Annotated in this window: 52 protein-coding genes, 1 tRNA gene and 1 riboswitch (1 of these 54 running past the window's edge); of the genes, 25 read left to right on the top strand and 28 right to left on the bottom strand. The window is 72.7% G+C overall.

What is annotated here, in order from left to right:
• From AC07A4_RS25450 to AC07A4_RS25395, 12 genes are all read right to left on the bottom strand, one after another.
• On the bottom strand, positions 1–293 hold the 5' end (the start) of the coding sequence (locus AC07A4_RS25450) for an exonuclease domain-containing protein (protein WP_478602561.1). Its footprint begins 436 nt before the window's first position; only the first 293 of its 729 coding nucleotides appear in the window; the start codon lies at positions 291–293; the stop codon falls past the left edge of the window.
• Positions 290–1,156, bottom strand: a complete 867-nt coding sequence (locus tag AC07A4_RS25445; RefSeq protein ID WP_478602560.1) for a hypothetical protein — start codon at positions 1,154–1,156, stop codon at positions 290–292. The genes AC07A4_RS25450 and AC07A4_RS25445 overlap by 4 nt, the downstream gene beginning before the upstream one ends.
• Complete coding sequence (locus tag AC07A4_RS25440; protein ID WP_478602558.1) at positions 1,153–2,043, bottom strand: PD-(D/E)XK nuclease-like domain-containing protein; 891 nt, start codon at positions 2,041–2,043, stop codon at positions 1,153–1,155. The genes AC07A4_RS25445 and AC07A4_RS25440 overlap by 4 nt, the downstream gene beginning before the upstream one ends.
• Positions 2,040–2,276 (bottom strand): hypothetical protein, encoded by a 237-nt coding sequence (locus AC07A4_RS25435; RefSeq protein ID WP_478602556.1) that lies wholly within the window; start codon positions 2,274–2,276, stop codon positions 2,040–2,042. The genes AC07A4_RS25440 and AC07A4_RS25435 overlap by 4 nt, the downstream gene beginning before the upstream one ends.
• Positions 2,273–2,542, bottom strand: coding sequence for a hypothetical protein (locus AC07A4_RS25430; RefSeq protein WP_478602554.1), 270 nt, complete (start codon positions 2,540–2,542; stop codon positions 2,273–2,275). Before AC07A4_RS25430 ends, AC07A4_RS25435 begins: the two co-directional genes overlap by 4 nt.
• Positions 2,542–3,168: a hypothetical protein gene (locus AC07A4_RS25425; RefSeq protein WP_478602552.1), complete on the bottom strand. Its 627-nt coding sequence runs from the start codon at positions 3,166–3,168 to the stop codon at positions 2,542–2,544. Before AC07A4_RS25425 ends, AC07A4_RS25430 begins: the two co-directional genes overlap by 1 nt.
• Complete coding sequence (locus tag AC07A4_RS25420) at positions 3,165–3,533, bottom strand: hypothetical protein (protein WP_478602550.1); 369 nt, start codon at positions 3,531–3,533, stop codon at positions 3,165–3,167. Before AC07A4_RS25420 ends, AC07A4_RS25425 begins: the two co-directional genes overlap by 4 nt.
• On the bottom strand, positions 3,530–3,787 hold the full coding sequence (locus AC07A4_RS25415; protein ID WP_478602548.1) for a hypothetical protein: 258 nt from the start codon (positions 3,785–3,787) through the stop codon (positions 3,530–3,532). Before AC07A4_RS25415 ends, AC07A4_RS25420 begins: the two co-directional genes overlap by 4 nt.
• A complete protein-coding gene (locus AC07A4_RS25410; protein ID WP_478602547.1) occupies positions 3,784–4,563 on the bottom strand; it encodes a hypothetical protein in 780 nt (259 codons plus the stop codon). The genes AC07A4_RS25415 and AC07A4_RS25410 overlap by 4 nt, the downstream gene beginning before the upstream one ends.
• Positions 4,560–4,934, bottom strand: coding sequence for a hypothetical protein (locus AC07A4_RS25405; RefSeq protein ID WP_478602545.1), 375 nt, complete (start codon positions 4,932–4,934; stop codon positions 4,560–4,562). The genes AC07A4_RS25410 and AC07A4_RS25405 overlap by 4 nt, the downstream gene beginning before the upstream one ends.
• A gap of 84 nt (positions 4,935–5,018) precedes the next feature.
• Complete coding sequence (locus AC07A4_RS25400) at positions 5,019–5,249, bottom strand: integrase (RefSeq protein WP_478602543.1); 231 nt, start codon at positions 5,247–5,249, stop codon at positions 5,019–5,021.
• Entirely contained in the window at positions 5,246–5,536 is a 291-nt protein-coding gene (locus tag AC07A4_RS25395; protein WP_478602541.1) for a helix-turn-helix domain-containing protein, read from the bottom strand. Before AC07A4_RS25395 ends, AC07A4_RS25400 begins: the two co-directional genes overlap by 4 nt.
• A gap of 280 nt (positions 5,537–5,816) precedes the next feature.
• Here AC07A4_RS25395 and AC07A4_RS25390 point away from each other — a divergent pair, with 280 nt between their 5' ends.
• From AC07A4_RS25390 to AC07A4_RS25380, 3 genes are all read left to right on the top strand, one after another.
• Positions 5,817–6,224 (top strand): XRE family transcriptional regulator, encoded by a 408-nt coding sequence (locus AC07A4_RS25390; protein WP_478602539.1) that lies wholly within the window; start codon positions 5,817–5,819, stop codon positions 6,222–6,224.
• Between the two features lie 248 nt (positions 6,225–6,472).
• On the top strand, positions 6,473–6,676 hold the full coding sequence (locus tag AC07A4_RS25385; RefSeq protein ID WP_478602537.1) for a hypothetical protein: 204 nt from the start codon (positions 6,473–6,475) through the stop codon (positions 6,674–6,676).
• Positions 6,677–6,679: 3 nt separating this feature from the next.
• The gene (locus AC07A4_RS25380; RefSeq protein WP_478602535.1) at positions 6,680–8,302 is read left to right on the top strand and encodes a site-specific integrase; all 1,623 of its coding nucleotides are present in this window, start codon (positions 6,680–6,682) and stop codon (positions 8,300–8,302) included.
• A 362-nt stretch (positions 8,303–8,664) separates the two neighbouring features.
• On the opposite strand, the gene AC07A4_RS25375 is transcribed toward AC07A4_RS25380, so the two are convergent.
• Both AC07A4_RS25375 and AC07A4_RS25370 read right to left on the bottom strand, forming a co-directional pair.
• On the bottom strand, positions 8,665–9,846 hold the full coding sequence (locus tag AC07A4_RS25375; RefSeq protein ID WP_478602534.1) for a LeuA family protein: 1,182 nt from the start codon (positions 9,844–9,846) through the stop codon (positions 8,665–8,667).
• A 14-nt stretch (positions 9,847–9,860) separates the two neighbouring features.
• The gene (locus AC07A4_RS25370; RefSeq protein WP_478602533.1) at positions 9,861–11,717 is read right to left on the bottom strand and encodes an FAD/NAD(P)-binding protein; all 1,857 of its coding nucleotides are present in this window, start codon (positions 11,715–11,717) and stop codon (positions 9,861–9,863) included.
• A 392-nt stretch (positions 11,718–12,109) separates the two neighbouring features.
• Between AC07A4_RS25370 and AC07A4_RS25365 the strand changes: the two genes are divergently transcribed.
• From AC07A4_RS25365 to AC07A4_RS25345, 5 genes are all read left to right on the top strand, one after another.
• Positions 12,110–12,667: a cysteine hydrolase family protein gene (locus AC07A4_RS25365; protein ID WP_478602531.1), complete on the top strand. Its 558-nt coding sequence runs from the start codon at positions 12,110–12,112 to the stop codon at positions 12,665–12,667.
• 97 nt (positions 12,668–12,764) lie between these two features.
• Positions 12,765–13,880, top strand: coding sequence for a pyridoxal phosphate-dependent aminotransferase (locus AC07A4_RS25360; RefSeq protein ID WP_478602529.1), 1,116 nt, complete (start codon positions 12,765–12,767; stop codon positions 13,878–13,880).
• Between the two features lie 55 nt (positions 13,881–13,935).
• Positions 13,936–15,336 carry a 3-isopropylmalate dehydratase large subunit gene (gene leuC, locus AC07A4_RS25355; RefSeq protein WP_478602527.1) on the top strand — a complete coding sequence of 467 codons (1,401 nt, stop codon included), beginning with the start codon at positions 13,936–13,938 and terminating at the stop codon, positions 15,334–15,336.
• Between the two features lie 11 nt (positions 15,337–15,347).
• A complete protein-coding gene (leuD, locus tag AC07A4_RS25350) occupies positions 15,348–15,935 on the top strand; it encodes a 3-isopropylmalate dehydratase small subunit (protein ID WP_478602525.1) in 588 nt (195 codons plus the stop codon).
• Between the two features lie 24 nt (positions 15,936–15,959).
• Positions 15,960–16,967 carry a TauD/TfdA family dioxygenase gene (locus tag AC07A4_RS25345; protein WP_478602524.1) on the top strand — a complete coding sequence of 336 codons (1,008 nt, stop codon included), beginning with the start codon at positions 15,960–15,962 and terminating at the stop codon, positions 16,965–16,967.
• A gap of 61 nt (positions 16,968–17,028) precedes the next feature.
• Here the strand turns inward: AC07A4_RS25345 and AC07A4_RS25340 are convergent, their stop codons facing one another.
• The 3 genes from AC07A4_RS25340 to AC07A4_RS25330 all read right to left on the bottom strand — a co-directional run bounded on the left by AC07A4_RS25340 (position 17,029) and on the right by AC07A4_RS25330 (position 20,613).
• Positions 17,029–17,928 carry a LysR family transcriptional regulator gene (locus AC07A4_RS25340; protein ID WP_478602522.1) on the bottom strand — a complete coding sequence of 300 codons (900 nt, stop codon included), beginning with the start codon at positions 17,926–17,928 and terminating at the stop codon, positions 17,029–17,031.
• A 106-nt stretch (positions 17,929–18,034) separates the two neighbouring features.
• Positions 18,035–19,711 carry an FAD-binding oxidoreductase gene (locus AC07A4_RS25335; RefSeq protein ID WP_478602520.1) on the bottom strand — a complete coding sequence of 559 codons (1,677 nt, stop codon included), beginning with the start codon at positions 19,709–19,711 and terminating at the stop codon, positions 18,035–18,037.
• A 305-nt stretch (positions 19,712–20,016) separates the two neighbouring features.
• Positions 20,017–20,613: a TetR/AcrR family transcriptional regulator gene (locus AC07A4_RS25330; protein ID WP_478602519.1), complete on the bottom strand. Its 597-nt coding sequence runs from the start codon at positions 20,611–20,613 to the stop codon at positions 20,017–20,019.
• A gap of 83 nt (positions 20,614–20,696) precedes the next feature.
• On the opposite strand from AC07A4_RS25330, the gene AC07A4_RS25325 reads away from it, so the two are divergent.
• The 4 genes from AC07A4_RS25325 to AC07A4_RS25310 all read left to right on the top strand — a co-directional run bounded on the left by AC07A4_RS25325 (position 20,697) and on the right by AC07A4_RS25310 (position 23,671).
• The gene (locus AC07A4_RS25325) at positions 20,697–21,464 is read left to right on the top strand and encodes an SDR family oxidoreductase (protein WP_478602517.1); all 768 of its coding nucleotides are present in this window, start codon (positions 20,697–20,699) and stop codon (positions 21,462–21,464) included.
• A 161-nt stretch (positions 21,465–21,625) separates the two neighbouring features.
• Positions 21,626–22,051 carry a hypothetical protein gene (locus tag AC07A4_RS25320; protein ID WP_478602515.1) on the top strand — a complete coding sequence of 142 codons (426 nt, stop codon included), beginning with the start codon at positions 21,626–21,628 and terminating at the stop codon, positions 22,049–22,051.
• Between the two features lie 3 nt (positions 22,052–22,054).
• Positions 22,055–22,381, top strand: a complete 327-nt coding sequence (locus AC07A4_RS25315) for a transcriptional regulator (RefSeq protein WP_478602514.1) — start codon at positions 22,055–22,057, stop codon at positions 22,379–22,381.
• A 183-nt stretch (positions 22,382–22,564) separates the two neighbouring features.
• Positions 22,565–23,671: a serine hydrolase domain-containing protein gene (locus tag AC07A4_RS25310; RefSeq protein ID WP_478603149.1), complete on the top strand. Its 1,107-nt coding sequence runs from the start codon at positions 22,565–22,567 to the stop codon at positions 23,669–23,671.
• Here AC07A4_RS25310 and AC07A4_RS25305 read toward each other — a convergent pair.
• The 4 genes from AC07A4_RS25305 to AC07A4_RS25290 all read right to left on the bottom strand — a co-directional run bounded on the left by AC07A4_RS25305 (position 23,668) and on the right by AC07A4_RS25290 (position 26,506).
• On the bottom strand, positions 23,668–24,891 hold the full coding sequence (locus AC07A4_RS25305; protein ID WP_478602512.1) for a mannosyltransferase family protein: 1,224 nt from the start codon (positions 24,889–24,891) through the stop codon (positions 23,668–23,670). The genes AC07A4_RS25310 and AC07A4_RS25305 overlap by 4 nt on opposite strands.
• Positions 24,892–25,048: 157 nt before the next feature.
• Positions 25,049–25,474, bottom strand: coding sequence for a hypothetical protein (locus AC07A4_RS25300; RefSeq protein ID WP_478602510.1), 426 nt, complete (start codon positions 25,472–25,474; stop codon positions 25,049–25,051).
• Between the two features lie 242 nt (positions 25,475–25,716).
• Positions 25,717–26,016 carry a hypothetical protein gene (locus tag AC07A4_RS25295; protein ID WP_478602508.1) on the bottom strand — a complete coding sequence of 100 codons (300 nt, stop codon included), beginning with the start codon at positions 26,014–26,016 and terminating at the stop codon, positions 25,717–25,719.
• Entirely contained in the window at positions 26,009–26,506 is a 498-nt protein-coding gene (locus AC07A4_RS25290) for a SigE family RNA polymerase sigma factor (RefSeq protein ID WP_478602506.1), read from the bottom strand. Before AC07A4_RS25290 ends, AC07A4_RS25295 begins: the two co-directional genes overlap by 8 nt.
• 206 nt (positions 26,507–26,712) lie before the next feature.
• Between AC07A4_RS25290 and AC07A4_RS25285 the strand changes: the two genes are divergently transcribed.
• The 8 genes from AC07A4_RS25285 to AC07A4_RS25250 all read left to right on the top strand — a co-directional run bounded on the left by AC07A4_RS25285 (position 26,713) and on the right by AC07A4_RS25250 (position 35,099).
• Positions 26,713–27,990 (top strand): alginate lyase family protein, encoded by a 1,278-nt coding sequence (locus AC07A4_RS25285; RefSeq protein WP_478602504.1) that lies wholly within the window; start codon positions 26,713–26,715, stop codon positions 27,988–27,990.
• A 71-nt stretch (positions 27,991–28,061) separates the two neighbouring features.
• Positions 28,062–28,135: transfer RNA gene (locus AC07A4_RS25280), tRNA-Met, on the top strand.
• Between the two features lie 172 nt (positions 28,136–28,307).
• A complete protein-coding gene (locus AC07A4_RS25275; RefSeq protein ID WP_478602503.1) occupies positions 28,308–28,670 on the top strand; it encodes a hypothetical protein in 363 nt (120 codons plus the stop codon).
• 73 nt (positions 28,671–28,743) lie between these two features.
• The gene (locus tag AC07A4_RS25270) at positions 28,744–29,904 is read left to right on the top strand and encodes a PLP-dependent cysteine synthase family protein (RefSeq protein ID WP_478602501.1); all 1,161 of its coding nucleotides are present in this window, start codon (positions 28,744–28,746) and stop codon (positions 29,902–29,904) included.
• Entirely contained in the window at positions 29,901–31,157 is a 1,257-nt protein-coding gene (locus AC07A4_RS25265; protein WP_478602499.1) for an MFS transporter, read from the top strand. The genes AC07A4_RS25270 and AC07A4_RS25265 overlap by 4 nt, the downstream gene beginning before the upstream one ends.
• 190 nt (positions 31,158–31,347) lie before the next feature.
• Positions 31,348–32,487, top strand: coding sequence for a PP2C family protein-serine/threonine phosphatase (locus AC07A4_RS25260; protein ID WP_478602497.1), 1,140 nt, complete (start codon positions 31,348–31,350; stop codon positions 32,485–32,487).
• Positions 32,488–32,718: 231 nt separating this feature from the next.
• Positions 32,719–32,880, top strand: a riboswitch (cyclic di-AMP (ydaO/yuaA leader).
• An 11-nt stretch (positions 32,881–32,891) separates the two neighbouring features.
• A complete protein-coding gene (locus AC07A4_RS25255; RefSeq protein ID WP_478602495.1) occupies positions 32,892–34,013 on the top strand; it encodes a M23 family metallopeptidase in 1,122 nt (373 codons plus the stop codon).
• A 141-nt stretch (positions 34,014–34,154) separates the two neighbouring features.
• On the top strand, positions 34,155–35,099 hold the full coding sequence (locus AC07A4_RS25250; RefSeq protein WP_478602493.1) for an aldo/keto reductase: 945 nt from the start codon (positions 34,155–34,157) through the stop codon (positions 35,097–35,099).
• Between the two features lie 2 nt (positions 35,100–35,101).
• Here AC07A4_RS25250 and AC07A4_RS25245 read toward each other — a convergent pair whose 3' ends face one another.
• From AC07A4_RS25245 to AC07A4_RS25230, 4 genes are all read right to left on the bottom strand, one after another.
• A complete protein-coding gene (locus tag AC07A4_RS25245) occupies positions 35,102–36,433 on the bottom strand; it encodes a PrsW family intramembrane metalloprotease (RefSeq protein WP_478602491.1) in 1,332 nt (443 codons plus the stop codon).
• Positions 36,434–36,475: 42 nt separating this feature from the next.
• Positions 36,476–37,243, bottom strand: a complete 768-nt coding sequence (gene trmB, locus AC07A4_RS25240; protein ID WP_478602489.1) for a tRNA (guanosine(46)-N7)-methyltransferase TrmB — start codon at positions 37,241–37,243, stop codon at positions 36,476–36,478.
• Between the two features lie 150 nt (positions 37,244–37,393).
• Entirely contained in the window at positions 37,394–38,599 is a 1,206-nt protein-coding gene (gene lhgO, locus AC07A4_RS25235; RefSeq protein ID WP_478602487.1) for an L-2-hydroxyglutarate oxidase, read from the bottom strand.
• An 82-nt stretch (positions 38,600–38,681) separates the two neighbouring features.
• Positions 38,682–40,127 carry an MFS transporter gene (locus AC07A4_RS25230; protein ID WP_478602485.1) on the bottom strand — a complete coding sequence of 482 codons (1,446 nt, stop codon included), beginning with the start codon at positions 40,125–40,127 and terminating at the stop codon, positions 38,682–38,684.
• Positions 40,128–40,853: 726 nt separating this feature from the next.
• Here AC07A4_RS25230 and AC07A4_RS25225 point away from each other — a divergent pair.
• Both AC07A4_RS25225 and AC07A4_RS25220 read left to right on the top strand, forming a co-directional pair.
• Positions 40,854–42,959 (top strand): asparagine synthase-related protein, encoded by a 2,106-nt coding sequence (locus AC07A4_RS25225; RefSeq protein ID WP_478602483.1) that lies wholly within the window; start codon positions 40,854–40,856, stop codon positions 42,957–42,959.
• A 393-nt stretch (positions 42,960–43,352) separates the two neighbouring features.
• Positions 43,353–46,631, top strand: coding sequence for an ATP-binding protein (locus AC07A4_RS25220; RefSeq protein WP_478602481.1), 3,279 nt, complete (start codon positions 43,353–43,355; stop codon positions 46,629–46,631).
• Between the two features lie 47 nt (positions 46,632–46,678).
• On the opposite strand, the gene AC07A4_RS25215 is transcribed toward AC07A4_RS25220, so the two are convergent.
• Together AC07A4_RS25215 and AC07A4_RS25210 are read right to left on the bottom strand one after the other, a co-directional pair.
• Positions 46,679–48,673, bottom strand: coding sequence for a sigma-70 family RNA polymerase sigma factor (locus AC07A4_RS25215; RefSeq protein WP_478602479.1), 1,995 nt, complete (start codon positions 48,671–48,673; stop codon positions 46,679–46,681).
• Between the two features lie 270 nt (positions 48,674–48,943).
• Entirely contained in the window at positions 48,944–49,711 is a 768-nt protein-coding gene (locus AC07A4_RS25210; RefSeq protein ID WP_478602477.1) for a TetR/AcrR family transcriptional regulator, read from the bottom strand.
• A gap of 372 nt (positions 49,712–50,083) precedes the next feature.
• On the opposite strand from AC07A4_RS25210, the gene AC07A4_RS25205 reads away from it, so the two are divergent.
• Positions 50,084–51,439 carry an NAD(P)/FAD-dependent oxidoreductase gene (locus AC07A4_RS25205; RefSeq protein WP_478602475.1) on the top strand — a complete coding sequence of 452 codons (1,356 nt, stop codon included), beginning with the start codon at positions 50,084–50,086 and terminating at the stop codon, positions 51,437–51,439.
• 223 nt (positions 51,440–51,662) lie between these two features.
• Complete coding sequence (locus AC07A4_RS25200; protein ID WP_478602473.1) at positions 51,663–53,327, top strand: ATP-binding SpoIIE family protein phosphatase; 1,665 nt, start codon at positions 51,663–51,665, stop codon at positions 53,325–53,327.
• A 5-nt stretch (positions 53,328–53,332) separates the two neighbouring features.
• Here AC07A4_RS25200 and AC07A4_RS25195 read toward each other — a convergent pair whose 3' ends face one another.
• On the bottom strand, positions 53,333–54,601 hold the full coding sequence (locus AC07A4_RS25195; RefSeq protein WP_478603147.1) for an MFS transporter: 1,269 nt from the start codon (positions 54,599–54,601) through the stop codon (positions 53,333–53,335).
• A gap of 115 nt (positions 54,602–54,716) precedes the next feature.
• On the opposite strand from AC07A4_RS25195, the gene AC07A4_RS25190 reads away from it, so the two are divergent.
• Positions 54,717–55,265, top strand: a complete 549-nt coding sequence (locus AC07A4_RS25190) for a MarR family winged helix-turn-helix transcriptional regulator (RefSeq protein ID WP_478602471.1) — start codon at positions 54,717–54,719, stop codon at positions 55,263–55,265.
• Positions 55,266–55,715: the final 450 nt, after the last annotated feature.

The raw sequence follows: 55,715 nt of genomic DNA, 5'->3' as shown, positions 1-55,715 counted from the left end.
GCCACGATTGGGACGCCCGCCTCGGCCGCTTCGACGAGCGCTGCGGTGACTTCGGCCACGACCTCGGCCGCGGGGCGCCCCTCGCGGCGGGCCTTCTCGGTGTTGATCCCGTGAATGGCCGCGGCCTCGGCGGGGATCTCGACGCTGGGGTCGGCCAGCCACGTGGCGGAGTCGGTGTCGGCGGCGCCGCCGCAGGCGACGACGCACGCGGTGACGATGCGGTCGGCCTCGACGTCGACGCCCGTCGATTCAAGATCGAAGCCTGCCAGTCGGCCGGTGAACCAGGGACTCATCCGCGGGCCCCCGCTCCGGGCTGCCTTGCCTCGGGCCAGTCCGCCTTACTGCCGTCTGCCGCCTGCTGCTTGACCTCGTCGACCGTGACCCGCGGCAGCGGGAACTCCTCGTCCGCCGTCACCTCACCCCGGTTGATCGACTGGAACGCGACGAGCAGCTCCGCGACGTCGTGCTCGGTCCACTTCCCAGACAGCCGCCCGAGCTTGGTCTCGATCCGGTCCTGCGTGACCCCGATGCCCTCGAACGCGCGAATGGCGTCCGCGACGCGCTGCGGCAGCGGCTTGCCCCCGCCGTCGGCCAGCGCCTTGGTGCAGACCTGCTTGGCCTCTTCGACGAACCAGGGCGGCAGGATCGCGAAGATCGCCTCACGGACACGGCGGGCGCCGTTGTTGGCGTTGTTCTCGTAGATGTCCCGCATGTCGGTGAGCTGCTTCGGACCGCCCTTCTGGTCGCGCTTGTGCGGCACGATGAACGTCGAGCTGTTCCGGGAGTTCTTCTCCACGTCCCAGGCGAAGGCCTGCATCTCGGACTGCCCGAACTCGTCGTCGCGGCGCATCTCGACGAGGCCGTACTGGATGTTGCCCCAGCAGCGCGCCAGTTCCCGGGCCAGGTGCACGGACGGGCCGGTGATGTTGCCGCCGCCACGGGAGTAGCGGAAGAACGCCCGCTCGGCGAGGAAGAGTTGCTGACAGGACTGGCGCATCTCGGCGATGGCGGCGTTGATGTCGCGCGGGCACTGCTGGGCGACGACGATCGCGGCCTGCACCTCGGCGACCGCGCGGGACTGCTCGACAGCGGTGCCCTGGCCGACCCGGGCCGGGGCCGCGGCCGGGCTCATGCGCTGCTCGGCGGGGTAGTTCACAGGTACTCCTCGGTGTCACGGAAGGCGGCCCACGAGGGCAGGGAGAGGTAGGCGATCTCGTCGCTGTAGCCGGGCCAGCGGCCGGAGGTGGTGCACTCGGCGAAGACTTCGAGGGCGCGCCGGTTGCGGGCCGCGCCGATGCGGCGGGCCTCGGCGTCCATCTCGATGACCGTGACGATGTACGGCGGGGTCTTCTCCTGGCAGACGAAGACGAACGCCGCGGTGTCGTCGGCGAGGTCGAGCGCGCGGGCAGCCGCGCGGTACCAGTCGTCTTGCTGGTGGTAGCCGAGCGTCTCGACCGCCCGTGCGAGCGCGCCTGGTTCGGCGGACCGGCAGGTCTTGTAGTCGGGGATGATGAGGCGGCCGGTGCGGGCGTCGGGGAGCCAGTCGAAGCGGGCTCGCCGCATGACGCCGGTGGGCTGGTCGCGCCAGAACAGGGACTGCTCCGGGCGTCCGCGAGCCGGGTCGAACAGGGCGGCGGCGACGGGGTGGCGGCGCAGTGCGTCGGCCATCGCATGGACTTGTTCGTACTCGGCGGGCTTGAGCGGGATGCCGCCCTCGTCGCGGATCGCGGCGACCTCGGCCTTCACGGCGTTCGTCGTCCACTTCTCGGCGTCGACCCGTACGAGGTCCGGGCCTTCGCCGAGCACGAGCTTGTGCGCGGCCGTGCCGAGCTCGAACGTCTTCTTCGGCTCCTGCGGGGCGTCTTGGGCGTGCCGGAACAGGGCAGGGCAGGACGGAGGGAGCAGTAGGCGGGCGCCGCTGGAGGACAGGGAGCCGCGGTCGGCGTGGTACTCGTCGTTGGTGAGCTGGTAGATGCCGGGCTCGGTGATGGGCCCGGCGGCCGGGGCCGTGGTGGCCCCGGCGCGCACGGTCGTGTTCGTCACGCGGCACCTCGCAGAGGCTGACACGAGCAGCCGGTCGACACCCGCGGGTCGCAGTGCTCCTCGTGCCGCAGCGGCACGGGCGCGGGCGGGCGTAGGGCGGTGGTCGGCCAGACCTCCCGGCCGTACGCGGCCTCGTGGCGGGCGGCGATCGCCCGGGCCCCGGCCGCACCAGCGAGTACCTCGCCCCGCTCGACCTGACCGAGGACACGCTCGGCGTCAGCGTGAGGAGTCATCGCGGGCCACCTCCCACGTACCGCACGAGGACCTCGCACCCGAACTCGGTGAGCCGCGTGTAGGCCCGATAGGCGCCAGGGGGCGCGTAAGGGGAGGGAGACCGGCGGGTCTTGGTGGACATGCCTGTGCGGATCTCGTAGGCCGTGTCCTTGGCCGACATGGTGGATCCGTACTCGCCGACGACGTGCCAGGCATGGGGCTGCTGGCGGGCGCGTGCGGCGGTGGCGGCGTGGTCGACGCGGGGGCGGCGGATACGGCGGCTCATCAGTGGCCGTCCTTCCTGGCGAGGAGGTAGAAGCGCCCGTCCTGCGCGCCGTGTTGGGTGAGGTGGCCGCGCCGGTGCAGCTCGGCGAGGTCGTGGCGGGCGGTGGTGCGGGAGGGTGTGTGGCCGTGGCGGTGGCGGATGTCGACGACGCGTCCGACCGGCCAGCGGCCGCCGTGGGTGCGGATGGTGTCGAGGAGTTCCGCCAGGCGCCGCTCGCGGGACGGGACGGGCTCGGTTTCTGGGGTGAGCCAGTCGGTCACCTTGGCCCGGTCCTCTGCGTCCAGCAGGAGCGCGACGGGGCGGCCGTCCTCGGCGACCGCGCAGATCGTGAGGACCTGCTCTGCCTCCGGCGCGGGCTCGGTGGCGGTGTCGTAGCGGGACACGACCAGCGGCTCGGCGGCCAGCGCGGCGATCTTGTCGTCCTGCTCGGCGACGTGATCGCACGCCTCACGCAGTGCCCCGCGTAGCCGCTCGACCTCGGCGGCCAGCACCCGGCCGATCTCCGCCAGCGTGGCCTCCGCCGACGAGCCGCCGTACGAGGCGGTTGACCACGTCGGCGCGGGACGCTCCTGGTACTGCCGCAGCCGCGCGAGAGCGACCTCCGGCGTCATGACGGGCTCGCTCACGCGGCACCTCGCTGCCCCGGCACCGGCCGCGGCGCCGCAATCTGGGCCAGCGCGTCCCGCATCTGCGTGACCGTCTGCCCGTACAGCGGCACCCTCCCGCCGTCCGCGAACGTCTCGACGAGCTTGTCCATCCGCTCGTCGAACTCGTGCCGTGCGTGGGAGTCGTGGCCCTGGTGCAGCGCCGAGCGCATCAGCTCAGCGACGTCAGCCAGTTCCTCGCCGAAGCCCTCCGGGTCCTCGGCCGCCTGCGTGATCAGCTCGGTGAACACCGCGCGGATCAGGAAGGTGGTGATGTCGAGCTCGGCGCCGTTCTCCGTGGCGCGGATGGTGATCGGGAACGGGCCCGTGATGCGGTAGTACGTCATCGGGTGACTCCCTTGCGGGCGGAGAGGCGGAGCAGGAGGGCAGCGGCCGCGAGCGCGGCGCAGGCCCGGGCGTCAGCGGCGGTCTGCCGCGCGCGGACGATCTCGACGAGGAGCCGGTCACCGGCCGGGGTCTCGATCAGCACACGCCACGACGGCCACACGGGGTCATCGGCGAACACCAGCACCGGCACCGACATCGCGGCGTACACGCTGGTGGCCAGCGAGATGGCGGCGGGGACGTTCTCGGCGATCACTCGCCGGCCCCCTCGTCGTACTCGGAGGCGACCTCCAGCGGCGTCACGACGTAGCCCGTGCACGTCCGGACCGGCACCTCGGCGCCGTCGCAGTACTCGACGTCGGTGAACGACAGCTCCTCGCCCTCGTCGTCGCCGTCCTCGGTGTCCCACGACACGAGCCCGGTCGCCCCCTCACGGCGCGCCAGTGCCTCGCAGTGCTGGCAGGCGGCCGCGCGAGTCGTGTACGTGCCGAGGACGAGTCCGGAGTCCGGGTGCTCGGCCCGGTACACGACCAGCGGCACCTCGGCGGCGGGCTCGTCCTCGCGGAGTGCCAGCATCCGCGCCAGCCGATCCGCCGACTCCTCCACCGACGAGCCCGCCGCGCCACGCCGCTCCGCCGAACGCTGCGCCACGGTCACATCGGCCAACGCGGCGTTCGTCGTCTGCCGCTCAGCCTCCAGCTCAGCGACCCGCACCCGCAGCCGCTCCGCCTCATCCAGCACAGCAGCCAGGACCGGGCTCACGACTGCCGCCGCGTGGTCGTCCATCAGCGCCAGCAGATCCAGCCGACGACCGGCCGCGACCGCGTCCAGCGGCCCCGGCCCCACCGGCACCGGCAGCACGTCCGCCGACCCCGTGATCCCGTGCTCAGCGAGCTCCGGCAGCGTCGCCATCACATACGCGGGGCACTCGCACACGCCGACGGGCGCGTACAAGGCCAGCCCGTCACGCGTCACCGCACGCCGCGTCCAGCACGTGCCGTCCGTCGTGTTCACCACCAACGGGGCGCTCACGCCGACACCTGCTGCACCAACTCGCCGACGAGGTACACGCGCAGGCACACCCCGTCGACCTCGAACTCGAACTCGATGTGCTGGCGCGCGGGCTCGCAGCTCCCCAGCTGCACCTCGGACGGCGCAATGCCCAGGCCAGAACGCCAGGCCTCCAGAGCGTGCCACGACTGCGCCTGTACCTGGACCACCCGCGGCTCGACGTAGCTGAGGTTGATGTAGGCGGCCGGGAGGTCGGGGTGCAGCTCGATGATCCGGTCCAGCGCGGCGAGCGCCTGACGCTGATCGGCCAGGCGCGTCCGCTCCCACCGGGTCGGGACGTAGTCGACGGCGTCGGTGTCCTGTGTGATCTGTTCGGTAGTCTCGATGGTCACGGTGACCTCTGCTTTCTGTGCAGTTGAGGCGCCGAGTCGGGTGGGTCGCCGGGCCTGGCAGTCGGGCGGCCCCTCGGCGCTTCTTCAGTGGGTTTGCGGCGTTCCCTCGGTGAGGCCGAGGAAGGCCAGGAGGTCAGTGCGGCGCACGCGCATGGCGCGTCCGAACCGCAGGACCTCGATTGGGAATTCGTCAGCGGCGATCAGCGCGTAGCCGGTGTCACGGCTGATGTTCATGGCCAGAAAGGCCTCCTGCGCCGTCGGCATCGCAGGCAGCGCCAGCACCTCCTCGGGGCTGAGCGCGGCCGTGGTGCTCATGCGCCCACCGCTTGCGGCTGAGCCGGAACGAAGTGCCGTCCAGCGCGCTCGCAGGGGACCCACAGGACGAGGACGTCGACGCCGATCGCTTCCGCGATCCGCTTGGCCTTCTCCTCGGGGATGAGCTCCTGCTCGCCGGTGCGTAGTGCGCTGACCGTGCCGAGGGAGATGCCAGCAGCAGCGGCCAGTCCGCGGACGGTGATGGCGGCGCCGGTGCCGGTGCGCTCCATGAGGTCGCACAGCAGCTTGCTGCTGTGCAGCCGGTGCATGCGCATGGGTGTGCTCACGTTCACCTCGCTAGATGGTTCATTCAGCGATCTGAATGCGATGAGCATTGCACTGCCTGAACGCGCTGTCCAGATGGTTGAACGGAGTGTTCTGTGAAGGGGTGTCAGCTTCCGGTCAATGCGCCCGCACTCTCTGGCGCACACGGGGTGTGTGCTGAACAATCCGTTCAGTGGACAGAACGGGATGCGCGCCTGAGCGGGAAAGGTTGCCTCTCAGGGCTCTTGACTTACTGAACACACGCCGACCCCCACAGCGCCCAGGAGTGGCAGGATGACCCCCATGGCTGCACAAGAGATCCCCCGAGGTGAGGTCGCCCGGACTCAGTTCCGGGACCTGATTCGCGATCGGCGGGCGACTCTGCGGCTGAGCCTGAAGGACTTCGCGGCGCACGCGGTGGACCCGGTGACCGGGGAGCAGGTCAAGTCTGGGTGGATCCACCGCCTAGAGACGGGGGAGCCCGTAACGCCGCCGCAACTGCCTGAACTGCGCGCGCTGGCGGTGGCTGCCGAGTGTGACCTGGAGGTGCTTCAGGACGCGGCTGGGCAGCAGTTCCATGGTGTGGATCCAGTGAAGTCGACGAGTGGCGAGATGGTCGCCTTCGTGCGGCGAGCGGAGCGTCTGACGCCGGAGCAGCGCCGCCAACTCTCTGCATTTCTAGATGCGTTCATCCCGGGGAAGCAGGGCTAAGAGGGGATCGGGGAGTTGGTCCTGCTCACCCCTAAGAGTCACGTTCTGTAGCCGTTTTGCACTTCCTGTAGTGCGAACCGAGCGGCGGTGCCATCCTGTCGACCTGCCTCGCAACTATTGGGGCGCAGGTGAATGCACGCTTTCGAACGCGTGATCGATAAGGAGGGGGAGAGATGGGACGCTCGCGACCAGCAAGAGCCTGGTGGCAATTCAGCGACGATCTCCCAGATGGAGAGGTCCTCCTGCCCGTGCTGACGGACAAGGGCACCGTCATGGTGGTCCGCCGAGGGGAGATGACCCCCCGGCTCCTGGACGAGCTCAACAGATGCCTGGACCACCTGATCGGTACCGGCATCTGGAGCCCCGGAGAGGATGGAAGCGATGACACCGTGAAACAGGCAAGCGTCGACAAGCGGCTCGTGCGCCCGTCGGGCCGGAGCGAAGAGGAGTAGGCAATGCCGTCCACGCGTCGAGCCGGAGGAGTCGCCAAGCGGTGCGAATGCCGCGGCCCTGACGGCAAGCGGCTGGGGCAGAAGTGCCCCAACCTGCGCAGACGCGGGCACGGCGGCTACGAGCTCCACCAGGAGCTACCCAAGGACACAGAGGGCCGCCGTCGGCGTTTCCGCCGTACCGGATACGCAGGTACCAAAGAGGCTGGAGCCGACCTCTCCCGGCTCCAGGCCATCCTCGACCTGGCAGGCGACGACCCCGAGGACCAGCGCCGCGTCGGCGACCTGCTCGCCGACGTCGACAAGCGGCGCGCGCCGATCCCCAAGCTGGACGAGGTCTCCCGGCGACTCGGGGTCGGCGTGCCGCTCGACGGAAAGATGACCATTGCCCAGTGGCTGGACCGCTGGATGGCGACCAAGAAGACCCGCACGACCACGAACAACGGCTACCGGTCACACATCCGCGTGCACTTGAAGCCGCGCATCGGGCACATCCGCTTGGACCGGCTGGGCGTCGGCCACGTGCAGGAGATGTTCGACGCGATCGCCGACGAGTCTGACGTGATCCGTGCCGAGAACGAGGCACGGCAGGAGCAGGAGGACAGGGCGCGATGGCCCCGCCCCGGCCGGCCGCCGGCCGCCGAGCGGCCGCGCCTGGAGGCCGAGCGAGCGAAGCTCGCCGAGATGCCGCCGTACCGGAAGACGAACGGCCCGGCCACATGGCAGGCGATCCGCCGCACCCTGCGCGCGGCCCTGAACAAGGCCATCGCTACGCAGCTCATCACTTTCAACGCGGCCGCCCATGTCGAGCTCGACCCGGCGGCGCGCCCTAAGGGGCTGCTCTGGACCGACGAGCGGGTCCGACGCTGGCAGGAGACAGGTGAGGTCCCGGGCCCGGTCATGGTGTGGACCCCGGCGCAGCTCGGCACGTTCCTCGACGAGGCAGAGCCACACCGGCTGTACGCGGGATTCCACCTGATCGCTCATCACGGGCTGCGCCGGAGCGAGGGCGTCGGCCAGGAGTGGACGGACGTGCACCTCGTGCAGAAGTACCTGGACGTCCGCAAGGGCATCGTCGTTGACGGCTGGACGCCGATTGAGGGGGACCCGAAGACGGCGGGGTCTTCCGCCCCGGTGAAGATCGATGGCGGGACGGTCGTTGTCCTGCGCGACCATCGGGTGCGCCAGCTCGCTGAGCGCGACGCGTGGAACGCGCGGGCGGCCGAGGAGCGGGCGGCGGGCAAGGACACGCAGGACTGGGTGGACACGGGGAAGGTGCTCACGGCGGAGGACGGCTCGTGGCTCCACCCTGACGTGCTGTCCCGAGAGTTCGAGAAGATCATGACGGTGACAGGGCTGCCGCCGATCAATCTGCGCGATCTCCGGCACGGCGCGGCTGCGCTCGTGAAGGCGGGCGGTGGGGATCTTCACGACGCGAAGGTGAAGCTGCGCCACTCTACGATCACTTTGACCAGCGACACGTACATGGAGTTGTTCGAGGAGTACGAGGACGAGCTGGCGGAGCGGTCGGCGGCGGTCGTGCCGCGGGCGCGCCGGAAGGCGGCGGAGGCCGCCGAGAAGGCGGACGAGGAAGTTGAGGAGGTGGAAGAGGCCGATGGCGAGGGGTAGCCTTGAAGGAGTCGTAGATGGGCCTCGTCACTGCAGGTGGCGGGGCCCTTCTGCTCGGCCAATGCTCGGCCGAACGTGAGCCAACGAGACCCGATAAGGCCGGGCGAGACCTTATGGCGAGGTGGGCGGGCGACCGCCGATCTGGCCCCTGGCCAGCATTACGGCGTACCGTGACCCATGGGCCCGCACGGGACCGGACGAGACCCCTTGAAGTGTCCCCGGACTTTTAATCCATTGGTTGTGGGTTCGAGTCCCACACGGTCTACGGATGCGGGGTGCGGGGAAACTCGTGCTGATCCGCACGGAACGAGGGCCCCGACCGGGACGGTCGGGGCCCTCGTTGTGGGGCGGTCGCCGGGGTGTCAGGCGGCCACCGGGTTGCGGAGCCCGAGCTCGTTGGCCAGGCGTTCCTTCAGGACCTCCAGGTCCTCGCAGTCGCCGCCGGTGCGCTCGGCGATGTGGACGCGGTACAGGTCGGCCAGCTCCTCCTTGGTGACCTCGATGCCGAGCTGATCGAGGAGGTGGCGCAGGACGGCACGGCCGGAGTGGCGGCCGATGAGCAGGGACCGCTCGCGGCCGAAGCGCGCGGGCTCGGCGTATTCGTACGTGGCGGGGTTGCGCAGGATGCCCTGCTGGTGGATGCCCGCCGCGGTGGCGAAGGCGTAGGTGCCGAAGATGGCCTTGTTGCGGGGCTCCTCCATGCCGATGACCTTGCGCAGCGCGGTGTACGCCGCGTACATCGAGGCCAGGTCGATGTCGGTGCGCAGGCCCAGGTGGTCGCCGCGGTAGGCGAGGAGGGCGGCCACTTCCTCCAGGGGCGTGTTGCCCGCGCGCTCGCCGATGCCGCCGAGGGTCGCCTGGACCTCGTCGGCCCCGGCCTGCAGGCCCGCCACGGCGTTGGCCAGGGAGAGCCCGAAGTCCTGGTGGCAGTGGGTCGCGATGCGCACGGGCGCGGGCGCCCAGGTACGGAACGCGGAGATCAGCGCGGCGTACTGGTCCGGGGTGTGGCAGCCGGAGGTGTCGGCGACGACGAAGCACGTGGCTCCGGCGGCGATGGCCTCCTGGGTGATGGCCCGGAGGAGTTCGTGTTCGCCGCGGCTCGCGTCCTCGATGCCGATGGAGACCGATTCCACGCCGAGGGAGCGGGCGTAGGCGACGGTGTCCACGACCTCGGCGACGGCCTCGGCGCGCGAGATGCCGCGCTTGTGGCGCAGGTGCATATCGCTGCCGGTGGCCATGATCTGTACTTGGTGGTTGGCCGTGCCGCCCGCTTCCACCGCGGTCGTCACGTCATCGCGTACCGCACGGCAGAACGTGGTGAAACGGGCCGTCGTCAGGTTGTTGGAGATCAGCTGGGTGGCTCTGAACTCGCTGCGCGAGGAGGCTGGGAAGCCCGCCTCGATGTAGTCGACTCCGAGCGCTTCGATGCGCAGGGCGATGTCGAGCTTCTGCTGCGGCGTCATGGCGTTGCCGGGGGCCTGTTCGCCGTCGCGGAGCGTGGTGTCGAAGACTGAGATCCGGCGGGCTTCAGCGGACTGCTGCATGGATTCCGTACTCCTCAGACCGTGTCCAGCACGGTGCGTGTCAGGGTGTCCATCGGGGAGAGGGCGTGTGCGGCGACGGCGTCGGCGTCCCGGACGAAGTCCGTCCAGAACCCCGGCCGACTGCTGCCCGCCTGCATGAACCAGCGGGTGTGCTCGGTGGGGATGCCCAGGACGTAGAGCCCTTCGTCGGGGGCTCCGGTGCTGGTCAGCGGGTGGAAGGGCGAGCCGGTGACGGCGACGCCGCCCGTGTCGAAGGCGTCCGGTCCCGTGCCGTTGCGGAAGCCGGTCCACAGCCCTCGCTCGATCAGGCGGCGGGTCAGCGGTGCTTGGTCCCGGTGCAGGTCGGGGGAGGGCACGCGGGCGTCGATCACCGTGTCCACGTACACGTGCGAACCGGCCACGTGCGGGGACGAGCAGAGGAAGCGGCCGGTCGTGGGATCGCCCGTGAACCGCGTGTGCGGGCCTACGACGCGCAGTGCCCCGCAGGCGACCAGGGCCGCGACCTGCCGCAGCCGGACGCGTGGCGGTCCCGCCGCGAGGAAGGAGCTCCTCGGGTTGTACCAGCCGATGAAGTCGTCGCGGTGTGAAGCCGGGAGCAGGCCCGCGAAGTCGACGAAGCCGCGGATGAGCGCGCGGGTGTCCCGCAGGACGTCGAGGGCCGCCTTCAACGGCGAGTCGACATTGCCGAGTTCGGCGTGCGCGAGGTCGCTGTCCACGGCGTTCAGGAGGGCCTTGTCGAATTCCTCGGGCGTGGCGTACGTCCGCCCCTCGAAGGGGCGCGCCAGCTGGTCGAGGTTGATCGGCGGCAGGTCGTCGAGGCCGTACCGGTCGGCCGTACCGGCCAGCTTCGGCGGTCCGGCCGCGGCGGCCCTGACGGCATCCGCGATGAAGTCCCGGGCGGCCGACTCGCCCGCGCGGCGGCGCAGTTCCGTGGCGTAGTAGACGAGTTCCACCTCGGCGAGGAGCCAGGGGACGATGTCCGCGCGGAAGTCGTACGGTCCCTCGGGACGCGCCCGGCGCACGCGGTCGGCGGTGAAGAGCACGGGCGTGTAGCGGTGGTCGGCGTGCTTCTGGTTCCGGCCTCGGGCGGGCAGCGGCATCGCGCTGCGGGAACCCGCCACGAGCAGCGGCTCGTTGCCGCTGGGCTCATAGACGAGCCCGCCGATGCCGTCGTCCCGGAACGTACCGCCGCGCCCCAGGGTGAGCGCCGCCATCACGTCGTAGAAGGAAAGGCCGAGGCCGAGAATTCCGACCGCCGAGCCCGCCGGAATGCGGTCCAGCGGCATGTCCGCCGTGGAGTCGCCCCGGATGTACGAGAGCTCCGGGCGGCCGGCGGCGAATTCGGCGAGTTCCCGCTGCGTTCCGGTCAGCCGCGGCTTGGTGTGTCCGGTGGTCAGCACCACGCGGTCGGCGTCGAGCGCCGTGCCGTCCGCGAAGGTCAGCCGGTAGCCGTCGGGGCCGGGTTCCAGGTCGGCCACCGCCGCCTCGGTCCGATGCAGGCGGACGTGCGCGGGCAGCGCCTCCTCGACCGTGCTCAGGACGTACAGCATGTAGCGGCCGTGGACCGCGCGGGGCGCGTAGCCGTGCGGGCCCGGACAGGTGGCGTCGACGGAGCCCCACCAGTCGGCCAGGGAGGGTCCGGCGCCGGGGCGGTGCGGTCCGCCGTCCGGCGGTCCGGAGTACGCGGAGACCTCACCCGCCACGGTGTTCATCAGGAACCACTCGGGCTGGTCCGTCCGCCAGACCCGGCCGCAGCCCACCTGCACGGAGTCGATCAGGTGGATGTCCACGGGGCGCCCGGGGGGCGTCGCGAGCAGCCGGGCGGCGAGGCGCTCGACCACGGAGAGGCCGCGCGGCCCGCTTCCGACCACCGCGACGCGATACGGAGCCGCACCGGCCGATCCGGCGAGATCGGACAGTGAATTGTCATCGGCAACACGGAGTGTCAAGACAGGCCATTCCCTTTCGAGTTCCCACGATGGCGTTTCCGCCGAGGCGTTCTCGCCGCGGTGTTCCAGGTGCGTCAGCGCGGCTTTCCCGCGTCGGCGCCCAGAATTCGATTGCGCCGCGAACCACCGTAGAGGCGCTTGTATTCAAGCTTCAATGACCTCTTGCTCATGCTTCACATGAATTTCCCTCATGCACCGCCGAGTTGGCGATTGGCCGGTTTTCCGGTGGTACTGTGGCGGCGCCTCGATCTCCACGGCAACTCGATCTGTTTCAACAGGAGGAACGCGTGATACGGCGACCGGCACTTCTGGTGATGGACCTCATCAATGAGATCGTCCATCCGGACGGGAAGTACGCGGGCGACGGATATCTGGAGCAGGTGCGGCGTCGCGGCGTGCTCGACCACGCCGCCGATGCCATTTCCCTGGCCCGCGCCCAGGGAATTCCCGTGCTGTACGTCGTGGTGGGGTTCTCGCCCGACTACGCCGAGTGGCCCGAGACGTCGCCGGTCTTCCGCGAGGCGAGGGACGACCAGCGGATCGTGCTGGGCACCTGGGCCACTCAGGTGCACGACCAGCTGAAGCCCGCCGACGGCGAGCCCGTTATCGCCAAGCACCGGCTCAGCCCCTTCCACGGCACCGAACTCGACGGGCTGCTGCGGGCGCGGAACGTCAACACCCTGCTGCTCACCGGGGTGACCACGGACCTGGTCGTGCTGTCCGCCGCGCGTGAGGCACACGACCGCGACTTCACCGTCGAGGTCCTTGAGGACGCCACCGCGACGTCGGACGACGCCCTGCACCAGGCCGCGCTGACCGTCCTCGCCCGCACCGCGACGATCAGCTCCGTCCGCCAGGCCCTGGCTGACTGACCAGGGCGCGCGTCCCGAGGAAGGCAGAACCGTGCAGCACCGCCTGTCGAACCGGATTTCCGGAATCGAGAAGTCGGCCACTTACGCCATATTCGACATGGTGCGTAACCTACGCGCCCAAGGGGCTTCGATCCTCGATCTCGGCGGCGGTGAACCCGATTTCGCCACGCCTCCGCACATCGCCGAAGCGGCCATCACCGCGCTGGCCGACGGATTCACCCACTACACGCCGAGCCGTGGCCTTCCCGAACTCCTGGAAGCCCTCTCGGATAAGCTCGCCAAGGACAATGGCATTCACGCCGAAGCGGCCAGCGACATCATTGTCACGCCCTCGGCCAAACACGCCCTCTACATTTGCTTCCTCAGCGTCCTCGACCCCGGCGACGAGATCCTCGTACCGACGCCGAGCTGGGTCAGTTACGGCGCCATGGCGCAGCTGGCCGGGGCCCGTCCTGTGCCGGTGCCGCTCGCGGCGGGCGAGGGGTTCCGGGTGCGCCGGGAGCTCCTGGAGCGGCAGGTGTCCGGCCGGACCAAGGCGATCGTCGTCAACACGCCGAACAATCCGACGGGGCACGTCCTCGACGCGGACGAGGCCCGCGACATCGCGGAGTTCGCCGCCGCGCACGACCTCTTCGTCATCTCCGACGAGATCTACGAGAAGATCCGCTACGGCGGCGCCCGGCACCTCAGCCTCGCGAGCCTGCCGGACTGCGCGGACCGCACGCTCACCGTCAACGGCTTCTCCAAGGGCTACGCCATGACCGGGTGGCGGCTCGGCTACGTCGCGGGCCCCGCGGGCGTCATCGGGGAAGTCCTCAAGGCGCAGCAGCACACCGTCGGCTGCGCGGGCTCGTTCGTTCAGCGCGGCGCGCTCGCCGCCCTGACCGGGCCGCAGGAGCCCGTGCGGGACATGGCCGACGAGTACGCGGCCCGTAGGTCCCTCGTCGTTGACGGCCTCAACGCGCTGCCGGGTGTCTCCTGTGCCGCGCCGGGAGGCGCCTTCTACGCCTTCGCCGACATCCGCGGCACCGGGTTCGACGACGCCGCCGAGTTCGCCGCCTGGCTGCTGACCGCCGCGGGAGTGGCGGTGACTCCGGGCACCGCGTTCGGGCCGGGCGGCGAGGGGCATGTCCGGCTGTCGTTCGCGACGTCCCGCGACGTCATCGAGCAGGCACTGGAGCGGACCGGCACCGCCCTTGCCGCGCGCTCCTGACCACCGAGAACTTCAGCAGCCACCGAGAGCTGCCAGCCGAGGGACGGAAACTGACATGGGATCGACACTGGCCCAGAAGGTATGGGACGCGCACGTCGTGCGGGACGGTGGTACCGAGGACGACTTGGTCTACGTGGACCTCCAGCTTCTGCACGAGGTCAACACCCCCCAGGCCTTCGACGCCCTGCGCGCCGCCGGGCGCACCGTCCGCCGGCCCGACCTCACCGTCGGAACCGAGGACCACAACACACCGACACTCGCCCTCGACCGGCTCATCACGGACCCACTGGGGCGGCGCCAGGCGGAGCTGATGCGGGAGAACTGCGCGCAGTTCGGCATCCCGCTGCACCGCCTCGGCGACCCGGACCAGGGCATCGTGCACGTCATCGGCCCGGAACTCGGGCTCGTCCGGCCGGGGATGACGATCGTGTGCTGCGACTCGCACACCACGACGCTCGGCGCCTTCGGGGCCCTCGCCTTCGGCATCGGCGCCAGCCAGGTCGAGCACGTACTCGCCACGCAGACCTTGCCCATGCGCCGCATGAAGGACATGGCGGTGGAGGTCACCGGGCGGCTCGCGCCGGGCGTCACCGCCAAGGACCTGGTCCTCGCGCTGATCGCCGAGATCGGCACCGGCGGCGGCCAGGGGCACGTCATCGAGTACCGGGGAGAGGCGATCTCGGCCCTGTCGATGGAGGCCCGGATGACGCTGTGCAACATGTCCGTCGAGGCGGGCTCCCGCGCCGGGATGGTCGCCCCGGACGAGACGACCTTCGCGTATCTGAAGCAGCGCCCCGGCATGCCCGAGGGCGCGGCCTGGGACGAGGAGGTCGCGTACTGGAAGACGCTGCGCACCGACGCGGACGCCGTCTTCGCCCGGCGGGTGCGCCTGGACGCGAGCGCGCTGAGTCCGTATGTGTCCTGGGGCACGAACCCGGCCCAGAGCATCCCGCTGCACGACCGGGTTCCCGCCGCCGATGACTTCGCCGACGCGGACGAGCGTGCCGCGGCCGCGCGCGCCCTGGAGTACATGGACCTCACGCCCGGCACCCCGATGCGGGACGTCCCCATCGACACGGTCTTCCTCGGCTCGTGCACCAACGGCCGGATCGAGGACCTGCGCGCGGCCGCGGCGGTGCTGCGCGGGCGCCGGGTCGCCGACGGGCTGCACATGATGATCGTCCCCGGCTCGGCGCGGGTGCGCCGACAGGCCGTCGAGGAGGGGCTCGACCGGGTCTTCGCCGCGGCGGGCGCCGACTTCCGGGCCGGGGCGGGCTGTTCGATGTGTGCCGCGCTCAACGAGGACCGGCTGCGTCCGGGCCAGCGCGCCGCCTCCACCAACAACCGCAACTTCGAGGGCCGGCAGGGCAAGGGGTCACGCACCCACATCGTCTCGCCGCCGGTCGCCGCCGCCACCGCCGTGGCCGGCCGGCTCGCCGCGCCCGCCGATCTGTGAGGACCCCGCCCATGGAACAGTTCACCGTCCACACCGGAACGGCGCTGCCGCTGCGCCTCAGCGACGTGGACACCGACCAGATCATCCCCGCGCGGTTCTGTGTGCGCTCCACCCGCACCGGGCACGCCGACGCGCTGTTCGCCGACTGGCGGGACGACCCGGACTTCGTCCTCAACAAGGCCGCCTACCGGGGCGCCACCGTGCTGGTCGCGGGCCCCGACTTCGGCACCGGCTCCTCGCGCGAGTACGCGGTGTGGGCGCTGCAGGACTACGGCTTCAGGGCCGTGATCGCGCCCCGCTACGGCGATATCTTCCGCGCCAACTCCCTGCTGAACGGGCTGCTCACGGTGGTGGTCCCCACCGATGTGGCCGAGCGCCTGTGGGCGGCGGTGGAGGCGGACCCGGCCGTCGAGGTCGTGGTGGACCTGGTGGCGCTGGAGGTGCGCTGCGGGGAGCTGACACAGCCGTTCGCACTCGACGAGGAGGTCCGGGCCCGGCTGTTGTCCGGCGAGGACCTGATCGACGCCACGCTGCGGCACGAGGACGCGATCGCCGCCTACGAGCGCGGCCGCCGCGCGGCCCTGCCCACCACCCGATAACCACCTTTCAAGGAAGGCGAACCCATGGAACCCCTTTACGTCCTGACCGACGCCGAGCGCGACGAGCTGACCGCGGTACTGGAAGGCGTCGCCAAGCACCCCTACGAGGACTACCCGGCGTTCTCCCGTGCCGTGGCCGACGTGGTGGACCGCGGTGAGGTCCCCTCGTTCCTGACGGAGGTCTGCGAGCGGATCCGGCGCGACCGCGAGACGGGGGTCGGTGAGGCCCACGTGCTGCGCAACTGCCCGCTGGACTGCGAGATCCCCGTACTCGACCTGGACGACCCGGTCGCGGACAAGCACGCGAAGAAGAAGACCTTCGTCGGCGAGACGTTCCTGGAGCTGTTCGGGCAGCTGGTGGGCACGCCGCTGCTGTCGTACGCGACGCGGTTCAACGGCGACTTCTTCACCGACGTCATCGCCATCAACCGCTACAGCGGCATGCAGACCGGCTTCAGCGACAGCGAGTTGGTCTACCACAACGACCGCACCGCGCACCCGGTCCGTGCCGACTTCATCTCCCTGCTCGGCATGCGCTGCCCGGAGGGCGACTACGTCTACACGGGCTTCGTCGGCGGCCGGAGCCTGCTGGCCCACCTCAGCGCCGAGGAGCAGGAGACGCTGCGGCAGCCGTACTTCTTCACGCCGTACGACGTCCTCTCCCGGGACAACAACGGTGATCTCACGGACTCCGGCACGCACCCGATCCTGGAGAACGAGCACAGCTTCCGCTACCTGGACACCAGCACCACCGTGGTGCCGGGCGCCCCGGAGAAGGCCAAGGACGCGCTGCTCTCGCTGAAGAACGCCCTGGTGAAGGCGGACAAGCAGAGGCACAGGCTGCTGAAGGGCGACCTGTTCACCTTCGCCAACCAGGACGGGCTGCACAGCCGCGACAAGATGGAGATCAACGACCCGGAGCGGGCCCGTCAGCGCTGGCTGCTCAAGACGTACGCGTTCCGCGACCAGGCCGCCGCTGACCGGCACGGCGACCGCTGGATCGACGGCGTCCAGGGCCGCGTCGGGGACTGACGCGGCGGACACCGCCAGGCCCCGGCACCGGTGTGGGTGCCGGGGCCGGGGCGGTTCGGCGTCAGGACATCGACGGCAGCCGGTGGCGGATCGGGCAGGTGCGCGCCAGGGCCTGTGCCGACCGGATGAACTCCATGGTGAGGGAGCGCTCGTCGGGTTCGGCGCTCACCCCGAGGGCGATGTGCCGCCGCACCGCCGGTTCGAAGGGAACGGCGACGAGGTCCTGGGGCGTGGTAGGGATCGCCAGGGAGGGCAGGACGGTGACCCCGAGCCCCTCGGCGACCATCGAAAGGACCACGTGCAGGTCCTGGATGCGATGGGCGACGCGCATGCGGGCGCCCGCCGCCTGGAACAGCAGCCGCAGCGTGGGCTCGACGCCGTCGGCGGGAATGATCAGGTCCTCTTCCGCCAGGCGCCACACCGGAAGCCGGGGCACCGAGGCCAGGTGGTGGTGGCTCGGCACGACGACGCACATCTCGTCCTGCAGCAGCGGGTACGTCGTGAGGTTGTTCTTCGGCAGCGTCACGATGCCCACGTCGATGGTGTGCTCGTACAGCATCTCGGCGATCCTGCGGTCGTTGCCCTCGCGCAGGCCGATCTCCAGATCCCGGTGCCGGGCGCGGAAGTCGGCGATCAGCCGGGGCAGCAGTTGCAGGGAGAAGCTCTGGCTGATGCCGATGAGGAGCCTGCCCTCGGCGCTCGGGTGGGCGGCGCTGGCCTCCAGCTTGATGCGTTCGGTGCCCGCGAGGACGGAGCGGGCGTGCTCCAGGATGCGGCGGCCCGCCTCGGTGAGATCGACGCCGGAGCGGTCCCGTCGCATGACGCCGACCCGCAGCTCCGCCTCCAGGCCCGCGATCGCGTGGCTGACGGCCGACTGGGTCACGCCGAGGGTGTCCGCGGCCTTGGTGAAACTCCCTTGGTCCGCAATCGCTACGAACGCGGCCAGCTGAGAAAACTTCATGTGAGTGATCCGTTCGAGCTGTCGGTGCCCCAGCGGGCGGCCGGACAGAGTCGACTACGCCCCGGGGCGGGGCCCAGCCCGCCCCGGGGCGTACGTCAGGGAGCGACTACGACGTCGGCAGCGCGACGGACTGCGCGTGACGGAAGACGTTCTGCGGGTCGTACTTCGCCTTCACCCGCTGAAGGCGCGGATAGTGATCCTTGTAGTAGAGGGTGTGCCAGGGAACACCGGAGGTGTTCTGCGCGGGATCGGTGATATCGCTGTCCTGGTAGTTCACATAGCAGCCGTCGGTGGCGGCGTTGGGTGCCGGATATCCACCGGTGGATGAATAGACGTCGGTGAAGATTTCCCGGAGCCAGGCCACGTTGTCCGCGTCCGCTGATTTCCCGGTCCACTGGGTGGAGAACAGCGCCTTGAAAACCGAGTCGCGCTGCGCGGTCGCCGTTTCGGAGGGCTTGACCTCGCTCACCTTCCCGCCGTACGGGAAGAGGATGAGATTGGACATCGGGTTCTTGTGGTCGGTGCGGGTCAGATGCTGGTAGAGCGACGCGATCTGCGCGGCCGTGAATCCCCTGCGCTGATACGCCGACTTGTAGGCGCCGCGCAGGGTGGGGTTCGTCAGTGACGGGTAGTGCGTGCCGATGAGCCGCACCGACGTCAGCCATGGAATCCGCTGCGGGGTGAACAGGTCGGGCAGCGGCGGCTGTTCGCCGACGGGCTCGGTCATCGGCTGGGTGTCGATGCCGACCGTCGAGGTGATCGTGGACAGGTACTTCTTGAGCTTCGCCTCGGCGTCCGGCACGGAGGCGTCGATCTGGGTCACCAGACCGACGTTCCCGTTCGCCTTGTGGTTGAGCATCAGCAGGCCGCACAGCGGCGCGTACGGGGAGTCCGGGGCGCTGTTGCGCTCGTGCCAGGTGCCGTAGTTGCGCAGCAGCGTGCCGAACCGCCCCTTGTCCAGCTCGGACCAGGGCAGTGTGACGGCGCTGAGCAGCACGTCCTTCGGCGGCCGCATCAGCTGCCCGGAGGGCTCGCCGCCGGACGCCCCGGGGGTGCGGAACCAGAAGCGGGTGACGATGCCGAAGTTGCCGCCACCGCCGCCGGTGTGCGCCCACCACAGGTCGTGGTGGGGGTCCTTCTCATCGCGCGTCGCCACCACGCTGCGCACGGTTCCGTCGTCGTCCACGACCACCACCTCCACCGCTTCGAGGTGGTCGACGGTCAGGCCGTACTGGCGGGAGAGGAGGCCGAAACCGCCGCCGGGCACATGGCCGCCGACCCCCACGGAGTAGCACATCCCGGCGGGAAGGCCGACGCCCCAGCCCTTGTAGAGGCGCTGGTAGACGTCCATCAGCGTGGCGCCCGCCTCGACCGCGAACGCCTCGCGCTCCTCGTCGTAGGAGACGGCGGACATCATCGTCATGTCGATGACGACCTTGATGTCGCGGTTGAAGACGTGGTCGGCGTAGCAGTGGCCGCCGCCGCGCACGGAGACGCGCTTGCGGTCGCGGACCGCCTCGCGCACGGCCTGCACCACCTCGTCGGTGGAACGGACCAGGCGGACGTAGTCAGGGGTGCCGACCCACCGGGTGTTGTGCCCGACGGTGAGTTCCGGATAGCGCGGATCGTCCGGCAGGACGGTGATCGGCGTGGCCTTGCCGCTGCTGCCCGCGCCGCCGGTCGCGGCGAACGCCCGGGAATCGGGAGTCCCCCATTCCACCGCCGCGGCTCCGGCCAGCGCTCCGGTCATGGTGAGGACGGAGCGTCTGCGCACGTTTCCCATTTTCGGGCCCTCTCATTAATAGCGGAGGGAAACCTGGAAAATGGCAGGGCTAAACCGGTGTCGGCACTCCCCCCGGGTGCGAACACGGCAATTTAATAAATCGGCGAGCCGAGCCAGAAAATGCCGTCAGGAAATTAACGACTACCCGCCCTTGATACGTACAAACCCTCTCGCCCCGCCCAAACTGTACAACGCTCAATATACATTCGTGGCGGTCTGTCAGCAAATAGGGCAGAGGGGGTCTGAGGGGCTATTCCTTGGCATTGGGCCGAGAAATCGATTACGGCCGGCCGCCGCGTTGGGCGCTACGGCCAGGCGCGCATTGCGGCCGTAGCGACCTCCTCCAGTTGGGCGCGGCTCGCGCCGTCGCGCGCCTGCTGGGACATGCCCTGGAAGACCGCGGCGAAATACCGGGCGAGGGGGGCCGGGTCGACGTCGGCGGCGAGTTCCCCGGCGTCGGCCCCGGCCCGGATGCGGTCCTCGAAGGCGGCGATGAAGGCGGCGCGGTAGGTCCGGAGAACCCCCTCCGCCCCGGCGGACGCGGTGGCGTTGTCGTTGGCGGCGAAGACGACGAGGCAGCCGCGCGGCCGGTCGTCGGCCGTGAGCTGCCCGGCGGCCTCGCGCAGCATCCGGGCGATGCCCTGCCGAGCCGTCGGCTCCTCGCCGAGCGCCCGGCCCATGTACGCGCCGTACGTCGTCACGTAGAAGTCCACGACCTCCTTGAACAGCGCCTCCTTGCTGCCGAAGGCGCCGTACAGGCTGCGTGCCCCGATGCCCATGGCCTCGGTGAGCAGGGTGATCGAGGTCGCCTCGTAGCCGTGCTCCCAGAAGGTGCGCATCGCCCGGTCGATCGCCTCGTCCCGGTCGAACAAGCGGGGCCGCCCGCGCTGCTTCGTCGTCATGACGTGATTTTACAGTGCTCGCTGAAAAATCTGTTAGCCTCCCTTTTGCAACGAGCACTGCAAAAAAAGAGGAGGGGCCTGACATGGGCGCGCTCACTGGTAAGACGGCACTGGTCACGGGCGGTAGCCGGGGCATCGGCCGGAGCATCTCGGAGCGCCTGGGGCGCGACGGGGCGCTGGTGGCGGTGCACTACGGCCACAACGAGGCCGCCGCCAAGGAGACCGTCGCGGCGATCGAGGCCGCGGGCGGCAAGGCGTTCGCCCTCCACGCCGAACTGGGTGTCCCCGGTGACGCCGAGGCTCTGTGGGCCGCCTTCGACGCGAAGATCGGCGAGTTCGCCGCGGCCGGCGGCGTCGACATCCTCGTCAACAACGCCGGTACGGCGCTCGCGGCTGGCATCAAGGAGACGGACGAGGCGGGCTTCGACCACGTCTTCGCCGTCAACGCGAAGGCGCCGTTCTTCATCATCAAGCACGGCCTGGACCGGCTGCGTGACGGCGGCCGCATCATCAACACCACGTCCGGCATGACCCGGATCGCGTTCCCGGGCATCGCCGCGACCGCCTCGTCCAAGGGCGCGCTGACCACCCTGACGCGCACCCTGGCCCTGGAGCTCGCGCCGCGCGGCATCACGGTCAACTCGGTCGCCCCGGGCGTCACCGAGACCGAGGTCAACGCCTGGCTCGCGGACCCGCAGGCCCGTGCCTACGGCGAGTCCTTCTCGGCGTTCAAGCGCGTCGGCCAGCCCGAGGACGTCGCCGACGTCGTGGCCTTCCTCGCCTCCAACGACTCCCGTTGGGTCACGGGCCAGGACCTCGACGCCACGGGCGGGTCGCTGCTCGGCCAGTAAGTCTCCCCCCTGGAGAGTGGCGGCCCTTCACTCGGCCCCCTGCCCCGCGGTGCCATCCGCGGGGCAGGGGGCCGAGCCGTGCCCCGGGGCCGCCACCCGGCCATCCGACCGGAAGTCGCACGTTGTTGCGTTTTCCGTAACTGGTTGCGAGTATCGCAAGCATGTCGTCCCGTGAACCCCTGCCCGGCCCCGCCGAGCAGCTGGCCGTGATCAACGCGGCCCCGGATCTCTCCCGTTCGGCTTCCACGCGGGAGCGCGTCGTCGGACTGGGGACCCTCGCTGTCCTGTACGCGGGCCTCGTCGCTGCCATGGAGTGCGATCTGCCCCGTATCGCCGGACTCGGTGTGTTCCTTGCCGCGTTGGTGCTGCTGCTCGTCTGGAACGGCCACCATGACGACGCTGCCCGCAGGCGGCCGCACACGCGCGTGGAGAAGGGCGCCCGGTTCGGTGGCGTGGTGCTGCTGTCCATGCCCGGCATCAAGCTCATTTTCGGTGAGGGCGCGGGCACGTTCACCGCGCATCTCGTCTCGGCCGCGGTTCCCACGGTGTGCCTCGCCGTCTACCTCGTGCTGCGCTGGAAGCGGTGACCGGTGGCTGATGACCTTGCGGCCCGGCAGCCGCGGGACGTGCTGGCCAACCTCATCCACTCCCCGAACCGGCTTGCCATCCTGGCCACCCTCAACCGGGTCCAGCACGTCGCCTTCGCCGATCTGCGCGAGAGCCTGCACCTGACCGCCGCGGAGCTCTCCCGCCAGCTCGCGATCCTGGAGAAGGCGGAGCTGGTGGAGGTGGCCAAACTCCGCGTCAAACGCCTCGCCGTCACCCACGTCCGCCTCTCCGACACCGGACGCGCCCGCTTCGCCTCCTACCTGGCCGACCTGCACGCCATCGTGGACGGGTCAGTGGACGGGGGTTAGCCCCACCCCGCCCCCGGCAGGTAGCGGGATCGTGCCGAATGATCTCTTCCGGACATCCTGGGGACCGGCGCGCGGCGCTGATCCATCCCTTGAGTGCCCAGGAGTTGACTCGTGCGGGAGCAGCAGCAGAAGCGGAAAGAAGTGGGGTTCGGCGGGCGGCGGTGGGGCCGCCGGAGTGCCGTCGTGGCGGCCGTGGCCGTGGCCGCCGGGGGCGTGCTGGCGGCGGGGGTGCTCGCGCCCGCCGCGGTGGGGGCCTCCGGCAGGCCCGACCCCGTCCGGGAGGGGCTGAGCGCGCTGGTGGAGTCCGGCGGAGCGCCGGGCGCGCTCGCGAGTGTGCGGGGGCGTGACGGTCATGGGCGTACGTACACCGCGGGGGTCGGTGACGTGGCCACCGGGGCCAAGGTGCCCCGGGACGGGCGGGTGCGCGTCGGGAGCAACACCAAGGCCTTCACCGCGGTGGTCATGCTGCAGCTGGTCGGCGAGGGGAAGGTCCAGCTGGACGGCTTCGTCGACGACTATCTGCCCGGCCTCGTCCGCGGCGACGGCATCGACGGGCGCCGCATCACCGTACGGCAGCTGCTCCAGCACACCAGCGGGCTGCCCAACTACACGAAGTACCTGAGTGACGAGATCCGGCCTTACACCCCGCGTGAGCTCCTCGACCTCGCGCTCCAGCACCCGGCGGACTCCGACCCCGGCGCGAAGTGGGCGTACAGCAACACGAATTACCTGCTCGCGGGCCTGATCATCGAGAAGGTCAGCCGCCACTCGCTGGCCGGGGAGATCGACCGGCGCGTCATCAAGCGCCTCGGCCTTCGCCACACGTACTTCCCCGCCCCCGGCGACGTGACCGTCCGGGGACCGCACCCGAAGGGCTACTACCAGGAGAAGCCGGGCGCGCCCTGGGTCGACGCCACCGAGTGGGACCCCTCCTGGGCGTGGGCGGCGGGGCAGCTGGTCTCCACCAACTCCGACCTCAACCGGTTCTTCGGGGCGTTGGTTTCCGGAAAGCTGCTGGAGGAGGAGCAGCTCGACGAGATGCGCGCCACCGTCCCCGCCGGTTATCCCTTCCCCGAAGGCGCCGAATACGGCCTCGGGCTCGTGAGCACCCCGCTGTCGTGCGGCGGGGTCTACTGGGGCCACGGGGGCAGCATGACGGGGTACGAGACCCGCGGCGGCGTCACCGAGAACGGCCGCGCCGTCAACATCGCCGTGACCACACAGCCGGGTCAGGCGACGAAGGACCGCATGGACGCCGTCATCGACGCCGTCTTGTGCTCCCGCCGTTAGCCCGCCCAGCGGCCCGTCAGGAACGTGAGGGCGCAGATGACGCCGAGGGGGGCCATCAGGCAGACGTACGCGGTGTGGACGCGCGGGCGGCGCAGGCCGAGGGACGCGAGGGCGATCCACAGCGGCCACCACAGGAGGGTGGCGCGGGGGATCGACATGTACCAGTAGGAGGTGCCGAGGGCGACCAGGGTGAGGACGGTGTACGCCGCCTCCGGCCAGCGGCGGCGGTAGAGGAGGAACGCGGTCAGGAGCAGCCCCAGGACCATCACCAGGAGCTCCGCCTGGAACTCGATCGCGTACCCGGTGGGCGTGGTGTGGCCGAACGCGGCCCGCCAGGTGTTGCGCCACGCTTCCCACGGGGTGTGGAAGTCGCGGTACCAGCCGCGCTCCTCCGCGTGCTTCCAGGCCATCCAGTCGCCGGTGTGGCGCTGGAGGAACCAGCTGTACGCGAACGGGGGCAGCGCGGGCAGCGCGAGCCAGGGCAGCGCGCGGGCGTCGCGGTGGGCGCGGACGGTGGTGAGGAAGTGGACCGCGAGCGCGGCGGCGAGGAACAGGCCGCTCACGCGGACCGTCGTCGCCAGGGCCGCGAGGACCGCGGCGAGCGGCCAGGCGCGGCGCCGCGCGGCCAGCCAGGCGGGCAGGGCCAGGGCGAGGAAGAGGGCTTCCGTGTAGCCCGCGGCCAGGAAGACCGCGCAGGGGGAGAGCAGGAAGTACAGGACGGTCCTGCGGCCCGCGTCCGGGTGGGGCAGGTACGTACGGGCGATGCGCGCGAGGGCCAGGACCGCGACGGCGCCGGAGACGAAGGAGACCAGGAGCCCGGCCGCCGCCCAGTGCGGGACCAGGGCGTGGACGGCGCGCAGGGCGAGCGGGAAGCCGGGGAAGAAGGCCTCCCGGTTGTCCCAGTCGCCCGTCCCGGGGCCCGCGCCGTCGGGGAAGTAGCCGTCCTGGGCTATGCGGAGGTAGTGCCACCAGTCCCACTGCTGCCACGCGGACAGCGGGGAAGCGGCGTGCCGGGTGCGGGACTCGGGCGGGAACAGCCAGGTCGCGCAGTACGCCGTCGCCCACAGGCTGACGCGCGTGAGGACGTACAGGAAGAGGACGTCCGCGTCCTCGCGGCCGAGGCGGGGGAACCCGCGGGCGACGGCGGCCGGTCGTGCGGGGGCGCGGGAGGCGGTCGCCCGGGGCCGTTCCTTGGGGCGGGGCGGGGCGGAAACGGGCATGGCGATGCCTCCGGAGGCGGCTCGGGTGGGCGGGACCGCCTCGCGGCGGGGGTGGCTAGGTCCTTCTGGTGGATCTGCGTGGGTGAAGGAGCGGCGTTCGGTGCGTGCTCTCGGCGTGCCGGGCGTCGCGACGCCACGGAGATCCAGCAGAAGGGCCCTAGGGCTGGTACCCCGGGCCCGTGGTCCGTGGCGGCGGAGTGGACGCCTCCCGCGTGGCCGGGGGGTCCGTGCGCGTGGGGTCCGGGTCGCTCGGCGGATAGCTGGTGCTCGGCGGCGGGGGCGAGCCCTCGGGCCCGGACGGCGAGAGGGTCGGCGAGGGGGACGGGGACGGCGACGGGCTCAGGGGCGGGGACGAGGGCACGGACGCGGGCGACTGCGGCGGGTCCGACCGCTGGGCGAGCGCCACCGCGCCCGCGCCCGCGACGGCAAGCGTCGCGGTGACGGCGACCGCCCCGACGAACGTCCGGTGCGCCCGGCGGCCGCGCCGCTCGATGACGGACACATGCGGCACATCGGCCCGCGCCCGCCCGGCATCGACGGCCTCCTGGAACAGCTCACGCAAGGGGTCATGGGGTTCAGGCACCGGGGGCCTCCTCGGTACGCGGATTCGCCGGGCGGTACGCGGGCGCGGCGCGGCGGAGGGACGGGTGGGCCGTGACGGGGGTGGCGGGGTGAGTGGGGTGAGCAGGGCGGATGGGGTACGCGGGGCGGACGGGGTCAGCGGCGGAGGTGGCGCGGTCGTGTTTCGTGGCGCGAGCGCGCGGGACGGCGCGGTCTGAGAGGTCGGGGCGTTCGGGGGCGAGGGCGCTGCGGGGCGGGGGGAGTTCAGGCACCGGGGGCCTCCTCGGTACGGGCACCCGCCGGGCGGCACGCGGGCGCGGCGCGGCGGAGGGACGGGTGGGCCGTGACGGGGGTGGCGGGGTGCGCGGGATGAGCGGGGCGAGTGGCCGAGGTGGGGCGGTCGTACGTCGTGGCGCGCGTGCGCGGGACGGCGCGGCCGGAGTTGGCGCGGCCGGAGGAATCGGTGCGGTGGGAGGAGTCGGCGCGGTCGGAGGAGTCGGGGTGTTCGGGGCGTTCGGGGCGATCAGGGGCAACGGCGCGGTGCGGCAGGGGGAGTTCAGGCACCGGGGGCCTCCTCGGTACGGGGGTCGGTGAGGCGGTGGGCCAGGGCGGCGCGGCCGCGGGACAGGTGGGTCTTGACGGTGCCCGCGGCGAGGCCGGTCTCCCCGGCGATCTGGTCGACGGAGAGGTCGCACATGTAGTGCAGGGCGAGCGTGCGGCGCTGCTGCGGCGGCAGTTCGCGCAGCGCCTCCACCAGGGCGACCGAGTCGGGCCCCGGCCCCTCCGTATGCGGCGGCGCGCCGCTGCGCTGCCAGGCCGACGCCGAGCGGCGCAGGCCGCGCCAGCGGCTCACCGCGAGCCGCCAGGCGACCGTGCGGATCCACGCCTCGGGGCGCCCGTCGCGGTCGAGCCCGCCGCGGCGGCTCCAGCCCTTGACGAACGCCTCCTGCACGACGTCCTGCGCCTCGTGCAGATCGCCGAGCATCACGTACAGCTGGCCGGTCAGCCGCGGGGCCGCTTGCGCATAGAACTCCTCGAACTCCTCGACGGTCACCTGACAGCTCCTGGATCTCTTCCGGTCTCACCGTGCATACGCCCGCCGACCCCGGTCCGGATGACATGGGCAGCGAAAGATCACGGTGATGACCGTCACAGCAGCGGCCCGCCGCGCCGGGGCGCCACGCCACGACCGGCGCAACAGATCCTGCGGCCGCGCCGCCCCCGGGGCACGCTGCCAGTGACGCGATCCGGAGGTGCGGCATGGCGGCAGGCGAAGGGCCCGAGGGCATACGCGAGGGCGCACGGGTGGGTACGCGCCGCCGGGGACGCCGCCGGGGACGCCGCCTCCTGGCCGCCGCCGCGGCCCTGCTGCTCGCCCTGGCCGCCCCGGCCTGCGGCGGCTCCGATGAGCCCGGCGACGCGGCGACCCGCCCCGCCCGCCCCGCGGACCTGCCCTTCACGCACCCGGGCGTCCTGCTCAGCAAGGGCCAGCTCACCAAGGTCCGCGCCCACGTCGCGGCCCGCGAACAGCCCTGGCTGGGGGCGTACGAGCAGATGCGGGCCAGCAAGTACGCCGCGGCCGACTACAAGCCCACGCCGTACGCCGTGGTCGCCTGCCCGCCGGACACCCGGCCAGGGCAGGGCTGCGTGGAGGAGCGCGAGGACGCGCTCGCCGCGTACACCCACGCGCTGCTCTACAACGTCACCGGTGACCGCGCGCACGCCGCGAAGGCCGTGCGGATCATGGACGCCTGGGCGCGGGTCGTCACCCGCCACACCGACGGCAACGCCGGACTCCAGACCGCCTGGGCCGCCTCCTCCTGGGCGCGGGCCGCCGAGGCCGTGCGCTACACGTACGACGGCTGGAGCGACGGCGACCTGCTGCGCTTCGCGCGGATGCTGCGCACCGCCTATCTGCCCCAGGTCCTGCCCGGCTCCGCCGACTTCAACGGCAACTGGGACCTCGTCATGGCCGACGCCGCCATCGGCATGGCGGTCTTCCTCGACGACCACGCCGCCTTCGAGCGGGCCGTGCGGCACTTCCGTGCCCGCGTGCCCGCGTACTTCTATCTGAAGTCCGACGGGCCGCTGCCCGTGGCGCCCCGGGGCAGCGACATCGACACGGCGGACGAGCTGCGCCGCTACTGGTTCGGGCAGAAGACCTTCGCCGACGGGCTCGCGCAGGAGACCTGCCGCAACTTCAAGCACGCCGGGTACTCGCTCGCGGCCACCGCGCACATCGCGGAGACGGCCTGGCACCAGGGCGTCGACCTGTACGGCGAGGTCAAGGACCGGCTGCGGGCGGCCCTCGAGTTCCACTCCGGCTACCAGCTCGGCGCCACCGCGCCCGGCTGGCTGTGCGGCGGCAGGCTCCAGCGCGACCTCGGGCCCGACACGGAGGTCGCCCTCAACCACCTGCGCGGACGCCTCGGCATGGATCTGCCGCACACCAGGAAGCTCACCCTGGAGCGGCGCCCGGAAGGCACCGACGACCTGTTCGTGGCCTGGGAGACGCTGACCCACGCCGAGAACACCTGAGGCCGCCGAGGGCGCCTGGGGGAACCGGTTCGCTTTCCGTGCCCCCGATGGCGTACTGTTGGGTTCACCGACGCGGGGTGGAGCAGCTCGGTAGCTCGCTGGGCTCATAACCCAGAGGTCGCAGGTTCAAATCCTGTCCCCGCTACTGAAGAAGAACCGAAGGCCCGGAATCCGAACGGATTCCGGGCCTTCGGCGTGTCCAGGGGGCTTTCGAGGGCGGCTTTCGGCTGGCTCTGCCATGGGATTCCGCCGTTGTGGCGACGGGGCTTTGCCTTGCCTCATGAGCCCTGCGTAGCTTGTTGGTCACCATGAGTCGGGTGCGGTACGTGCTGGCGGTGGTGCTGCTCGCCACCTGCGCCCTCTTCGCCGGTGTGTGCCACGGGCCGCACGGGCCCGCCGCCGCGCCCGCGACCCTCGCCACCCCCGCCCACCAGAAGTGTCCGGGGCCCGCGCACGGCGAGCACGCCGCCACCGGGCACCCCGCAGCGGTCGCCGCGCAGCCCGCCGACCGCGAGGGCCCGCCGGACGGCGGCGGCGGCGACAGCGGCGGCGGGCGCGCCGCCCCGCCCGCGTCCCCGCCCCGAGGCACGCGCCCGGCGGGCGCGGAGCCACGGGCCGGGCCGTGTGGCGCGCCCTCGGGAGCCGCCCTGCTCATCGCCATCGGCGTGGACCGGAACTGAGCGGGCCACGGAGTCCGGCAGCGGACTCCGCCTCGCCACCCCCCACTCCACGCACCCGAAGGACCGCTCACCCATGATCGGAAACTTGCGGCCCGCGGCGACCGCCGTGGGCAACACGCCCGTGCTCTGGATCGACGAGCCCTCCCTGGAGGGCGGCCGCGGCTACTGGGCCAAGCTCGAAGGCTTCAACTTCGGCGGCATCAAGGACCGCGCCGCCCTCCACCTGGTCGAACGCGCCCGTGCACGGGGTGAGTTGCGGCCCGGCGCACCCATCGTCGAGTCCACGTCGGGGACGCTCGGGCTCGGGCTCGCGCTCGCCGGCGTCCACTACGGCCACCCCGTGCACATCGTCACCGACCCCGGCCTCGAACCCATCGTCGAGCGGATGCTCATCGCCCACGGCGCCCGCGTCCACGTGGTGCGCGAGCCGGGCGCCGTCGGCGGCTGGCAGCAGGCCCGCGTCGACCGGGTCACCGAGCTGATGGCCGCCGACGGCATGGCCGGGGCCTGGTGCCCGAACCAGTACCACAACCCGGACAACCCGGACGCCTACCGTGAGCTCGCCGCCGAACTCGTGCGCCAGCTCGGCCACTTCGACGTCCTCGTCTGCGCCGTCGGCACCGGCGGGCACTCCGCGGGGATCGCCAGGGAGCTGCGCTCGGGGCCGGTGCCCGGCCTCGAACTCGTCGGCGTGGACAGCGTCGCCTCGACCATCTTCGGGCTCGCCGCGGGGCCCCGTCTGATGCGCGGACTCGGCTCCTCCATCCACCCCCGCAACGTCGACCACGACGCCTTCGACGAGGTCCACTGGGTGGGGCCCGCCGAGGCGGTGCGCAGCGCGCGACGGCTCGCCGAGCGGCAGTTCGCCACCGGCGGCTGGAGCGTCGGCGCGGTCGCCCTCGTCGCCGCCTGGCTGGCCCGCACCAGGCCGCGCGGGGCGCGGATCGCGGCGGTCTTCCCCGACGGGCCGCAGCGCTACTTCGACACCGTCTTCAACGACGAGTACTGCCGCGCCCACGGCCTCATCGGCTCCCCCGGCGCCGTCCCCGACGAGCCGCGCGAGGTCCCCGGGCCCGGGGACGGGGTGACCGGGTGGAGCCGCTGGCGGGTGAACCGGCAGGCGCGGGCGCACCGGTGGGCCGGGCCGCCGGTGCGCGCCGTCGAGCCGGTCCTCGGCGCCGCGCCGGTGGGCGGTCCCGCGGCGCCCGTGGGCGAGGGGGCGGTGGCCCCGTGACCGGAGTCTGGCGCCGGGCGCGGCGCTTCGACCCCGCGGTGCAGCTTCTGTTCGTCAACCAGCTCACCATCAACCTCGGCTTCTACATGCTGATGCCGTACCTCGCCGCCCATCTGTCCGGGCGGCTCGGCCTCGCCGCCTGGGCCGTCGGGCTCGTCCTCGGCGTGCGCAATCTCTCCCAGCAGGGCATGTTCCTGGTCGGCGGCGCGCTCGCCGACCGGCTCGGGTACAAGCCGATGATCGTGGCCGGGTGCGCCCTGCGCACGGCGGGCTTCGGGGCCCTCGCCTTCGCGCAGACGCTGCCGGTGCTCATCGCCGCGTCGGCGGCGACGGGGCTCGCGGGGGCGCTGTTCAACCCGGCGGTGCGCGCGTACGTCGCCGCGGAGGCGGGCGGTCCGGAGCGGCGCGTCGAGGCGTTCGCGCTGTTCAACGTCTTCTACCAGACCGGCATCCTGCTCGGCCCGCTCGTCGGACTCGCCCTGACCGGGGTGGACTTCCGGCTCACCTGCGCGGTCGCCGCCGCCCTGTTCGCGCTGCTCTCGGTGGTGCAGATCGCGCGCCTCCCGGTGCGGCGGGCCAAGGCGGACGCGGCGGGCACAGGCCCCGGGCAGTGGCGGATCGTGTTCGGCAACCGGCCCTTCTGGCTGTTCTCGCTGGCCATGACCGGCTCGTACGTCCTGTCCTTCCAGGTCTATCTCGCCCTGCCGCTCGAAGTGGAGCGGCTGCTCGGCGAGGGCACTGCGCAGACGGCGGCGACCAGCGCGCTGTTCGTGGTGTCCGGGCTCGTCGCGCTCGTCGGGCAGCTGCGGATCACCGACTGGTGCCGCCGCACCTGGACGCGCGAGCAGTGCCTGGTCGCCGGGCTCGCCCTGATGGGCGCGGCGTTCCTGCCGCCCGCGCTCGGCGGGCCCGGGTACGCGGGCGTCACGGCGCTGCTGCTGTGCGCGGCGGCGCTCGCCGCGGCCAACGCCGTGCTCTACCCCTTCGAGATGGACACCGTCGTCTCGCTGTCCGGGGACCGCTGGGTGGCCACCCACTACGGGCTCTACAACACCGTGTGCGGCATCGGCATCACCGTGGGGAACCTCGGCATGGGCGCGCTGCTCGACCTGAGCGAACGCCGAGGGGTGTCCGCCGTGCCCTGGCTGGCGCTCGCCGCCGTGGGGGCGGGGTGCGCCCTGGCCCTGCGGGCGCTCGCCCGCGCGGGACGGCTCGCGACGGGGGCGCCCGCGCCCCTGCGGGACGCCGTGTGAGCCCCCCGTCCCGGTGGTGACTGCCTCCACACCTCACCGCGGGTAACCCACTCGGAGCACGCCGGGTCGCTCCGGGGCCCCGGGGCGGGAAGCCTTGGGCCGATGCGGCGTGTCTGCGGTGGGAGTGGAACGGTGGTTGCTTTCCGTGGCGGGGGGCTCCAGCCCTGGGCCTGCGGGCCGGGGGCGCGCCATGGGCGGTGAGGGGCGGAGCCTGCCCCGGGAGCGGGAGCCCGACCGGGCCCTGCCCCGGGAGCGGGCGCTCACCCGGGCCCTGCCTCCGCTCCTCATCGTGGCCGGGGTCGTCTTCGACGCGCTCACGCCGCCCGAGTTCACCGCGTCCCCGCTGTTCGCGGCCGCGCCCCTGATCGCGGCCCCGTTCTTCTCCCTGTCCACCACCGTGGCGACGGCCGCCGTGTCCTGTGCCGCCGTGCTCGCGCTGCGCCTCAAGACCCACGCGGGCGTGGACGTGGAGGTCGTCACCTCGTTCGTCACCATGCTGACCGTGGGCGCCCTCGCCGTCGTCATCAACCGCGTGGTGCGCCGGGGCGACGCCCGCCTCGCCTCGGCGCGCTCCATCGCCGTGGCCGCCCAGCGGGCGGTGCTTCCGCTGCCGGACCCGCGCATCGGCGGGCTCGACGTGGCCGCCCGCTACGAGGCCGCGCAGGCCGACGCGTTCATCGGCGGCGACCTGTACGCGGTGCAGGACACCCCGCACGGGGTGCGGCTCGTCGTCGGTGACGTGCGGGGCAAGGGCATGGGCGCGGTGGCCGCCGTCGCGGTGGTCATCGGCGCCTTCCGCGAGGCCGCCGAGCAGGAGACCACCCTGGAGGCGGTGGCGCAGCGCCTGGAGCGTGCCCTGGCGCGCGAGGGCACGCGGCGCGACGGGCTCGACGCGTTCGAGGGGTTCACCACCGCCGTCCTCGCGGAGATCCCCCGTGGCGAGGGCATCGTCCGGCTCGTCAACCGGGGCCACCCCGAGCCGCTCGTGCTGCGGGCCGACGGCCGTCTTTGCGTGCTCTCGCCCGCCGAGCCCGCGCTGCCGCTCGGCATGGGCGAGCTCGGCACCTGGCCCGACCGCGCGGACGAGACCGACTTCCCGCCCGGGTCGACGCTGCTGCTCTACACCGACGGGCTGAGCGAGTCCCGGGACGCCGACGGGGTGTTCTACGACCCCGCGGCCCGGCTCGGCGGCCGGATCTTCTCCGGCGCGGACGCTCCCGACGCGCTCCTTTCCACCCTGGTGGCGGAGGTCGTCGAGCACACCGGGGGCGGCGCGAGCGACGACATGGCGCTCCTCGCCGTACGCCGTCCCCTCACACCGCGTGACTGAATGGCGCCCCTCCGCAGCCCGGCTGACCACTTGTCAGCGAGATGTCAAGATCCGCCTCGCTGCGCTGTGTCATGGCGACCGCTCAACTCGCCCTGTTCCGCTCGCTCTTGTCCCGTTGTGTTTATCGCGTAAGCGTTAACGATCAGCGGGAACAGCTTGGAATACCGACCGGCTGTCTATTAACGTTCGATAACGCAGCGCGGTCGTCCCAGCCGTCACTCACGACGGCTCCGTGCGCATGTGCCTAATCCCGCGAGGGAGCCGGGGAACCACCAAAATTGGGGTGAATCGGCCGTCTTTCGCGTACGCGGTCTCGTACGTGAGGAGCGGTCGTAGGAGACCTTCCTGCTCCGAACCCGTCAGCTAACCCGGTAGGCGAGAAGGAAGGAAAGGAGCGCGCCCCAGTGGCGTCCAACCGGCCTGCCCCAGAAGCGCTGTTCATACCCACAGGACCTGCCGGATCCACCGGCCCCGCCGGTGAGTCCGCCGTCGGCACCGCGGGAGGCGACGACCCCACGGAGTACGCCGTCTACGCCGGGTATGCCACCCAGGACTCCCAGGAGACCTGGGGCGAGTGGAACCCCACGGCGGAGACCGTCCGCCCCGTGCGCGGCAAGCACCGGATCCACAAGAAGGGCGGCGGCGGCCTCGCCCGCAGCTCCACCGTCCTCGGCGTAGGCGTCATCGCCGCCGTCGGCGCGGGCGGCATGGCCAGCGCGCAGGGCGGCAAGCCGCCCGTCTCCCTCTCCATGCCGGACGTGTCGCTGCCCGGCATCGGTTCCCTGACCGCGGACGACGAGCCCGAAGCCGCCGCGACGCCCGCCGACGCCGCGCCCCTGAGCTCCGCGGGCGTCACCACCGCCGACGCCAGGCAGGGCACCACCGACGCCGGCCAGGCCCTGCGCGCCCGCATCCTCCAGCAGGCCGAGAACCAGCGGCACCAGGCCGACGACACGCAGCGCCAGGAGGCGCAGGACGCCGCCCTGAAGGCCGCCACCGAGCGGGCCGAGGCCCAGCAGGGCAAGGCGCGGGCGGCCGCCAAGGCCAAGGCCGCCGAGGAGAAGCGCGAGAAGGAGGCGGCGGCCCGCAAGAAGCGCGAGGCCGAGCGCCTCGCCAAGCTCGCCAAGAGCTTCACGCTCCCCGTCTCCTCGTACACCCTCACCTCGCACTTCGGCGACTCCGGCTCCATGTGGTCCTCCGGCCGGCACACCGGCCTCGACTTCGCGGGCTCCGCGGGCGCGCCGCTCAAGGCCGTGGGCACCGGCACCATCAAGGAAGCGGGGTGGGTGCCCTCGTACGGCTACCGCACCGTCCTTGAGCTGAAGGACGGCACCGAGATCTGGTACTGCCACCAGTCCTCGCTCGGCGTCAGCGTGGGCCAGCAGGTCAGCACCGGCCAGGTCATCGGCCGCATGGGCGCCACCGGCAACGTCACGGGCGTGCACCTGCACCTGGAGGTCCAGGCGCCCGGCGGCGGCACCATCGACCCGCTGGCGTGGCTGCGCTCCAAGGGGCTCACCCCGTAACACCCCGCCCCCCGAGGCGACTTCCCGAGGGGCCCTCCTGACTCCGGCGGCCCTGGCGACGACCCCCCGACGCCAGGGCCGTCGGTCACTCCCGCCCCGGCGCGGCGGAATTCCCCCGTTCACAGGGGCGTTGGTGCCCGTATGACCACTCTTCGCCCTCTGGGACCCTCCGACCTCGAAGTCTTCCCCCTCGCCCTCGGCGGCAACGTCTTCGGCTGGACCGCTGACCAGGAGCAGTCCTTCGCCGTCCTGGACGCCTACACCGCCGCGGGCGGCAACTTCATAGACACCGCCGACGTGTACTCGGCCTGGGCACCCGGCAACAAGGGCGGCGAGTCCGAGGCCGTGCTCGGCCAGTGGCTCGGCGCCCGCCGCAACCGCTCCGACGTCGTCATCGCCACCAAGGTCGGCGCCCACCCCGACTACAAGGGCCTGTCGGCGCACACCATCAAGGCCGCGGCCGAGGAGTCCCTGCGGCGGCTCGGCACCGACTACATCGACCTGTACTACACGCACTACGACGACCCCTCCGTGCCGGTCGAGGAGATCATCACCGCCCTCGACGAGCTGGTGCGCTCCGGGAAGGTCCGCGCGATCGCCGCCTCGAACATCAGCCCCGAGCGCCTACAGGAGTCCCTCGACCTCTCCGACCGCGAGGGCCTGGTGCGGTACGTGGCGCTCCAGCCGCACTACAACCTCGTCTCGCGCGACACCTACGAGGGCCCCCTGCAGGAGATCGCCTCGCGCTCCGGCCTCGCCGCGATCCCGTACTACGCGCTCGCCTCCGGCTTCCTCACCGGCAAGTACCGCCCCGGCGCCGACGTCGACAGCGCCCGCGCCGCGAACGCGGGCGCCCACCTGGACACGGAGCGCGGACCCCGGGTCCTGGCCGCCCTCGACGAGGTGGCCGCGGCCCACGACGCCGAGGTCGCGACCGTCGCCCTCGCCTGGCTCGCCGCCCAGCCGACCGTGGCGGCCCCGCTGGCGTCGGCGCGCACGGTGGAGCAGCTGCCCGCGCTCCTCGCGGTGGGCGACCTGGAGCTGACGGCGGCGGAGCTCGCGGCGCTGACGGCGGCCGCGGCCTGACGTCAGGTGCGGTAGGGGTTGTACGGGGGCAGCGCCGGGCCGTAGGCGAGGGCGGGCCCGTACGCGGCGTGCGGCAGCGACACCGGTCCCGGTGTCGCTGACGTCGCCCGTGCCGCGTAGCCGAGGGCGGGCCCGGCCACGGGGCGGCGCTCCCACAGCGCCTGCAGGAGCTCCCGCTCGCGGGCGGCGAAGTCGGCGCCGCCGCGGCCGCCGCGGGCCCGGTGGCGAAGGAGCGCGAGGGCCGTCGCGTACGTCTCGTACTCCACGACGGTGCGGCCCGCGGGCTTGCCCAGGTGGAACACCGCGTAGTCGCGGGCGAGGGTGCGGGCGTCCATCGAGCCGAGGGCGTACGGCTCGGGCGCGGCGAACCAGCCCGCCGCCGCGTACACGGGCAGCTCCTCGCGCGCCAGGCGGAGCTCGCGCTGGCGCAGCCAGACGGCGAGCCAGGTGAGCAGCCCGAACAGCGGGAGCATGAAGGTGGCGTAGACGACGAAGAAGCCGTACTCGCCGAAGCCCGCGGAGCCGTTCCAGAAGGCGTGCAGGCCCATCGCCAGGACGAGACCGGCGCAGGGCAGCAGGGCCCTGCGGACCGTGCGGTGCTCGGCGGCGGTGGCGGCGATGCCGAAGCCGATGCCGGTGAGCGCGGTGAACAGCGGATGCGCGAACGGTGACATGACCACGCGCACGAAGAAGGTCGCGGCGGTCACCGAGGCGAGGCCGCTCTCGCCGCTGAGCTGGTCGGTGCCGAAGGCGTTGCCGAGGTAGAGGATGTTCTCGGTGAAGGCGAAGCCGGTGGCGGTGACGCCCGCTATCACGAACCCGTCGACGACCCCGGTGAAGTCGCCCCTGCGGAACAGGAACACCAGGAGCACGGCCGCCGCCTTCGCGGTCTCCTCGACGACCGGCGCTATGACGGTCGCGCCGAGGGTGTCCGCGCTGGTCGGGTCGGCGGTCGCGGTCGCTATCCAGCGGGTCGCGAAGCTGTTCGCCACGATCGCGATGAGCGCGGCCGCGCAGGCCCCCCAGGAGAAGGCGAACAGCAGGTTCCGCCAGGGCCCTGGCGCCACCCGGTCCAGCCAGCGGAACGCGGCGACGAGCAGCGGCACCGGAAGCGTGGCGAGGCCGAGGCCGACCAGGAAGCCCTCGGTGCCCGTCTGCTCGCGGACCAGCGCGAGGATCACGAGTCCGGACAGCGCGAGCAGCGTGACCAGGCCGGTCGCCCGGATGGCCCCGCGCTGCCACAGGGGCGGCCGCCGGGGCCCGGGTGCCCCTGCGCACCCGGCGGGCCCGCCGGGCGGCGTCGGGTGGCTCGGGCGTGCGGGACGGGTGGCCACGGTTTGACCCTAACGAGGGTGGGGGCGGGCCGCGACGGTGCCTCAGGCCCCGCCGAGCGTGGCGGCGCGGTGGAAGAGGAGGTCGTTCACGACGTGCCCCTTGCGCAGGCCCTGGCCCTCGAAGCGGGTGAGCGGCCGGAACTCCGGACGCGGCGCGTATCCGCCGTCCGGCTGGCTGTTCTCGAAGTCGGGGTGCGCGGTGAGCACCTCGAGCATGTGCTCGGCGTACGGCTCCCAGTCCGTGGCGCAGTGCAGCAGCGCGCCGGGCCTGAGGCGGGGCGCGAGCAGCGTGAGGAAGTCCGCCTGGATCAGGCGCCGCTTGTTGTGGCGGGCCTTCGGCCAGGGGTCGGGGAAGTACACCCGGGTGCCGTCCAGGCACTCCGGGGCGAGCATCTCCCGGAGCAGGATCACGGCGTCGCCGTTGGCGACCCGGATGTTGGTCAGGCCGTTCTGGTCCGCGAGGTTGAGCAGGTTGCCCTGTCCTGGGGTGTGCACGTCCACGGCGAGGATGTTCGTGGCCGGGTCGGCGGCCGCCATCCGCGCGGTGGCCTCGCCCATGCCGAAGCCGATCTCCAGGACGACGGGGCGGTCGTTGCCGAACAGCTCCGCGAGGTCGAGGACCTTTGCGCCGTCGATGTCGAAGCCCCACTTGGGCCACAGGCGCACCAGGGCGTCGCCCTGGGCGGTGGTGACGCGGCTGCGGCGCGGGGTGAAGCTGCGGATGCGGCGCTCGAAGCGGTTGCCCGTGGGGTCGGGGGCGGGGCCTTCGGGAAAGCGGGGGGTGCCCTTCGGGGGCGGGTTCTCAGACACAGTGCCCCCATTTTATGGCGCCGGGCCCTACCGGGGGTCCCCAAACCCGCCCCTTCCCGATCCGGGGGCTGCCGCCCCCGTCCCCCCGCTCAAAGCCATTGGTGCTCCGCGCCTCGTCCTCAAACGCCGGACGGGCTGGAACGCCCGGTGTCACAGCGAAGCCAGGACCCGGCGGGCCACCTCCCGGCCGATCGGGAGGGACGCGGTGGCCGCGGGGGACGGGGCGTTCAGTACGTGCACGGTGCGTGCGCCCTCGCGGATGAGGAAGTCGTCCACGAGCGTGCCGTCGCGGAGCACGGCCTGGGCCCGGACCCCGGCCGCCGCGGGCACCAGGTCCTCGGAGCGCACGGCGGGCAGCAGCCGCTGCACCGCCCGGGTGAAGGCCTCCTTGGAGAGGGAGCGGCGCATCTCACCTGCCCCGTACCGCCAGTGTCTGCGGGCGATGTGCCAGGAGCCGGGCCAGGCGAGCGTCCCGGCGAGCTCGCGGGGGCGCACGACCCCCCAGCCGTACCCCTCGCGGGCCAGCGCGGGCACCGCGTTCGGGCCGACGTGGACGCCGCCGTCCACGCCGCGTGTCAGGTGCACGCCGAGGAAGGGGAAGGCGGGGTCCGGCACGGGATAGACGAGGCCGCGCACCAGATCGGGGCGGGCGAGGTGGAAGTACTCCCCCCGGAAGGGCACGATCCGCATGCCGGGGTCGTCACCGGTCAGGCGGGCGATCCGGTCGCAGTGGAGCCCGGCGCAGTTCACCAGGACCCGGGCCCGCACCACGTCCCCGCGCGCGGTGCGCACGGCGACGCCGAGGCCGGGTCGCCGGTCGACGCGGACCACCTCCGCGTCGTACCGCACGTCGGCGCCGGAGGCGTGGGCGAACTGCGCGGCGACGGCGCCGTAGTCACAGATCCCGGTGGTGCCGACGTGGATGGCGGCGAGGCCGCGCACCTCGGGCTCGTGCTCGGCGATCTGGGCCGGGCCGAGCTCGCGCACCGGGATGCCGTTCTCCCGGCCGCGCTGGACGAGGGCGTGCAGGCGGGGCAGCTCGGCGCTGTCGGTGGCGACGATCAGCTTGCCGGTGACCTCGTGCGCGATGCCGTACTCGGCGCAGAACTTGACCATCTCGGCGGCCCCGCGCACGGCGAAGCGGGCCTTCAGGGAGCCGGGGCGGTAGTAGATCCCGCTGTGGATCACGCCGCTGTTGCGGCCCGTCTGGTGCCGTGCGGGGCCGCTCTCCTTCTCCAGGACCGTCACCCGCGTGCCCGGCGCGGCACGCGTCACGGCATAGGCCACCGAAAGACCGACGATCCCGCCACCGATCACGAGGACGTCACAGTCGTACGTCACAGCACCCCGACCCATCGCCTTCACCTCCCACCCCGATAGTGCCCTGCACCACTGACAACGCCGTTAAACGTGGTGGGGGCCCTTCGAGACGCGAGACTCACGCCGGTGCGACCAGCAGCGGCCGCGCCCTTTCCCGCAGCTCCACCACCCGTGGCTCGTCCCCGTAGGGCTCCAGGCGGTGCAGCAGGTCCTTCACGTACTCGGTGGTGCGCGCGGAGGAGATGCGTCCGGCGACCTCCACGGCCCGCACGCCCTGCTCGCAGGCCGCGTCCAGGTTCCCGGACTCCAGCTCGGCGACGGCGGACACGACGAGCCGCAGACCGTGCGAGCGGACGAATTCCTCGGTGGGCCGGGACAGGGCCTGCTCGGTGAAGCGGCGCACCTGGCGGGGCGCCTTCAGGTCGCGGTAGCACTCGGCGGCGTCCGCGGCGAAGCGGTCGTAGCCGTAGAAGCCGAGCCAGGAGGGGTCGTGGTCGCCTTCGCGGGAGCGCTCCAGCCAGCCCTCGGCGGCCCGCAGCGCGGTGCCCGCGGCCTGCGCGTCATGGGCGCGCGCGTGCGCGCGTGCCTCGACGAGGCGGAAGAAGCTCATGGTGCGGGCGGTGGCGAGGCCGCGGTTGCGCTCCAGGGCGGCCTGCGCGAGGTCCACGCCCTCGTCGCCGAAGCCGCGGTAGGTGGCCTGGAGGGACATCGACGCGAGGACGTACCCCCCGAGGGGGACGTCGGCGGCGGCGCGGGCCAGGCGCAGCGCCTGGATGTAGTACCGCTGGGCGGCCTCCTGCTGGCCGGTGTCGAAGGCCATCCACCCGGCGAGCCGGGTCAGTTCGGCGGTCGCGCCGAACAGGGCGCGGCCCACCTCGTCCGAGTACGAGCCGAGGAGCAGCGGCGCCGCCTCGACGCGCAGGCACTCGGGGACCATCGACGAGCGCCAGTCCCCGCCGCCGTACTTGGAGTCCCACCGCCTCGCGTCCTCCGCGGCCTCGCGGAGTTTCACCACGTCGCTGTGGCCGACCTTCATCGGCGCGCCGCCGTCGTCCGCCTTGCCCGCGTCGCGCGGCCCCTCGCGGCCCGCGTCGCGCGCGACCGAGCTGTCGGCCGGGGTTATGAGCCAGCGGGACGCGGGCGTGGCGTAGGCGCTGACGGCGAAGGAGCCCGCGAGGGACTGCCAGATGCCGCCGCCCGCGCGGCGGCCCGCGAGGTCCAGGCGGTACAGCTCGGTGGCGGACTTCACCGCCGCGCCCACGTCGCGCGGGAAGGCGAGGCCCACCTCGGGCGCCGGGTCCGCGTCGGCGAGGCCGATCTCGTGCAGGGGGACGGGGCGGCCCAGCTTCTGGCCGATGGCGGCCGCGATGAGGTGCGGCGCGGCGCCCTGCGGCACCATGCCCTTGGACACCCACCGGGCCACCGAGGTCTTGTCGTACCGCAGCGTCAAGCCGCGTTGGGCACCTAGGTCGTTGACCCTGCGCGCGAGTCCCGCGTTGCTGATTCCCGCGAGGGCGAGAACGGTGCCGAGCTTTTCGTTCGGCCCGCGTTGCTCCCTGGACATTGCGCCACCCCTCGACACAGACGGCTGCCGGGCAGTGGCGAGACCGCGCGGCATTCGGCTTGCGTTCCCCCGGGGGCGGCGACCGGGGGTCCTCGGTGCGTACGGCGTGTCGTGCGCCGCTCTCCCGATCCCCGGCCGCAAGAGCGTGTGGCCGAGCCCCCAGGTATATGCCTCCGCGAAAACATCAGCACACCCAGCGTAGTTCGATGAATCCCAAGCGTTAAGAGGCACAGTTCCGTATGGCGAGATTGTTGTCCGTACGGGAGTGCGGCACCGTCGGATCGTGCTCCGGGTGTGTGGCCGTGCGCCTGTGCGTGCGCTCTTCTTTGGTCATGGGGGGAGCGCTTCCATGGATGACGCGTGGGTCGGCCCGCTGCGCTGGAGTCAGCGGGCTGGGGGACACCGCCGCCTCCATCCCCGCGGGCGGCGGACCGGTCCGGGAGGCGCACACCGCCTCCCGGGCTGTGCGTAGGGCGACACGCCCCCGGGGGCGTGTTCGGCCATGGCCGAATTGGCCGAAAATCGATGCCGCCTGCGCGGGCTCCGGCCTTCCCACGTCCGCTTGTTGACGTCGTTGCCGACTCAACCACCGATCACGCGGGGCGTGTTCGCGCCGGTACGGGCGCCGTCGTAGGCCCTCTCGCGCGCCTCCTTCGTGGCAGCATGGGACCCCAGTCCCCAGGTTTGAATGGGTGCACTGGTTGTCCACAGCCCGTGGAGGCGGCGATGCGGTGGTTGGTGGGGTGGAGCAGTACCACCACGAGGCCCTCGGCCGCCGTCGGTGCGGCGGGCGCCACCGGCGACGACGGCGAGACCGTCCACCCCGTGGGCTCCCAGCTCCTGTGGGGCGACCCCGACCCCCTGTGGGCGGTCGGCGACTGGCGCCCCGACGAGGTCCGCACCGTCAAGGCCGACGACGAGACCTCCATCGCCGTGCTCGGCACCTGCGGCGCCAGCGACGAGGAGCTCAGGGTCAGCCTGTTCGCCGCCCGCGGCGGCGCGCTGCGCCACCTCACCGCCTGGCCCGGGAGCTACACCGCGGTCGTCCGCGTCGGCCGCCGCGTGATGATCGCCGGTGATCTGGCGGGCGCCCGGCCGGTGTTCTACACCCCCTGGGCCGGCGGCACCGCCTACGCCACCGCCGCCCTGCCGCTGGCCGACCTCATCGAGGCCCACCTGGACATCGGCCACCTCGCGGCGCTGCTCGCCGCCCCGGACGTCCCGGAGGCGCTGCACGACTCGACGCCGTACCAGGGCGTGCGGCGCGTGCCCCCGGGGCATGCCCTGATCCTCCGCGCGGGCGCGCGGGAGATCGCCGGGTACGAACCCGTCGCGTCCCTCGCCGTCGCGGCACCCCCGACCGACGAGGCCAGCGCCGTGGACGGCGTCCGCGACGCCCTCGTCGAAGCCGTCCGCGCCCGGCTGCGGGCACCGCGGCACGTGCCGGACATCGACCCCGGGCCCGTCCCCGGCATGGGGCCCGCCGAGCGGCGCGCGGCCCGCGGCATGCCGGTGCCCGGCATCGGCGCCGACCTCTCCGGCGGCCCCGCCTCCGGCACCCTCGCGCTGCTCGCGGCGGGCCTTCCCGGGATGCCGGGCACGGTCCTCGGCCACGGCACCGGCGCGGGCGAGCGGCTCCTCGCCGTCACCTTCAACGACCTGGCCACGGGCGGCCGCGAGGCCGAGCTCCAGCGCGCGGGCACCATCGCCGCCAACCCCCGGCTGCACCACGTCGTCGTCGCCGGGGACGAGGAGAGCCTGCCGTACGCCGATCTGGACAGCCCGCTCACCGACGAGCCCAGCGGCGTGCTCGTCGCCGCCCAGCGCCACCGGATCCGGCTCGCCTCGGGCAGCGCCGACCACTTCACCGGCTACGGCGCGCGGCAGGTGCTCGACGCGCACCCCGCCCGCCTCGCCGACCTCCTCATGGACCGCAAGCGCAGGCACCTGGTGCGCCCGGTCACCGCCCTCGCCAAGGCCGAGGGCTCGGTCCTGGTCCCCGCGCGCGTGTACGGCGCCGCGCGGCGCCTGGCCCGCACCCCGCACCGCGCGGGCGTCGAGACGCTCGCCGAGCGGCTGCTGCACCGCAGCTTCGACGAGCCCGGCGGGGCCGTGGGCGCCTCGCTCGCCGCCCTCGCCTGGGCCAGACCGGGGCCCGCCGCGCGCTGGCTCACCGGCGAGGCCCTCGCAGAAGTATCGGTTCGTCTCCAGGAGACGGTGACGCGCCCAGGACCGGGCCCCGGACAGCGGCCCGGTGAGTTCCGCGCGCGGGCCGCGCTGTTCCGGCACGCGGCGGACCTGCGCCTGCTGGAACAGGCCGCCGAGGTGCGCTCGCAGCGGCTGCACGCGCCGTTCCTGGACAACCAGGTCGTGCGCGCCTGCCGGGCGCTCCCGGAGTCCCTGCGGGTCCGTCCCGGGGCGCGGGCCGAGATCCTCCGTACGGTCCTGGAGGGCGCCGGAGTCACCGAACTCCCGCCCGGCTGGGGCGCGCCGTCCCACGCCTCGAACGCGGCGGCCGCCCGCACCGGCCTGCGCGTGGCCGTGGACGGCCTGATCGCCCTCTTCGACGCGCCGCTCCTGGCCGAGGCGGGCCTCGTGGAGGCCCGGGTCGTCCGCAAGGCGCTGCGCGCGGCCGCCGAGGGGGAGCAGGTGCCGCTCGACGGGCTCGCCGACCTCGTCGCCACGGAGGTGTGGCTGCGGCGGCTGCTGTCCCGGCGCGGGACGTGCTGGACGGGCACGCCGGCGCGGCAGCGCGCGGTGCCTACCGGCACGGTGCTCCCCCAGCAGGCCCCCCTGGGTGCGGGGCGCACCCCGCACTCCCTCCCGCACTGACACCTCGCCCCCCCCGTCATCGGCACCCTCTATCGGCGCTCCGCGCCTCGTCCTCAAACGCCGGACGGGCTAAGACTGTCGCCGCAACCGGCAGGTTTCAGCCTGTCCGGCGTTTGAGGACGAGCGCGCAGCGCGATCGACGAGTCCGGCCCGACGCCTGAGTACGAGCGCGCAGCGGGACCGATCAAGCCCGTCCGGCGATTGAGGACGAGCGCGGAGCGCGGGGATTGAGCCCGTCCGGCGATTGAGGACAAGCGCGGAGCGCGGAGATTCAGCCCGTCCGGCGTTTGAGGACGAGGTGCGGAGCGCCGATGGGGGCGGGTGGGTGGGAGAAGAGGGTGGCCGGGCAGCCGCGGGGCGGGGCGTCCCCCGGCGAAGGGTCAGAATGGCTGCGTGCGGTATCGAGTTCTGGGCGCCACGGAGGCGTACGACGAGCAAGGGGCCCCCATCCCCGTGGGCGGCCCCCGCCTGCGCGCGCTGCTCGCGGCCCTGGCCCTGCACCCCACCCGTACCGCCTCCGTGGACACCCTCATCGACGCCGTCTGGTCGGACGCCCCGCCCGCCGCCGCCCAGGCCGCCCTCCAGGCCCTCGTGGGCCGCCTGCGCCGGGCCCTGGGCAAGGACGCCATCGCCTCGGAGCCCGGCGGCTACCGCCTCACCGCCGCCCCCGATGACATCGACCTGCACCGCTTCGAGCGCCTGGCCCGCGAGGGCACCGCCGCCCTGGACGGCGGCGACCCGGCGGCGGCCGCCCGCACTCTGCGCGAGGCGCTTGCCCTGTGGCGCGGCCCGGCCCTCGCCGACCTGCCCGACCGCACGGCGGCCACCCGCCCCGAGGCCCGGCGCGCGGAGGCCGTACGGTCGCGGATCGAGGCGGACCTGCGGCTCGGCCACGCCCCGGACGTCGTACCGGAGTTGCGGGAGCTCACCACCGCCCAGCCGTACGACGAGGCGCTGCGCGCCCTGCTCATCCGCGCCCTGCGCGACGCGGGCCGCGGCGCGGACGCCCTCGCCGCGTACGAGAGCGCGCGCCGCACCCTCGCCGACGGCCTCGGCACCGACCCGGGCCCCGAACTGCGGGCCTTGCACGCCCAGTTGCTGGAGCCGCCCGAAGCGGCAGGCCCCCCGGGCACCCCGAAGGACAGCACCCCGAAGGACAGCGCCCCGAAGGGCAACATCCGCCCCCGCCTCACGTCGTTCGTCGGGCGGGAACCCGAACTCGCCGCCATCCGCACGGACCTGCGCGGCGCCCGCCTCGTCACGCTCACCGGACCCGGCGGCTCCGGCAAGACCCGGCTCGCCGAGGAGGCCGCCGCCGGACACCCCGCGGCGTGGCTGGCCGAACTCGCCCCGCTGGAGCGGCCCGAGGCGGTCCCCGGCGCCGTCGTCAGCGCGCTCGGCCTGCGCGAGACCGTCCTGATGACGAGCGAGCTGACGGCCCCGCAGGACGACCCCGTCGCCCTGCTCGTCGAGCACTGCGCCGCCCGCGAGCTGCTCCTGATCCTCGACAACTGCGAGCACGTCATCGGCGCCGCCGCCGAACTCGCGGAGACCCTCCTCACCCGCTGCCCGGCGCTCACGATCCTCGCGACAAGCCGTGAGCCCCTGGGGGTCCCCGGCGAGTCCGTGCGCCCGGTCGAGCCGCTGCCGCCGCACCCGGCGCACCGCCTGTTCGCCGAGCGCGCCACCGCCGTGCGCCCCGGCTTCGACGCGTCGGCGGACACCGCGGCCGTCGACGAGATCTGCCGCCGCCTCGACGGCCTGCCCCTGGCCATCGAGCTGGCCGCGGCCCGCCTGCGGCTGCTCACGCCCCGGCAGATCGCCGACCGCCTCGACGACCGCTTCCGGCTCCTGAACCGGGGCTCGCGCACGGTCCTGCCCCGCCAGCAGACGCTGCGCGCGGTCGTCGACTGGTCCTGGGACCTCCTTGACGAGGCCGAGCGCACGGTCCTGCGCGAGGTGTCCGTCTTCGCGGGCGGCTGGGACCTGGAGGCCGCCGAGGCCGTGTGCACCGGACCCGCAGCCGATCTCGTCGGCGCCCTCCTCGACAAGTCCCTGGTCGTCGCGACACCGTGCACCGCCGCCGCGGCCGGCGGCATGCGCTACCGCCTCCTGGAGACCATCCACGAGTACGCCACCGAGCGCGCCGCCGAGACCCCGGGGCCGCGCGCGGCCGCCGCCGCCCGCCACGGGGCGTACTTCGGGGACCTGGTGGAGCGCGCCGAGCCGCTGCTGCGCTCGGCGGCGCAACTGCCGTGGATCGGCCGCCTGGAGACCGAGCTCGACAACATCCGTGCCGCCCTGCACCGCTTCATGGACTCCGGCGACGAGCGGGGGGCCACCGCGCTCGCGCTCGGCATGGGCTGGTTCTGGTGGCTGCGCAACTACCGCGTGGAGGGAGCGGACTGGGTCGCCCGCGTCCTGACGGCGGCCACACCACCGGGGCGGCCGCCCGAGCCCGCCCCGCTGGCCGCCGCCTCGCCGTTCGCGCCGGGCGCCGCCGGGCTCGACGCGGTGCTCGCCGACGACGGCCACCCGCTGTACTGGCCGCGCATGTCCCTGCGCATGCTGCACCTGTTCCTGACGGTGGAGGGACGCCCCTCGGACGTCCTCGGCGAGGGCCGCGACCGGGAGTACATCCTGCGCGTGCGGGAGGTCTTCGCCCGTCCGGTGCCCGCCAGCGGCGTCTTCCCCGGCCTGGTGTGGCCGTTCACGCTGTACTACCTCGACCAGTCCCAGGACGTCCTCGCGCACCTGGACCAGGCCGTCGCCAGCTGCCGCCGCTTCGGCGGCGACTGGGAGGTCGCGGTCACGCTGATGTTCCGCGTGCACACCGTCATCGACCGGCCCGGCAACCTCATGGGCGTCGACGAGAACCTGGCCGAGCTGCGCGAGCTCAGCCGCCGCGTCGGCGACCGGTGGCTGCGCGCGCAGGTGTGCAGCGCCTCCGGCGAGGCGGACATGGTCCGCAGCCGCCACACCGAGGCACGCGCGCAGTACGACGAGGCGCTGCGCCTGGCGTACGAGGTGGGCGCGCACGCCGAGACGCCCTTCCTGCTGGCCCGCCTCGCCGAGATCGCCTACCGCGAGGGCGACCACGAGCTCGCGGTCAAGGCCCTGGCGGAGGCGGACACCGCGTCCCAGCGGTACGGGGTGGCGGACTCGCGCGCCTTCGTGTGCCTCCTGGGCGCCGTCATCGCGCTCGACGAAGGCGACCTGGCCCGGGCCCGCGCCCTGTGCGACGGGGCCCGCGAGGACGCCCGCAGGGGCACGATGCCGCCGCAGTTCGCGGCGGGCCTCGGCAGCCTGGAGGCGCGGATCACCGCCGTCGAGTCCGGCCCGGCCGCCGGGCTCGCCGTCCTCGTGGACGTGCTGCGCAGGGCGCTGCGCGACCGCTGCTCCGACGCCGTCACGGCGAGCCTGGCCGACTCCGGCGCGGCCCTCTTCGGGAAGCTCGGCGACCACGCCCGCGCGGCCCGGCTGCTCGCCGTCGGCACGAGCTGGCGCGGCGCTCTGCGACGGTCCGCGCCGGAGGACGCCGAAGCCGCTCTGGTGGCGTCCGCCGCGCGCGCCGCGCTCGGCCCGCGGGCGTACGACGAGGTGTGCGCCGCGGCCGACGCGCTCAGCGAGGACGACGTCGTCGCTGAGCTGGCGGCGGCCTCGCCCTCCTGACGGCCCGGTTCCGGGCGCCGCTTCAGGTCCCCGTTCCGGGCGCCGTCTCAGGTGCAGCGAAGCCGGGACTGCGCCCAGTCCGCGAGGGCCACCGAGTCGAAGTCCGTGTGCGGCTCCACGACCAGGCGGATCGTCTTGCGTCCGGTCAGGCCGACCCGTACCGGAATCGCCGCGTCGCCGCCCTTGACGACGGGCGAGCGCCACAGGCGCACCCCGTCGGCGTACACGGAGAACCGCACCTTGCCGAGGCGCATCGTCATGTCGTCGACGCCGACGAGGGCCTCGTAGGAGGTGCACTTTCGGTTCAGGTCGATGGTGACCGAGGACTTGCCGTGCACGGTCACGCCGTGGCCGTAGCGCCGGTCTCCGATGGACATGCCCCAGCGCTGCCACACCCAGCTGCTCTCGCCGAGCCGCATCTCGGGCTTGGTGCCGTCGCCGGTGAGGTTGTACTCCAGCTCGTTCCACTGGTACTCGACCGGCGCGGGCGGCGGCGGTGGTGGCGGGGGCGGCGGCGGAGTGGGCCGGGGCGGTGTCGGGCTCGGCTTCGGCGGCGCGGGCGGCTTCGGCTTGGGCTTCGGCGGCGGGGGCTTCGGCTTCGGCTTGGGCTTGGGGGTCGGCTTGGGGGAGGGCTTCGGCGGCGTGGGCTTCGCCTTGGCCGGGGGCACCACGGGCCGCGGCTCGGGGGCGGGCGGCTGCGGCTGCGGCAGGGACTTGGAGGGCGGCGGGTTGCGGGGGATCACGGGCGGCACGGCGGAGGCGGTCGGCTTCGCCCGCGGCGGCTCGTCCTTCTTGTCGTCGCCCCCCGCGAGCGCGAGCGCGAGGGCCGTCCCGGCCACGACGACGGCGCCCGCCACGATCCCGACCTTCGCCGGAGTGCCGAGCCCCTCGGCGGCGGCCGCGCCACCGGCCCCGGCGGAGCCCGAGCCGCTGCCCGCCGCGGCCCCGGCGGCACCCGCCGCGCCCGCGCCCGCCGCGCCGCCGCCGATGAGCGCGGCCACCTTGCCGTACCCGGCGGCACCGAACCAGCCGATGACGGCGACCGGCACGACGCCGGGGATGCCGCTGGCGACTTCCTTGATCTGGCCCGCGGCGAGCCGGCAGTTGGCGCACTCCTCCAGGTGCTTGCGCAGGCCCCGCTCGGCGCGGGTGCGCAGGCCGCCGCGGGCGTACGCGCCGAGCCGGTCGGCGTAGCGCGCGCACTCCTCGCTCTCGGTGAGCGTGGCGCTCACATGGGCCTGGAGGTAGGCCTGCTTGAGGCCCTCGCGGGCGCGGCTGGCGAGCACGCGGGTGCCGTTGGCGTCCAGGCCGAAGAGGGTGGCGACCTCGCTCGGCGACTCGTCCTCGACCTCCGTGTGCCACAGGACGGCCTGCCAGCGCTCGGGGAGGCTGCGGAAGGCCTGCATGGCGAGGGACTGCTCGGCCTCGTGCATGGCGCGGACGTCGGCGCCCAGGTCCAGCGTCTCGTCGTCGGCGCCGCCGGTGCCCGCGGTGCCCCGGGCGGCCTGCGCGGCGAACACCGCGAAGTCGTCGACGAGCTGCTCGCGCTTGGCCGACTTCGTCCACCCGGCGGCGACGCGCCGCACCGTGGTCAGCAGATAGGCGCGCACCGCGTGCTCGGGGCCCGATCCGGACCGCACCGCCCCCAGCATCCGCGCGAACACCTCGGCCGTGAGGTCGTCGGCGGTGTGCGCGTCCCGGCAGCAGGTGCGGGCGTAGCGGCGGACGGCTTCGGCGTGCCTGCGGTACAGCTCCTCGTAGGCGGAGTCGTCGCCCGCGCGCATCCGCGAGATCAGGTCGGCGTCGGGCGTTGGCGCCTCCGCGCCCGGAGGCGGGGCCTGCGGCCCTGGCGATCCGGCCGAGCCGCCCCCGCGCTGCGGCGGGACGCTCGGGTCGGGGCTGTTCGGGTCGGGGCCGGGCACGCCTGATCCGGCACCGGCACCGGCGCCAGCGGCACCGCCCTGGTTCGGCACCTGCCGGGAGGGCCGCCCGCCAGGCTCGCCACCGGTGGAGGTGGGTTCGTCCCGCCCGTCAACACTCATCGCGGAAAGCCCCCGCACGCACTAATCAGACCCGGACACCGGGAAAGAGTGCCACATGGCCGCGCCAGGTCGAATAGGGACGACGAGCAACCACCCGTCCGGGGCGAGTTAACGGAACCGGGCGCTATCGTTCACTCATTCGGGGAATACTCAACTCCCGGGCTAGTGACGGGAGTTGAGCATTCCGATCCGATGATCTTCCCGCGGTGCTCCGCCGGGGCCCGTCGGTGCCCCGGCGGCGGTCCGCCCCGCCCGTGAGCGGGACCGGCCTCACGCGGGCCGCGAACGGAGACCCTCCAGGAGGATGTCCAGAAGGCGGGACGAGGCCGCCGCCTGCTGTGCCGCGTCCGGCAGCGCGGGCGCCGCCGTGGCGATCACGAGCAGGACGTCCGACACCGTCACGTCCGCGCGCAGCTCTCCCGCCGCCCGGGCCCGGTCCACCAGGCGCCCGACGACGTCGAGCAGCGCCGCCGCCCCCGCGTCGTCGCTCTCCTGTGCCGGAGCCGAGCGCTGCTCGACAAGGCGCAGCTCGGGCGAGAGCGCCGGGGGCACCTGCCGCTGCTGCGGCACCCGGACCTCGCCCGCCAGCGGCCCCTCGGGCCCGTCGTCCACGCTCACGCGCAGCACCTGCGGCGGCAGCAGCCGCCCCGCGCCCGAGGCCACGGACGTCCGCAGGAAGCGCGAGAGCGCCGACCACGGCTCGTCCTCCTGGCCGAGCGCCGCGCGTGCCTGCTCGGTCAGCCGGGAGGTCTCCTCCTCGGCTATCCGTCGCACCAGTACGTCCTTGCTCGGGAACCGGCGGTAGACCGTGCCGACGCCGACCCGGGCCCGTCGGGCCACGTCCTCCATCGGCGCGCCGTACCCCAGCTCGCCGAAGACCTCGCGCGCCGCGCGCAGGACGTGCTCCAGATTGCGCTGCGCGTCCACGCGCAGCGGTGTCGTCCGTGCTCCGTCCCCCACTTCCCGTCCGTTTCCGCTCGAGGCGACGGTCGGTGCCGGCGCTGTCGCGGAAGACCAGTGAGAGTCCTGAATGTGCATATGTGTTCCCCCGGTAATGACGTCTCCCCCCGGAGACTCCCCGCCATTGATGACCGGTGTGTCAGGAGCCAGCCCCCGTACGAACCCGGCAAACCGGACTCAACGAGCGCATCCCCCGACACCCCGACGTCACACGAACATAGTTGAGCCAGGGTCAATTCAGAAGGGGTGGGTTCCGCACGGACGGCCCCCCGATCGGAGTACGCACCGGTTCCCACCCGATTGCACCCCGTACCACCCCCCTGCCACCCCCTTCTGACCTGGCGATATTCCATGCGGTCAGGCAAGTGGACGGCTCAGTGCCGCGCATCGCTTCCAGTCATACAAATCGTCGAGCCTGTGGACAAACGCGAAGTGCGGGTGCGTCATGGGATGGTGACGGAACCTGTGCGCATTCTCGTTGTCGGCGGTGGCTACGTCGGGATGTACACCGCGCTGCGCCTCCAGCGGAAACTGAAGCCGGAGCTCAAGCGGGGCGACGTGGAGATCGTGGTGATCTCACCCGATCCGTATATGACGTACCAGCCCTTCCTGCCCGAAGCGGCGGCCGGCTCCATCTCCCCGCGCCACGTCGTCGTGCCGCTGCGCCGGGTCCTCGAGCACTGCCGCGTCATCGTCGGCGAGGTCCAGACGATCGACCACGCCAAGCGCACCGCGGCCTTCGCCACGCTCGCCACCGCCGAGGAGGGCACCGGCGGCCTCACCCTCACCTACGACGAACTCGTCCTCGCCCCCGGCTCCGTCTCGCGCACCCTGCCGGTCCCCGGCCTCGCCGACTACGGCATCGGCTTCAAGACCGTCGAGGAGGCCATCGGCCTGCGCAACCACGTCATCGAGCAGATGGACATCGCCTCCTCCACCCGCGACCCCGCCGTCCGCGACGCCGCCCTCACCTTCGTCTTCGTAGGCGGCGGCTACGCGGGCGTGGAGGCGCTCGGCGAACTGGAGGACATGGCCCGCTACGCCGCGCGCTACTACCACAACGTCAAGGCCGAGGACATGAAGTGGATCCTCGTCGAGGCCTCCGGGCGCATCCTGCCCGAGGTCGGCGCGGAGATGGGCAAGTACACCGTCCGCGAGCTGCGCCGACGCAATATCGACGTGCGCCTGGAGACCCGCCTCGACTCCTGCGAGGACCGCGTGGCCGTCCTCAGCGACGGCGCCCGCTTCCCCACCCGCACCGTCGTGTGGACCGCGGGCGTCAAGCCCAACCCCCTGCTCGCCGCGACCGACCTGCCCCTGACCGAACGCGGCCGCCTGAAGTGCACCGCCCAGCTCACCGTCGACGGCGCCCCCCACGCGTGGGCGGCGGGCGACGCGGCCGCCGTCCCCGACGTCACCGCCGCCGAACCGGGCACCGAGTGCGCGCCCAACGCCCAGCACGCGGTCCGCCAGGCGAAGCTCCTCGGCGACAACATCGCCGCGTCGGTGCGCGAACGGCCCCTCCAGGAGTACCGCCACAAGTACGTGGGCTCCGTGGCGTCCCTGGGACTGCACAAGGGCGTCGCACACGTCTACGGACGCAAGCTGAAGGGCTACGCTGCCTGGTTCATGCACCGCGTCTACCACCTCAGCCGGGTGCCCACCGTCAACCGCAAGTCCCGCGTGCTCGCCGAATGGATCCTCTCCGGCCTGTTCAAACGCGAGATCGTCTCCCTGGGGTCGCTGGAACACCCGCGCGCGGAGTTCGAACTCGCGGCCGGAGGACAGCGCCCGAAGGAGTCCTGATGCCCCCCGGCAGGAACTCCCCGAGGAGGACCGGCGTCTGACGGATGTCAGTCCGGTCGGCCAGACTGGTCGTGTGACCATGGGCGGGTACGCCAGTACGCCAGACCGCTCCACGCCATGCTGTGTCCTCCCGGGAGGCGGCGCCGCACGCCGCTCCGCCACCGGCCCCACCCGGCCGCACACCCCCGCCCGATCCAGAAGCGACACCACGAGGCCTACCGCAGTGAACTTCACGCGCTGGAGCGCCCGGCTCCCCGGAACACAGCGCCGCGCCGCGGCGCGCACCGAGACCGGCGCCTCCCCGGCACAGGCACAGCGAGGCGAGAGTTCCGTACCCGCCGCCCGTGCCGAGCGCCTCGCCACCACACCCGCGGCCGGTATCGAAGGACTGCCCGCGCGCGAGGTCCTCGACCGGGTCCCCGCCCTCGTCGCCCTCGTGCACGGCCCCGACCACCGCATCGCGTACGTCAACGACGCGTACGCGACCGCGTTCGGCCCCCGCCCCACCGGCGCCCCCGCGCGCGAGGCGCTGCCCGAGCTGGAGGAGGTGGGCCTGCTGCCGCTCCTGGACCAGGTCCTGCGCAGCTCCAAGCCGCGCACGGTCAAGTCCCGCAAGGTCCCCGGCGGCCGTTCGTACACGTTCACCTGCACCCCCGTGCGCCTGCCCCTCGGCGGCGCCACCCCGGACGCCCAGGGCGGCGGCGTGCTCGTCTTCGCCGCCGACGTCACCGACCACGCCGAGGCGGCCGAGCGCCTGCGCGCCAGCGAGCGCACCCAGCGCGAGACCGCCGTGACGCTGCAACGCTCACTCCTTCCTCAGGAGTTGGAGCAGCCCGACGACCTGCGCGTCGCCGCCACGTACCAGCCCGGCGGCACCGAGACCGCCGTCGGCGGCGACTGGTACGACGTGATCACGCTCGGCGGCGGCCGCACCGCCCTGGTCATCGGCGACGTCATGGGCCGCGGCGTGCGCGCGGCGGCCGTCATGGGCCAGCTCCGCACGGCCGTGCGGGCCTACGCCCGGCTCGACCTGCCGCCGCACGAGGTCCTCCAGCTCCTGGACGGCCTCGCCGCCGAGATCGACGCCAACCAGATCGCCACGTGCGCGTACGCGGTCCACGACCCGAACGAGGGCAGCCTGTCGTACGCCTCCGCGGGCCATCTGCCGATCCTGGTGCGCGACGAGAACGGCACGATCCACCGCGCGGACGAGCCCACCGGGCCGCCGCTCGGCACGGGCGGCTGGCTGCACGCCTCAGGATCGGTGCCGCTGGGCCCCGGCTCCACCGCCGTGCTCTACACCGACGGCCTGGTGGAGCGGCGTAGCGAGGACATCGACGAGGGCGTGGCCGCCCTGGAGCGCGCCCTGGCGGGCGCCACCGGCACGCCCCAGGTGATGTGCGACCGCCTCATCCGGGCGCTTGGGGTGGCCGCCGACCACGACGACGACGTGGCGGTCCTCGTCCTGCAGCAGCCCGCGCGGAGCGGCGTGGACGCCGAGCTGTTCCGCAACGCCGCCCTGGAGCTCCTCGGCGGCGTGGAGGCGGCTCCCCGCGCGCGGGCCTTCGCCACCGGCGTCCTCGCCAGCTGGCGGTTCCCGCCGGACCTGCTCGACCTCGGCGTCCTCGCCGCCAGCGAGCTCGTCGCGAACTCCCTCCAGCACGGCACCCCGCCGATGCGCCTGCGTCTGCGCCGCACCGACCGCCGCCTGATCATCGAGGTCACCGACGGCGACGACCACCTGCCGCGGCGCCGCCGCGCCGAGCCCGCGGACGAGTCGGGCCGGGGCATCGCCATCGTCGCCACGATCGCCTCGAACTGGGGCTCGCGCCGCACACCCGGCGGCGGCAAGGCCGTGTGGTGCGAGTTCGCCCTGCCGCGCGCGTAGCCCTTCTAGGAGTGCGCGGTCGCGGGCTCCTGCGTCGTTCCCTGGGCCACGACCCGGCTCTTCTGGAGGTACGGGTGGTTCTGCGCCGGGGTGAGGCGCTTGCCGAGCCGCAGCCCGAGCACCGTGATGCCGAGCGAGAACAGCAGGAACGTCACGATGTACGGAGCGTGCAGGGTGGCGCCCATGGGGCCGCCCACGGCGGGGCCGACCGCGAGGGCCAGCTGCTTGACGAGCGCGAACGCCGAGTTGTACCGCCCGACCATGGACTCCGGCGCCAGGTCGGCGACCAGCGGGGCCACGGTCGGCGCGAGCATGGTCTCGCCGATGCCGAACAGCGCGTACGTCGAGATGAAGGCGGCGGTGGCCATGGCCTGGCTGCCGTGGCCGAGGCCCGCGTACCCCGCGGCGATCCACGCGACGGCCCATATGAGGCCGACGGCGGCGATGACCTGGGAGCGCTTGCGGCGCTCGACGAACCGCAGGACGGCGAACTGGGCGATGACGATCGCGCCGGTGTTGGCGGCGAGCGCGATGCCGAGCGTCGAGGGGGATATCCCCGCGGCCTCCACGCCGTACGCGGACAGGCCGGACTCGAACTGGCCGTAGCAGGCGAAGAACAGCACGAAGCCGAGGACGCACAGCTGGAGCATCACGCGGTTGCGGAAGACGTCCTTCATGCTGCTCTGGGCCTGCGGCGCGGCCTCTCCCATACCCGGGGAGCGGGGCAGGCGCGCGGTGAGCATGACGCCGACGAGGACCAGGAAGATCACGGTCTCGATGGCGAAGAGCAGCGTGAAGTCGCTGGGGCGCTCGTGCTTCACCAGCTGGCCGCCGATGAGCCCGCCGACGCCGAGGCCCAGGTTCTGCAGGAAGAACTGCGTGGCGAAGGCGCGCGTGCGGGTCTGCGGCGTGGAGCACTCGACGATCATCGTCGCGAGCGCGGGCTGCATCACGGCCTGTCCGGCGCCGAGCGCGCCCGCCGAGAGCAGCACGAGCGGGGCGCTGCTGGCGAGCCCCAGGCTCATGGCGCCGACGGCCGCGGCGAGCAGCGCCGCGATCAGCACGGGAAGCGGCCCGCGCCGGTCGATGGCCCGGCCCGAGAAGGGCAGCACGATGAGCGCGGCCACGGCGAAGGCGGCGAGCACGAGGCCCGCCGTCACGGCGCCGAGGTCCCGGACCTGCGCCACGTATACGTACAGGAAGGGGACGGTAAAGCCGAGGCCGAACGCGCTGAGTGCGTTGCCCACGTGGATCCGGCGCATCGCGGCGCCCATCGCCATGGTCACTTTCACCTACCTTAGGAGTGAAGACTTCGAAGCTAAAGTTAGGATCTAAACAATACACATCGAAGGACTTCGATGGCAAGCACGGCCGTGCCATACTGCGGCCATGGGCGACAACCCCGGCCCCGCGGAGCCGACACTCGAAGAGCAGATCGCCGCGTATCAGCGCGAGTTCCGAGGCCTCGACCCCCAGGTCGAGAAGATCGTCTCGGCCCTGGGGCGCCTCAACCGCCGCATGAACGTCGCCTACGGCCGCCAGACGGCGACGCTCGGCATCAGCAACGCCGAGTGGGAGGTCCTCAAGGCCCTGGTCCTCTCGGGCGCCCCCTATCGGATGGGCCCCGGCGAGCTCGCCAAGCGCCTCGGCCTCACGCCCGCCGCGATGACCCACCGGATCGACCGCATGGTCAGCGAGGGCCTCGTCACCCGCGAGCGCGACGAGTCCAACCGCGTGCGAGTGATCGTCGAGCTCACCGACGAGGGCCGCGAGAAGTGGCTGGAGGCGATGCGCCTCGCCACGGTCTTCGAGGAGGACCTCCTCCAGGACCTGACCGCCGTCGAGCGGGGCGTCCTGGGAGAGGTGCTCACGCGCCTGCTGCGCCGGGTGGAGCACGCCCAGCCGGACGCGGGCGGCCGCCTCAACGACCTCGACTGACCGTCCTGACTGTTCACGGATCCAGGGGTTGACACCGCCTCGCCGGATCCGTAAGGTTCTTCGAGTTGTCGCGGGGCCGTAACGGTTCTGCGACAGCGAATCTCGCCGCTCACGCGGCACCCAACCACCAGCACGACCTCCCCGCGGGGCTGATTTCGGCGTGTCCGAATTCAATTCCAAGGGCGCGATTATGAATCGCCGGGAGAATCCGCTAAAGTTTGGGACGTCGGAACGGCCCAACAGCCGCGAAGACACTGCATTAACTATCCGGCTCCGCCGGGTGGCGGTTGACTGGAAATCAGGCCCGAAAGGATCTGATAGAGTCAACACCGCAGGAAGGCCGAAAGGCCGGAAAGCACCGAGGAAATCGGAACGGACCGGGAAGCCGGAAAGATCTGATAGAGTCGGAAACACGAAATACCGAAGGGAAGCGCCCGGAGGAAAGCCCGA

The sequence above is a fragment of the Streptomyces sp. NPDC043996 genome (genome assembly GCF_056435225.1).
Note: the sequence above shows the minus strand (reverse complement) of the source record. Positions and strands in the feature narration are given on the sequence as shown.

Coding starts and splice junctions, on each gene's coding strand:
- AC07A4_RS25435 (WP_478602556.1), bottom strand. CDS start 2,276: ATGACTCCTCACGCTGACGCCGAGCGTGTCCTCGGTCAGGTCGAGCGG.
- AC07A4_RS25430 (WP_478602554.1), bottom strand. CDS start 2,542: ATGAGCCGCCGTATCCGCCGCCCCCGCGTCGACCACGCCGCCACCGCC.
- AC07A4_RS25420 (WP_478602550.1), bottom strand. CDS start 3,533: ATGACGTACTACCGCATCACGGGCCCGTTCCCGATCACCATCCGCGCC.
- AC07A4_RS25400 (WP_478602543.1), bottom strand. CDS start 5,249: ATGAGCACCACGGCCGCGCTCAGCCCCGAGGAGGTGCTGGCGCTGCCT.
- AC07A4_RS25390 (WP_478602539.1), top strand. CDS start 5,817: ATGGCTGCACAAGAGATCCCCCGAGGTGAGGTCGCCCGGACTCAGTTC.
- AC07A4_RS25380 (WP_478602535.1), top strand. CDS start 6,680: ATGCCGTCCACGCGTCGAGCCGGAGGAGTCGCCAAGCGGTGCGAATGC.
- AC07A4_RS25375 (WP_478602534.1), bottom strand. CDS start 9,846: ATGCAGCAGTCCGCTGAAGCCCGCCGGATCTCAGTCTTCGACACCACG.
- AC07A4_RS25365 (WP_478602531.1), top strand. CDS start 12,110: ATGGACCTCATCAATGAGATCGTCCATCCGGACGGGAAGTACGCGGGC.
- AC07A4_RS25360 (WP_478602529.1), top strand. CDS start 12,765: ATGGTGCGTAACCTACGCGCCCAAGGGGCTTCGATCCTCGATCTCGGC.
- leuC (WP_478602527.1), top strand. CDS start 13,936: ATGGGATCGACACTGGCCCAGAAGGTATGGGACGCGCACGTCGTGCGG.
- leuD (WP_478602525.1), top strand. CDS start 15,348: ATGGAACAGTTCACCGTCCACACCGGAACGGCGCTGCCGCTGCGCCTC.
- AC07A4_RS25345 (WP_478602524.1), top strand. CDS start 15,960: ATGGAACCCCTTTACGTCCTGACCGACGCCGAGCGCGACGAGCTGACC.
- AC07A4_RS25340 (WP_478602522.1), bottom strand. CDS start 17,928: ATGAAGTTTTCTCAGCTGGCCGCGTTCGTAGCGATTGCGGACCAAGGG.
- AC07A4_RS25335 (WP_478602520.1), bottom strand. CDS start 19,711: ATGGGAAACGTGCGCAGACGCTCCGTCCTCACCATGACCGGAGCGCTG.
- AC07A4_RS25330 (WP_478602519.1), bottom strand. CDS start 20,613: ATGACGACGAAGCAGCGCGGGCGGCCCCGCTTGTTCGACCGGGACGAG.
- AC07A4_RS25325 (WP_478602517.1), top strand. CDS start 20,697: ATGGGCGCGCTCACTGGTAAGACGGCACTGGTCACGGGCGGTAGCCGG.
- AC07A4_RS25320 (WP_478602515.1), top strand. CDS start 21,626: ATGTCGTCCCGTGAACCCCTGCCCGGCCCCGCCGAGCAGCTGGCCGTG.
- AC07A4_RS25305 (WP_478602512.1), bottom strand. CDS start 24,891: ATGCCCGTTTCCGCCCCGCCCCGCCCCAAGGAACGGCCCCGGGCGACC.
- AC07A4_RS25285 (WP_478602504.1), top strand. CDS start 26,713: ATGGCGGCAGGCGAAGGGCCCGAGGGCATACGCGAGGGCGCACGGGTG.
- AC07A4_RS25270 (WP_478602501.1), top strand. CDS start 28,744: ATGATCGGAAACTTGCGGCCCGCGGCGACCGCCGTGGGCAACACGCCC.
- AC07A4_RS25260 (WP_478602497.1), top strand. CDS start 31,348: ATGGGCGGTGAGGGGCGGAGCCTGCCCCGGGAGCGGGAGCCCGACCGG.
- AC07A4_RS25250 (WP_478602493.1), top strand. CDS start 34,155: ATGACCACTCTTCGCCCTCTGGGACCCTCCGACCTCGAAGTCTTCCCC.
- lhgO (WP_478602487.1), bottom strand. CDS start 38,599: ATGGGTCGGGGTGCTGTGACGTACGACTGTGACGTCCTCGTGATCGGT.
- AC07A4_RS25230 (WP_478602485.1), bottom strand. CDS start 40,127: ATGTCCAGGGAGCAACGCGGGCCGAACGAAAAGCTCGGCACCGTTCTC.
- AC07A4_RS25225 (WP_478602483.1), top strand. CDS start 40,854: ATGCGGTGGTTGGTGGGGTGGAGCAGTACCACCACGAGGCCCTCGGCC.
- AC07A4_RS25215 (WP_478602479.1), bottom strand. CDS start 48,673: ATGAGTGTTGACGGGCGGGACGAACCCACCTCCACCGGTGGCGAGCCT.
- AC07A4_RS25210 (WP_478602477.1), bottom strand. CDS start 49,711: ATGCACATTCAGGACTCTCACTGGTCTTCCGCGACAGCGCCGGCACCG.
- AC07A4_RS25205 (WP_478602475.1), top strand. CDS start 50,084: ATGGTGACGGAACCTGTGCGCATTCTCGTTGTCGGCGGTGGCTACGTC.
- AC07A4_RS25195 (WP_478603147.1), bottom strand. CDS start 54,601: ATGGGCGCCGCGATGCGCCGGATCCACGTGGGCAACGCACTCAGCGCG.
- AC07A4_RS25190 (WP_478602471.1), top strand. CDS start 54,717: ATGGGCGACAACCCCGGCCCCGCGGAGCCGACACTCGAAGAGCAGATC.